The 56761-nt window shown below is 61.1% G+C and carries 56 protein-coding genes and 1 tRNA gene (1 of these 57 cut by a window edge); 32 read left to right on the top strand and 25 right to left on the bottom strand.

Annotation, left to right across the window (positions count from 1 at the left end):
• Positions 1 to 341: 341 nt before the first annotated feature.
• The 3 genes from AC13CE_RS04510 to AC13CE_RS04520 all read left to right on the top strand — a co-directional run bounded on the left by AC13CE_RS04510 (position 342) and on the right by AC13CE_RS04520 (position 2611).
• Positions 342 to 800, top strand: coding sequence for a hypothetical protein (locus tag AC13CE_RS04510; RefSeq protein ID WP_482971640.1), 459 nt, complete (start codon positions 342 to 344; stop codon positions 798 to 800).
• Positions 801 to 905: 105 nt separating this feature from the next.
• Positions 906 to 1358, top strand: coding sequence for a hypothetical protein (locus tag AC13CE_RS04515; protein WP_482971641.1), 453 nt, complete (start codon positions 906 to 908; stop codon positions 1356 to 1358).
• A 32-nt stretch (positions 1359 to 1390) separates the two neighbouring features.
• Complete coding sequence (locus AC13CE_RS04520; RefSeq protein ID WP_482971642.1) at positions 1391 to 2611, top strand: hypothetical protein; 1221 nt, start codon at positions 1391 to 1393, stop codon at positions 2609 to 2611.
• Between the two features lie 435 nt (positions 2612 to 3046).
• On the opposite strand, the gene gyrB is transcribed toward AC13CE_RS04520, so the two are convergent.
• Entirely contained in the window at positions 3047 to 5578 is a 2532-nt protein-coding gene (gyrB, locus tag AC13CE_RS04525) for a DNA topoisomerase (ATP-hydrolyzing) subunit B (protein ID WP_482971740.1), read from the bottom strand.
• Positions 5579 to 5706: 128 nt separating this feature from the next.
• On the opposite strand from gyrB, the gene AC13CE_RS04530 reads away from it, so the two are divergent.
• From AC13CE_RS04530 to AC13CE_RS04550, 5 genes are all read left to right on the top strand, one after another.
• Positions 5707 to 7092, top strand: coding sequence for an L-serine ammonia-lyase (locus AC13CE_RS04530; protein ID WP_482971643.1), 1386 nt, complete (start codon positions 5707 to 5709; stop codon positions 7090 to 7092).
• A 43-nt stretch (positions 7093 to 7135) separates the two neighbouring features.
• Positions 7136 to 8692 (top strand): class I adenylate-forming enzyme family protein, encoded by a 1557-nt coding sequence (locus tag AC13CE_RS04535; RefSeq protein ID WP_482971644.1) that lies wholly within the window; start codon positions 7136 to 7138, stop codon positions 8690 to 8692.
• Between the two features lie 386 nt (positions 8693 to 9078).
• A complete protein-coding gene (gene guaA / locus AC13CE_RS04540; protein WP_482971645.1) occupies positions 9079 to 10653 on the top strand; it encodes a glutamine-hydrolyzing GMP synthase in 1575 nt (524 codons plus the stop codon).
• Between the two features lie 49 nt (positions 10654 to 10702).
• Positions 10703 to 11368, top strand: a complete 666-nt coding sequence (locus AC13CE_RS04545; RefSeq protein WP_482971646.1) for an endonuclease III domain-containing protein — start codon at positions 10703 to 10705, stop codon at positions 11366 to 11368.
• A 61-nt stretch (positions 11369 to 11429) separates the two neighbouring features.
• A complete protein-coding gene (locus AC13CE_RS04550; RefSeq protein ID WP_482971647.1) occupies positions 11430 to 12215 on the top strand; it encodes a hypothetical protein in 786 nt (261 codons plus the stop codon).
• 23 nt (positions 12216 to 12238) lie between these two features.
• Here the strand turns inward: AC13CE_RS04550 and AC13CE_RS04555 are convergent, their stop codons facing one another.
• The 3 genes from AC13CE_RS04555 to AC13CE_RS04565 form a co-directional block, all read right to left on the bottom strand.
• A complete protein-coding gene (locus tag AC13CE_RS04555) occupies positions 12239 to 12649 on the bottom strand; it encodes a hypothetical protein (protein ID WP_482971648.1) in 411 nt (136 codons plus the stop codon).
• A gap of 72 nt (positions 12650 to 12721) precedes the next feature.
• Positions 12722 to 14149, bottom strand: a complete 1428-nt coding sequence (tldD, locus tag AC13CE_RS04560) for a metalloprotease TldD (RefSeq protein ID WP_482971649.1) — start codon at positions 14147 to 14149, stop codon at positions 12722 to 12724.
• 39 nt (positions 14150 to 14188) lie between these two features.
• A complete protein-coding gene (locus AC13CE_RS04565) occupies positions 14189 to 14449 on the bottom strand; it encodes a zinc-finger domain-containing protein (protein WP_473822762.1) in 261 nt (86 codons plus the stop codon).
• Positions 14450 to 14502: 53 nt separating this feature from the next.
• Here AC13CE_RS04565 and AC13CE_RS04570 point away from each other — a divergent pair, with 53 nt between their 5' ends.
• Positions 14503 to 15441: an ABC transporter ATP-binding protein gene (locus AC13CE_RS04570; RefSeq protein WP_482971650.1), complete on the top strand. Its 939-nt coding sequence runs from the start codon at positions 14503 to 14505 to the stop codon at positions 15439 to 15441.
• 18 nt (positions 15442 to 15459) lie between these two features.
• On the opposite strand, the gene AC13CE_RS04575 is transcribed toward AC13CE_RS04570, so the two are convergent.
• Positions 15460 to 15648: a hypothetical protein gene (locus tag AC13CE_RS04575; protein WP_160728558.1), complete on the bottom strand. Its 189-nt coding sequence runs from the start codon at positions 15646 to 15648 to the stop codon at positions 15460 to 15462.
• Between the two features lie 139 nt (positions 15649 to 15787).
• On the opposite strand from AC13CE_RS04575, the gene nadB reads away from it, so the two are divergent.
• Positions 15788 to 17371, top strand: a complete 1584-nt coding sequence (gene nadB, locus AC13CE_RS04580; RefSeq protein WP_482971651.1) for an L-aspartate oxidase — start codon at positions 15788 to 15790, stop codon at positions 17369 to 17371.
• Positions 17372 to 17399: 28 nt separating this feature from the next.
• On the opposite strand, the gene AC13CE_RS04585 is transcribed toward nadB, so the two are convergent.
• Positions 17400 to 17774, bottom strand: a complete 375-nt coding sequence (locus AC13CE_RS04585) for a PilZ domain-containing protein (protein ID WP_482971652.1) — start codon at positions 17772 to 17774, stop codon at positions 17400 to 17402.
• A gap of 241 nt (positions 17775 to 18015) precedes the next feature.
• Between AC13CE_RS04585 and AC13CE_RS04590 the strand changes: the two genes are divergently transcribed.
• The 5 genes from AC13CE_RS04590 (at position 18016) to AC13CE_RS04610 (ending at position 24208) form a co-directional block, all read left to right on the top strand.
• On the top strand, positions 18016 to 18906 hold the full coding sequence (locus AC13CE_RS04590) for an alpha/beta fold hydrolase (protein ID WP_482971653.1): 891 nt from the start codon (positions 18016 to 18018) through the stop codon (positions 18904 to 18906).
• Between the two features lie 375 nt (positions 18907 to 19281).
• Positions 19282 to 19788, top strand: a complete 507-nt coding sequence (locus tag AC13CE_RS04595) for a TonB family protein (protein WP_482971654.1) — start codon at positions 19282 to 19284, stop codon at positions 19786 to 19788.
• 586 nt (positions 19789 to 20374) lie between these two features.
• Positions 20375 to 22414 (top strand): ribonucleoside-diphosphate reductase subunit alpha, encoded by a 2040-nt coding sequence (locus AC13CE_RS04600; protein WP_482971655.1) that lies wholly within the window; start codon positions 20375 to 20377, stop codon positions 22412 to 22414.
• Positions 22415 to 22489: 75 nt separating this feature from the next.
• Positions 22490 to 23548, top strand: a complete 1059-nt coding sequence (locus AC13CE_RS04605; RefSeq protein WP_482971656.1) for a ribonucleotide-diphosphate reductase subunit beta — start codon at positions 22490 to 22492, stop codon at positions 23546 to 23548.
• 36 nt (positions 23549 to 23584) lie between these two features.
• Entirely contained in the window at positions 23585 to 24208 is a 624-nt protein-coding gene (locus AC13CE_RS04610) for a DUF4145 domain-containing protein (RefSeq protein ID WP_482971657.1), read from the top strand.
• Positions 24209 to 24238: 30 nt separating this feature from the next.
• On the opposite strand, the gene AC13CE_RS04615 is transcribed toward AC13CE_RS04610, so the two are convergent.
• The 3 genes from AC13CE_RS04615 to AC13CE_RS04625 form a co-directional block, all read right to left on the bottom strand.
• Positions 24239 to 24805 carry a hypothetical protein gene (locus tag AC13CE_RS04615; protein ID WP_482971658.1) on the bottom strand — a complete coding sequence of 189 codons (567 nt, stop codon included), beginning with the start codon at positions 24803 to 24805 and terminating at the stop codon, positions 24239 to 24241.
• A 3-nt stretch (positions 24806 to 24808) separates the two neighbouring features.
• Positions 24809 to 25012, bottom strand: coding sequence for a hypothetical protein (locus AC13CE_RS04620; RefSeq protein ID WP_482971659.1), 204 nt, complete (start codon positions 25010 to 25012; stop codon positions 24809 to 24811).
• Between the two features lie 311 nt (positions 25013 to 25323).
• Positions 25324 to 25821, bottom strand: a complete 498-nt coding sequence (locus AC13CE_RS04625) for a thermonuclease family protein (protein WP_482971660.1) — start codon at positions 25819 to 25821, stop codon at positions 25324 to 25326.
• Positions 25822 to 25982: 161 nt separating this feature from the next.
• On the opposite strand from AC13CE_RS04625, the gene AC13CE_RS04630 reads away from it, so the two are divergent.
• Together AC13CE_RS04630 and AC13CE_RS04635 are read left to right on the top strand one after the other, a co-directional pair.
• Entirely contained in the window at positions 25983 to 26528 is a 546-nt protein-coding gene (locus AC13CE_RS04630) for a nuclear transport factor 2 family protein (protein ID WP_482971661.1), read from the top strand.
• A 155-nt stretch (positions 26529 to 26683) separates the two neighbouring features.
• A complete protein-coding gene (locus AC13CE_RS04635; protein ID WP_482971662.1) occupies positions 26684 to 26833 on the top strand; it encodes a hypothetical protein in 150 nt (49 codons plus the stop codon).
• A gap of 449 nt (positions 26834 to 27282) precedes the next feature.
• On the opposite strand, the gene AC13CE_RS04640 is transcribed toward AC13CE_RS04635, so the two are convergent.
• Positions 27283 to 27906, bottom strand: a complete 624-nt coding sequence (locus AC13CE_RS04640; protein WP_482971663.1) for a hypothetical protein — start codon at positions 27904 to 27906, stop codon at positions 27283 to 27285.
• A 104-nt stretch (positions 27907 to 28010) separates the two neighbouring features.
• Here AC13CE_RS04640 and AC13CE_RS04645 point away from each other — a divergent pair, with 104 nt between their 5' ends.
• From AC13CE_RS04645 to AC13CE_RS04670, 6 genes are all read left to right on the top strand, one after another.
• The gene (locus AC13CE_RS04645; protein ID WP_482971664.1) at positions 28011 to 28313 is read left to right on the top strand and encodes a hypothetical protein; all 303 of its coding nucleotides are present in this window, start codon (positions 28011 to 28013) and stop codon (positions 28311 to 28313) included.
• An 81-nt stretch (positions 28314 to 28394) separates the two neighbouring features.
• Positions 28395 to 29303, top strand: a complete 909-nt coding sequence (gene argB, locus AC13CE_RS04650; RefSeq protein ID WP_221540603.1) for an acetylglutamate kinase — start codon at positions 28395 to 28397, stop codon at positions 29301 to 29303.
• Between the two features lie 79 nt (positions 29304 to 29382).
• Positions 29383 to 29667, top strand: a complete 285-nt coding sequence (locus tag AC13CE_RS04655; protein WP_337191073.1) for a YggT family protein — start codon at positions 29383 to 29385, stop codon at positions 29665 to 29667.
• A complete protein-coding gene (gene folD, locus AC13CE_RS04660; protein WP_482971665.1) occupies positions 29664 to 30557 on the top strand; it encodes a bifunctional methylenetetrahydrofolate dehydrogenase/methenyltetrahydrofolate cyclohydrolase FolD in 894 nt (297 codons plus the stop codon). Before AC13CE_RS04655 ends, folD begins: the two co-directional genes overlap by 4 nt.
• Positions 30558 to 30682: 125 nt before the next feature.
• Positions 30683 to 31282: a hypothetical protein gene (locus AC13CE_RS04665; protein ID WP_482971666.1), complete on the top strand. Its 600-nt coding sequence runs from the start codon at positions 30683 to 30685 to the stop codon at positions 31280 to 31282.
• Positions 31279 to 31902 carry a MarC family protein gene (locus tag AC13CE_RS04670; protein ID WP_221540610.1) on the top strand — a complete coding sequence of 208 codons (624 nt, stop codon included), beginning with the start codon at positions 31279 to 31281 and terminating at the stop codon, positions 31900 to 31902. Before AC13CE_RS04665 ends, AC13CE_RS04670 begins: the two co-directional genes overlap by 4 nt.
• A 3-nt stretch (positions 31903 to 31905) precedes the next feature.
• Here the strand turns inward: AC13CE_RS04670 and AC13CE_RS04675 are convergent, their stop codons facing one another.
• Both AC13CE_RS04675 and AC13CE_RS04680 read right to left on the bottom strand, forming a co-directional pair.
• Positions 31906 to 32517 carry an LON peptidase substrate-binding domain-containing protein gene (locus AC13CE_RS04675; RefSeq protein ID WP_221540613.1) on the bottom strand — a complete coding sequence of 204 codons (612 nt, stop codon included), beginning with the start codon at positions 32515 to 32517 and terminating at the stop codon, positions 31906 to 31908.
• Positions 32518 to 32524: 7 nt separating this feature from the next.
• Entirely contained in the window at positions 32525 to 33448 is a 924-nt protein-coding gene (locus AC13CE_RS04680; protein ID WP_482971667.1) for a tetratricopeptide repeat protein, read from the bottom strand.
• Between the two features lie 195 nt (positions 33449 to 33643).
• Between AC13CE_RS04680 and AC13CE_RS04685 the strand changes: the two genes are divergently transcribed.
• Both AC13CE_RS04685 and AC13CE_RS04690 read left to right on the top strand, forming a co-directional pair.
• A tRNA-Gly gene (locus AC13CE_RS04685) sits at positions 33644 to 33718 on the top strand.
• Positions 33719 to 33822: 104 nt separating this feature from the next.
• Positions 33823 to 36042 (top strand): TonB-dependent receptor, encoded by a 2220-nt coding sequence (locus tag AC13CE_RS04690; protein ID WP_482971668.1) that lies wholly within the window; start codon positions 33823 to 33825, stop codon positions 36040 to 36042.
• Between the two features lie 31 nt (positions 36043 to 36073).
• Here AC13CE_RS04690 and AC13CE_RS04695 read toward each other — a convergent pair whose 3' ends face one another.
• From AC13CE_RS04695 to AC13CE_RS04740, 10 genes are all read right to left on the bottom strand, one after another.
• Positions 36074 to 37267 (bottom strand): saccharopine dehydrogenase family protein, encoded by a 1194-nt coding sequence (locus AC13CE_RS04695; RefSeq protein WP_482971669.1) that lies wholly within the window; start codon positions 37265 to 37267, stop codon positions 36074 to 36076.
• 427 nt (positions 37268 to 37694) lie between these two features.
• A complete protein-coding gene (gene dcd / locus AC13CE_RS04700; RefSeq protein ID WP_160728403.1) occupies positions 37695 to 38249 on the bottom strand; it encodes a dCTP deaminase in 555 nt (184 codons plus the stop codon).
• Positions 38250 to 38309: 60 nt separating this feature from the next.
• Positions 38310 to 38951 carry a hypothetical protein gene (locus AC13CE_RS04705; protein ID WP_482971670.1) on the bottom strand — a complete coding sequence of 214 codons (642 nt, stop codon included), beginning with the start codon at positions 38949 to 38951 and terminating at the stop codon, positions 38310 to 38312.
• Positions 38952 to 39012: 61 nt separating this feature from the next.
• Positions 39013 to 39810 carry a DUF1295 domain-containing protein gene (locus AC13CE_RS04710; protein ID WP_482971671.1) on the bottom strand — a complete coding sequence of 266 codons (798 nt, stop codon included), beginning with the start codon at positions 39808 to 39810 and terminating at the stop codon, positions 39013 to 39015.
• Positions 39807 to 40010 carry a hypothetical protein gene (locus AC13CE_RS04715; protein WP_482971672.1) on the bottom strand — a complete coding sequence of 68 codons (204 nt, stop codon included), beginning with the start codon at positions 40008 to 40010 and terminating at the stop codon, positions 39807 to 39809. The genes AC13CE_RS04710 and AC13CE_RS04715 overlap by 4 nt, the downstream gene beginning before the upstream one ends.
• Positions 40011 to 40034: 24 nt before the next feature.
• Positions 40035 to 40427 carry a 1-acyl-sn-glycerol-3-phosphate acyltransferase gene (locus AC13CE_RS04720; RefSeq protein ID WP_482971673.1) on the bottom strand — a complete coding sequence of 131 codons (393 nt, stop codon included), beginning with the start codon at positions 40425 to 40427 and terminating at the stop codon, positions 40035 to 40037.
• A 58-nt stretch (positions 40428 to 40485) separates the two neighbouring features.
• Positions 40486 to 41118, bottom strand: coding sequence for a hypothetical protein (locus AC13CE_RS04725; RefSeq protein WP_482971674.1), 633 nt, complete (start codon positions 41116 to 41118; stop codon positions 40486 to 40488).
• Positions 41119 to 41205: 87 nt separating this feature from the next.
• Entirely contained in the window at positions 41206 to 42021 is an 816-nt protein-coding gene (locus AC13CE_RS04730; RefSeq protein WP_482971675.1) for a hypothetical protein, read from the bottom strand.
• A 2-nt stretch (positions 42022 to 42023) separates the two neighbouring features.
• Positions 42024 to 43634, bottom strand: coding sequence for a carboxyl transferase domain-containing protein (locus tag AC13CE_RS04735; protein ID WP_482971676.1), 1611 nt, complete (start codon positions 43632 to 43634; stop codon positions 42024 to 42026).
• Positions 43631 to 44800 carry an isovaleryl-CoA dehydrogenase gene (locus AC13CE_RS04740; RefSeq protein ID WP_482971677.1) on the bottom strand — a complete coding sequence of 390 codons (1170 nt, stop codon included), beginning with the start codon at positions 44798 to 44800 and terminating at the stop codon, positions 43631 to 43633. The genes AC13CE_RS04735 and AC13CE_RS04740 overlap by 4 nt, the downstream gene beginning before the upstream one ends.
• 186 nt (positions 44801 to 44986) lie before the next feature.
• On the opposite strand from AC13CE_RS04740, the gene AC13CE_RS04745 reads away from it, so the two are divergent.
• The 4 genes from AC13CE_RS04745 to AC13CE_RS04760 all read left to right on the top strand — a co-directional run bounded on the left by AC13CE_RS04745 (position 44987) and on the right by AC13CE_RS04760 (position 49323).
• Positions 44987 to 46504 carry a sensor histidine kinase gene (locus tag AC13CE_RS04745; protein WP_482971678.1) on the top strand — a complete coding sequence of 506 codons (1518 nt, stop codon included), beginning with the start codon at positions 44987 to 44989 and terminating at the stop codon, positions 46502 to 46504.
• Between the two features lie 91 nt (positions 46505 to 46595).
• On the top strand, positions 46596 to 47024 hold the full coding sequence (locus tag AC13CE_RS04750) for a hypothetical protein (RefSeq protein WP_482971679.1): 429 nt from the start codon (positions 46596 to 46598) through the stop codon (positions 47022 to 47024).
• A complete protein-coding gene (locus AC13CE_RS04755) occupies positions 47021 to 47788 on the top strand; it encodes an ATP-binding cassette domain-containing protein (RefSeq protein ID WP_482971680.1) in 768 nt (255 codons plus the stop codon). The genes AC13CE_RS04750 and AC13CE_RS04755 overlap by 4 nt, the downstream gene beginning before the upstream one ends.
• The gene (locus AC13CE_RS04760; protein ID WP_482971681.1) at positions 47785 to 49323 is read left to right on the top strand and encodes an ABC transporter permease/substrate-binding protein; all 1539 of its coding nucleotides are present in this window, start codon (positions 47785 to 47787) and stop codon (positions 49321 to 49323) included. The genes AC13CE_RS04755 and AC13CE_RS04760 overlap by 4 nt, the downstream gene beginning before the upstream one ends.
• 1 nt (position 49324) lies before the next feature.
• Here the strand turns inward: AC13CE_RS04760 and AC13CE_RS04765 are convergent, their stop codons facing one another.
• Genes AC13CE_RS04765 through lgt form a run of 3 tightly spaced genes read right to left on the bottom strand, consistent with a single transcriptional unit; the run spans position 49325 to position 51716 of the window.
• Positions 49325 to 49735 carry a DUF2147 domain-containing protein gene (locus AC13CE_RS04765; RefSeq protein WP_482971682.1) on the bottom strand — a complete coding sequence of 137 codons (411 nt, stop codon included), beginning with the start codon at positions 49733 to 49735 and terminating at the stop codon, positions 49325 to 49327.
• Between the two features lie 50 nt (positions 49736 to 49785).
• Positions 49786 to 50841, bottom strand: a complete 1056-nt coding sequence (locus AC13CE_RS04770; RefSeq protein ID WP_482971683.1) for a class I SAM-dependent methyltransferase — start codon at positions 50839 to 50841, stop codon at positions 49786 to 49788.
• Entirely contained in the window at positions 50838 to 51716 is an 879-nt protein-coding gene (gene lgt / locus AC13CE_RS04775) for a prolipoprotein diacylglyceryl transferase (RefSeq protein ID WP_221540637.1), read from the bottom strand. The genes AC13CE_RS04770 and lgt overlap by 4 nt, the downstream gene beginning before the upstream one ends.
• A gap of 170 nt (positions 51717 to 51886) precedes the next feature.
• Here lgt and AC13CE_RS04780 point away from each other — a divergent pair, with 170 nt between their 5' ends.
• The 3 genes from AC13CE_RS04780 to AC13CE_RS04790 form a co-directional block, all read left to right on the top strand.
• Positions 51887 to 53581, top strand: coding sequence for a class I adenylate-forming enzyme family protein (locus AC13CE_RS04780; RefSeq protein ID WP_482971684.1), 1695 nt, complete (start codon positions 51887 to 51889; stop codon positions 53579 to 53581).
• Positions 53578 to 56337, top strand: a complete 2760-nt coding sequence (locus tag AC13CE_RS04785; protein WP_221540641.1) for a [protein-PII] uridylyltransferase — start codon at positions 53578 to 53580, stop codon at positions 56335 to 56337. Before AC13CE_RS04780 ends, AC13CE_RS04785 begins: the two co-directional genes overlap by 4 nt.
• An 86-nt stretch (positions 56338 to 56423) precedes the next feature.
• Positions 56424 to 56761, top strand: the 5' end (the start) of a protein-coding gene (locus AC13CE_RS04790) for a TonB-dependent receptor (RefSeq protein WP_482971685.1). Its footprint extends 2395 nt past the window's final position; the window shows 338 of its 2733 coding nt (coding positions 1–338); it begins with the start codon at positions 56424 to 56426; the stop codon falls past the right edge of the window.

Here is a 56761-nt window from a genome sequence, read left to right on the forward strand (position 1 = left end):
GGGATGGATGCTCGCTCTCTTGGTCCAGAACCAGGCGGACTGCCCGCTCGCGAACTTCCGGTGCAAACTTGTTCGTCGTCTTGCTCATCGTAGACCCTTCCTCTCAGGAGTTAGGGCCTCCGACAATCCCGGGGCGGTTCAGCTTTTTCCAAGATGGGTTACAGAGTTGGCTCAAGGTTGAGCCTCACCCGCCTTTTCTCGAGCACCTATCATTCCGCATCGGGAATCAGGTTTTCTTTGTACGCCTCGAGGATGTGGAAGACAGACAAGAGACCCCGGGCAATCGGGAGGGTCTATTAAGAGTGGCCGAGGGATGGAGAGGTTTTCCTTGTCTCATGCCGATGAGAAGGACGCTGACAGGCTGGAAATCGGAATTGGGCGGTTGGGGCTTGATCGACCTCAGAAACGCTCAATTGGTCGATCCATTTTCCCTGGTCTCTGATGAACTCATAGAGGTCACCGATTGGGAACTACTTGATTTTGCAGTCCTAGTCGTCAAGCAGTGGCTCCAAGGGAATGGCTTCGAGATCATGTCCACTCACTCAAATCCCGAGGTCGATCCGAACATCTGGTTTGTCGGAGACAATGGACCCGAGTGGGTCATCGTGCGAGCAGCGAGATTTCCAGAAAAGGTGGCTCGGATCCCGAGCAACGTAGAGGCAATCGCTACGCAATGCGAGGCTCTCAGCACTTTAGGGAATTTCGCGTCGGTCGCATTCGCGTTGGCAGACAACTTGGAAAGTCCCATCTGGCGCGGACATGCTGCTGACGTGCAATTCGATGGCATTGAGCGGGTATGAGCGAGCTAATATTGGTACGCGCAGGCACATGCTACCTTATGGACTGATTTGGCTACTGCGGACGCGAAACACTTCGTATCTAAGACTTTACGAATAATGGTCCCCATGGGGGCGAGAACCTTTGAGGAAATTGCAGTGCCATTCAATTTGCGCGGAGGAAGGCCCAAGAATATGGGTCAAGGGATCTATTGGACTCAGCGGCATTTGGCCGACACGCGTCGACGGTCTTCCAGCCGCAGCCCCGCGGAGCGGTTTAACGAGAGGTTTTTCCGCATAGATCGAGAGTTCCATCGCATTTACGATGTCCTAGCGGACAAAAAGGGGAATGTACCGGTCGTATCTGGTAGTAAGCTTGATATCGCATTAGACGAATACAGTTCTATCTTGTCTTACATTAATTCAGATCCTTACGCTGCTACGCAAGGCGATCTCTCGAAACTTGCCACAAGGGCGAAACGCATTCTGACTGAAATTGCCAAAGAACGCGGCCTTAGGCATGAATGGGATGCAAAAGAGAAGATCCTCACGATTGATACGCGATCAATCGATCTTTCATAATCCTTTGCGTGAAACCAAAAGGTCGCGATCTGATGACGGTTAAGCCAAAATTTTCGCTTTCGATCGAAGACCTCGATAAATTGGACATGTGCGTTCTCTATCAGGATGAGATACGCCCTGTTTTGCTTGAGTTTACCGGGGCGGCTAGCAAAAAGCGGCTTACGATGCGCGATGCCGTGTCCTTGCTCAAAGCCCCGATAAGCGTTCGGCAACTCCTGGTTCCCGTAGCGCGGGTCGCACAGTCCGATGCTGTCGTGAAGGATCGCCTTACGGGCTTCATAAACGATTGCGCCACAAGAGCCCTACTCAGCTTCGAGGAAGACTGCCCATCGGATGACCGTCCGCGAAAGGCGATCATCGCAACCAGGTCTTTTTTATCGGGCGAACTCGACGAGGATCGCTGGAACCAAGCATACAAAGAAGGTCTCGCCGCTTGGGCTGGCTGGTTCGCGCCGAAAGGCTTTTATGCGAGCGCAGAATGGGCCGCGCTTGATTTTTCGAGTTGGCATTATCCGAGAGTACGCGGTTCGGCATGGGCTATATGGGCAGAATGGGCAGCGCTTAACCTGCTCGCTTATCTTGGAATGGATTATCGCAAGCGCGAAAAGCCTGACGAGATCGACGAGGAAAATGCGATCGCACATGAGTGGGCGGTCGAGCGTCTTGCACTTTGGTTGGAAGAGGACGCTCCAGAGCTTTTGCCACTGCCAGATCCTCCACCCATTGTACGAGGGGTTGAACCGCAAGCAATTTGCGAAGCTGAATTCGTTCAGGAATATTACATGCAGTGGCCGACCATCGCTGCCTTTCCAACCGGGCTCAAGGAAATCGGCAGACTTCAGCTGGAACGCAACGCCAGTATCGAGATTCCGGAGGGAGTTACAAAGATCGACGAAATCGCTGTCTCCGATCATCCCGTCGTGAATTTGCCTGGAAGCTTACGAACGGTCGGGACCATAAATGTGTCGTACGACGGATATGTCGAACTCCCGGAAGGGGTCGAAACAGTCGATAGCATAAAGCTCTATCTGGAGTCCGTCGTGCACCTTCCACTTTCGATCCGTAGGGTCGGTAGCATAAACACAGAGGTGGAATCTCATATCGACGATGTAGGAGTAGACGACGAAGATGAGTTTTGGGAATGCGTAGAGCAGCAGGAGACGGAGGGTGTGAAAGATTACCCATTCTACGACTCATTCGTTTCCTACAATGGGCGCTGCTTCATAAAGGCGCGGCAAAATCTGACCTTTTGATTGATCTCACGGAGACGGCTTGGGCTTGGGAAGTATGCCCAAGATCCAATCCTCAACTTCGCCCTCACCAAGCCACGGAATAGCCAACTTTACCGAATTCAGAATTGGCCTTCAGTCATTCAGCGATAGATCGTCGAACGGCCAAGCCCGGCACTAGGCTGCGCAGCCTGCACGCGAACATGGCGGGTTTCTATCGTTCCCGGATCTTGGACGCAGCGCTGAGAATCAATGGGGTCGCAATTTGCGTGTCGTAACCTGCGATGGTCCCTCTCTGGGGGCAGCTAGTCAGAGAATGGGGGCGCGGAACTGGAACAGGCTGAGCGAGCCATGGTGCTGAACTGTGAATAGCGGTTTCCATACGAGACCACATTATGCGTTAATCGACCAAGCAATTGCCTTAAAAATGTAGGTAATTGGTTTAATCCAGAGCGGCGATCAGACGTCGAGATTGGCGACGTTGAGCGCGTTGGCCTGGATGAATTCACGGCGAGGCTCGACGACATCGCCCATGAGCCGGGTGAAAATCTCGTCCGTCACGTCGGCATCTTCGACCTTTACCTGGAGCAGCGCACGATTTTCCGGATCGAGCGTGGTCTCCCACAACTGTTCCGCGTCCATTTCGCCCAGCCCCTTGAAGCGGCTGACCTTGAGGCCCTTTCGGCCCGCGGCCATCACCGCATCCACCAGTTGGGTCGGAAGGATCAACGCATCGTCGCCGACCACCGGAGCAGGTTCTTCGGTATCTTCGACATCTTCGGCGTCGACCTGGTCCTCGAACTCTTCCTCACTCCCACGAATGAGGCGAACCGGAGACGCGTAGATGTCGGCATTTTCCTGCGCGACGCGGTGCAGCTTGCGGGCTTCTGCGCTATCAAGGAATTTGCCCTCGATCTCGTGCACATCGGTCACCCCGCGCCATACGCGGTGAAAACGAACCTGTCCGTCTTGGCCAAGTTCGGCGGACCAACGGGCCTCGGGATCGCCCATTTGCAGATGGGCCGCAGCCTTCGCCAGCGCGGCCTGCCTGTCTATGCTCTCGGGATCGAGCGCACCGGCCAGCGCCATCGCCTCGACGATTGGCGCGTTGTACTTGCGAGGTACGAAGTTCATGTGGTTGCGAAGCCGCAGTGCGTGCTGGACCAGTGCCGCCAGTTCTCCCGATGCGCGCGATCCGCCCGCGGTTTCGAGAATGCGGCCCTGAAGACCGGCCTCGATCAGGTAGCGATCATAGGCGGCCTGATCCTTGAGATAGACTTCGGATTTGCCGCGCACGACCTTGTAGAGTGGCGGCTGCGCGATGAAGAGATGACCGGCCTTGACGATCTCGGGCATCTGGCGGTGAAAGAAAGTCAGCAGCAGGGTGCGGATATGCGCACCGTCCACGTCGGCGTCGGTCATGATGACGATCTTGTGGTAGCGCAGCTTTTCCAGGTCGAATTCGTCGCGCAGTCCCGTGCCCATGGCCTGTATCAGAGTACCGACCTCCTTGGACGAAATGATCCGGTCGAACCGCGCACGCTCTACATTCAGGATCTTGCCCTTCAGTGGCAGGATCGCCTGATACTGGCTGTCACGCCCGTTCTTGGCAGAGCCCCCTGCCGAGTCACCCTCGACCAGGAAAAGTTCGGCCTTGGTCGCATCGCGCTCGCGGCAGTCGGACAGTTTCCCCGGTAGCGACGCAATGCTCATCGCGCCCTTGCGGCTCATTTCGCGCGCGCGGCGCGCCGCTTCGCGCGCGGCAGCGGCGTCGATCACCTTCTGGATGATCTGCTTTGCATCGTTAGGATTTTCCTCGAGCCATTCGCTCATCTTCTCGCCCATGAGCGATTCCAGCGGCTGGCGGACCTCTGAGGAGACCAGCTTGTCCTTGGTCTGCGATCCGAACTTGGGGTCGGGCAGCTTCACCGAGACGATCGCGGTCAGACCTTCGCGCATATCCTCACCCGAAAGGCTAACCTTTTCCTTCTTCATCAGGCCCGACGAGGTCGCGTAATTGTTGAGAGTGCGCGTCAGTGCTGCGCGGAATGCGGCAAGGTGCGTGCCCCCATCCCGCTGGGGAATGTTGTTGGTGAAGCAGAGCACGTTTTCGTAATAGGAATCGTTCCATTCGAGCGCGACGTCGATGCCGATGCCGTCCTTCTCCGCGCTGACCGAAATCGGCTCCGCAACGAGGGCCTGCTTGTTGCGGTCGAGATATTTGACGAAGGCCGCGATGCCGCCTTCGTAGAACAGGTCGTGCTCGAGCGGTTCCTCGTGCCGCTTGTCGCGCAGGAGGATGCGCACGCCCGAGTTGAGGAAGGCCAGTTCGCGATAACGATGTTCGAGCTTCTCGAAATCATATTCGGTAACGTTCTTGAACGTATCGTCCGATGCCTTGAAGGTGACGCGAGTCCCTTTCTTCAGGCCGTCCTCATCGCCATTGGAGGCTACGGGCGGAGCATCGCCCACAACGCGCAGGCTTTCGACCGCATCGCCATGTTCGAAGCGCATCCAGTGCTCCTTGCCGTCGCGCCAGATCACCAGTTCGAGCCATTCCGATAGCGCGTTGACCACGGAAACGCCCACGCCATGGAGGCCGCCCGATACCTTGTAGGCATTATCGTCGCTCGTATTCTCGAATTTGCCGCCCGCATGAAGCTGGGTCATGATGACCTCGGCCGCCGACACGCCTTCGCCCTTGTGCATGTCCACCGGGATACCGCGGCCATTGTCTTCCACGCTTACGGATCCATCGGGATTGAGTTCGATCAGGACAAGGTCGCAATGACCTGCCAACGCCTCGTCGATGGCATTGTCGGACACCTCGAATACCATGTGGTGCAGGCCCGATCCATCGTCGGTATCACCAATATACATGCCGGGCCGCTTCCGGACCGCGTCGAGGCCCTTCAGCACCTTGATCGAATCTGCGCCGTAACCGTTCTTTCTCGGGGCGTTTTCGCCCGCTTCGGGTATGTTCTCGTCCATGCCCATCATATAGGCGTGCAAGGGCGGAAATCCAAAGTTTTCGGCCCCGATTTACCCACAGACAATCGAGAGACAGGTTTCACCTGCAACCGGTTGATTTCGGGACGGGCAAGGCGCATCACGCAGCCATGCTATCAGTGCTCGACATCTTCCGGATCGGGATCGGTCCTTCCTCCTCCCACACCGTGGGTCCGATGCGCATAACGCGCACTTTCATCCGCGCGCTCGACAAGGCTGGCAAGCTGGATCGCACAGCGCGGGTGACGGCCCAATTGCAGGGATCTCTGGCGCTTACAGGGGTCGGTCACGGAACGGTCGATGCCACGATGCTCGGCCTCATGGGATTCGCTCCCGACAAGACCTGCCCGGACGATGCCGCGCAGGCGCTGGCCGATCTGCGCCGAAGCAAACGGATTGCGCTTGGCGGAAAGCGCGAAATCCCGTTCGATCCGGCAGCCGATATCGACCTTGCCGGCCACATATTGCCCGAACTTCACCCCAATGGAATGAAACTGACGGCGTTCGACGGGGAAGGAAAGGTTCTGGCAGAGCGGACCTATTTCTCAACCGGGGGCGGTTTCGTAGCCTCCGAGGCGCAGTTGAAGCGCAAGCCGAAGGACGACCGGATCAACACGGGTACACAGGTGCCGCACGATTTCGGATCGGCGGAGGAATTGCTGGCGGCCTGCAAATCGACCGGTCTTTCGATAGCCGAACTCGTGCTCGCCAATGAAGATGCGTTCCGCTCGCGCGAGAAGACGATGGAGGGTATCGACCGTGTCGCCAGGGCGATGGACCGATGCATCGACCGCGGGCTGACCCAGCGAGGCATTCTTCCGGGCGGGCTCAAGGTCGAAAGGCGCGCGCCCGACCTTTGGGACAAGCTTTCCGCCAATCCGCAATCGAACGAACGTGAGCAGCTGTTCGATTGGCTGAACTGCTACGCAATGGCCGTAAACGAGGAAAATGCAGCGGGCGGGCGCGTGGTGACTGCACCGACGAACGGCGCGGCCGGCATCATTCCCGCGGTCATTCGCTTCTATTGCCAGACCGCCGACGAACAACCTTGCCGGGACAGCCGCCGGACCCTCCTGCTCACCGCAGGCGCAATCGGCCTGCTTTACAAGCAGCGTGCGAGCATTTCGGGGGCCGAAATGGGATGCCAGGGGGAAGTCGGCGTGGCCTGTTCGATGGCGGCAGGTGGTCTGGCGGCCCTATGGGGCGCATCGCCGGTACAAATCGCCTCGGCAGCCGAAATCGGGATGGAGCACAATCTCGGTCTCACCTGCGACCCGGTGGGCGGATTGGTGCAGGTGCCCTGTATCGAGAGGAATGCAATCGGCGCGGTGAAGGCGGTCAACGCGGCTCGGCTGGCGCTGCACCGCACGGGCGCGGAAACGCTGGTCAGCCTCGACCAGGTCATCGAGACCATGCGCCAGACCGGGCTCGATATGAGCAACAAGTACAAGGAAACCAGCCAGGGCGGGCTCGCGGTAAACGTCATCGAATGCTGAGATAGCTACTCGACAGTGTCGCACGGTCCGATAGGGTGACGACATGGGAGATACATTGCATCTCGCCGCATTGGAGCGGTCCTTCGGTTCGTTTTCGGATATCATCAGCGCCAATGGGGCCAGGCTGGGTGAAACGCCCGCTCTGCTCGACGAGAATGGCGAACTAAGCTGGCAGGAGCTCGGCGAACGAGTCGAGCGGATTGCGGCGCGGCTACTGGAAGACGGCCTCCAGCGCGGACAGGCGGTCGCAATCCTTGGCACATCGAGCATTGGCTATGCGCTGGTGTTCCTTGCGGCCATTCGCGCCGGTGGTGTCGCCGCCCCCCTGACGACAAGCGCCAGTGCCGAACAGCTTGCCGGCATGGCCGAGGACTCCGGCGCGCGACATATCTTCATCGATCGCGCAAAATTATCAGAACTGGGAGAAGAATGTTTTTCGGGCCTCAGCCGCGTCATACTCGATGAAGAGCTGGAGAGCTGGATGGCGCCGCCGCATACGCGCGCGCCGGTTGTCGATCACGATCCGGGGGAACCGTTCAATATAATCTATTCCTCGGGCACTACCGGCACGCCCAAAGGCATAGTCCATTCGCACCAGATGCGCTGGCGGCAGTTCGCATCGACTGCGGCCAGTTGGATCGAGAACGGGCTGGAGGTCCGCAGCCTCGCATCCACCCCGCTCTATTCGAACACCACCATGGTCGCTTTCCTGCCTGCACTGCTGGCCGGCGGTACGGTGCGTGTGATGGGCAAGTTCGACCGGCTGCGCTGGCTCGAAAGCGCCCAGAACGATCGCACTACGATCACCATGCTGGTGCCGGTGCAGTATCAGCGCTTGATGGACGAGCCGAAGTTCGACGATTTCGACTTGTCCGCGCTGCAGCTCAAATATTGCACTTCGGCACCCTTCCCTGCGGAGCTGAAACGCAAGGTTCTGCGCCGCATGCCCGGTGCGCTGATCGAAATCTATTCGATGACCGAGGGCGGCGTGGTCTGCCTGCTAGAAGCACACAAGTTTCCCGACAAGCTGCATACGGTGGGCAGACCCGCTCCCGGCAGCGAGTTGAAGGTGCTGGACGACGGTGACCGCGAAGTTCCTGCTGGCACTCCGGGCAATCTCATCGGACGCAGCCAGACCATGATGAGCGGTTACAAGAACCGCCCGGAGCAGACAGAGGAAGGCTATTGGACCGATCCCGAAACGGGCGAGGTCTGGCAACGCATGGGCGATATCGGACGCGTCGATGCGGATGGCTTCGTCGAGCTGGTCGGCCGTGCGAAGGACATGATCATCTCGGGCGGGTTCAATATCTATCCGGTAGATCTGGAAAATGCACTGTTGGAAGAGGACGGCGTAATCGAAGCTGCGGTGATTGGAGTACCCTCACGCAAATGGGGCGAGACGCCGGTGGGCTTCGTGCGCCTTTCCGAAGATGCGCGTGATCCGCAGGACATTCGCGATTCGGTCAATGCGCGACTCGGAAAAACCCAAAGGCTCGCACAGTTGCATGTAATCGAAGAGATGCCGCGTAGTCACATCGGCAAGCTGCTAAAGACCGGCCTGCGCGAAGAAGCCGAGCGTCGGGGATTGCCGGAATAGGTGCGATTCGAGACGCGGCGCCGACACTGGGGGGAGGGGGAGAGGAGATGTGTGGGCGGCCGCGTCTCTACTCGCTGCCATATCGCCTCTCGGACAAGCGGCGCTCGCGCTAGGAGCCACGAGTGGACCAATGTGGGCCGGCTCGCTCGCCGAGAGGAAGGCGACGACAGCAACTCTTGGGAAGGGACTGCCGCCATCTCGTTCCCGGGCAAAGATCTGAGTTGGGAGGGACATCTCCGCGCCGGGTGTGGGTTGCGAAATAATGTTACAGGCCTGTGAACTAAAGTGAGAAAACATCAGGAAGTGTTGCGTTTTGCGCAACTGAACCGGCGTGCGCTTTTTCTCCCTCTCTGGACAGCATCAAGCCCGCGTCCTAACCGCCGCGCATGGACCCTTCCCACCTCCCCGATTCCATCCTCATCGTCGATTTCGGCAGCCAGGTCACCCAGCTCATCGCGCGCCGCGTGCGCGAGGCCGGGGTCTATTCGGAAATCGCCCCCTTCACCCAGGCCGAAGAGGCGTTCCATCGCCTGAAGCCGAAGGGTGTCATTCTATCGGGCAGCCCTGCCAGCGTGCCTGATCGCGACAGCCCGCGCGCTCCTGATGTGATCTTTGAAAGCAAGGTCCCCATCCTCGGCATCTGCTATGGCCAGCAGGTCATGACCCAGCAGCTCGGCGGCGAGGTCCGTCCGGGCCACGAGACCGGCGAAGGCGGCGAGTTCGGGCGTGCTTTCTGCGAAGTGACCGAAGAATGCGTGCTCTTCGACGGTTTGTGGAAGCCCGGCGAAACGCATCAGGTCTGGATGAGCCATGGCGACAAGGTCACCCGCATCGCCGACGGTTTCCGTATCGTCGCCACGAGCCCCGGTGCGCCCTTCGCGCTGATTGCAGACGACGAGCGCCGTTATTACGGCACCCAGTTCCATCCTGAAGTGGTCCATACCCCCGACGGCGGCAAACTGCTCGCCAATTTCGTGCGCCATGTCTGCGGGCTCGCAGGCGACTGGACCATGGCCGAATTCCGCAAGACCAAGATCGAGGAAATCCGCGCTCAAGTGGGCGACGGGAAGGTCATCTGCGGTCTTTCCGGCGGCGTCGACAGCGCGGTGGCAGCCGTACTTATTCACGAGGCGATAGGCGAGCAACTGACCTGCGTCTTCGTCGACCACGGCCTCATGCGAATGAACGAGGCCGAACAGGTCGTCACCCTGTTCCGCGACCACTACAACATTCCGCTGGTTCACGTGAACGCCGAAGAGATGTTTCTCGGTGGACTCGAGGGCCAGACCGACCCTGAAAAGAAACGCAAGTTCATCGGCGGCGCTTTCATCGACCTGTTCGAAGCAGAAGCGAAGAAAATCGGCGGTGCGGATTTCCTGGCACAGGGTACGCTCTATCCCGATGTCATCGAAAGCGTCAGCTTTACCGGCGGCCCGTCGGTGACGATCAAGAGCCACCACAATGTCGGCGGCCTGCCCGAACGCATGAACATGGAACTGGTCGAACCGCTACGCGAACTGTTCAAGGACGAAGTGCGCGACCTGGGGCGCGAACTCGGCCTTCCCGAAGTCTTCGTCGGCCGCCACCCCTTCCCCGGTCCGGGCCTCGCCATCCGCATCCCGGGCGAAGTGACCAAGGAGCGCTGCGATATCTTGCGCAAGGCCGATGCGATCTACCTCGAGGAAATCCGCAACGCCGGTCTCTATGATGCGATCTGGCAGGCATTTGCCGTCCTGCTTCCGGTCAAGACAGTCGGCGTGATGGGCGATGGGCGAACCTATGACAGCGTCTGCGGCCTGCGTGCAGTTACCAGCACCGACGGCATGACCGCCGACATCTATCCATTCGATGCCGGTTTCCTCAGCCGCGTTGCGACGCGGATCATCAACGAGGTCAAGGGCATCAACCGCGTCGTCTACGACTACACTTCGAAGCCACCCGGCACGATCGAGTGGGAGTGATTTGCGACTAGCACTGGGACCCGATCCGCGCTCCGAGACTTTACGGCGCTTGCAAGCGTTGCTTGTCCAGCGCTTCGGACGGATCGAGCGTGCGGCGGTGGAATGGCGACGACCGGAATGGGTGCTGGTACAGGGAGTCATCGGCGCACGGACGAAGTCGGAAATCTCCAACGCGGCGACCGACCAATTGCTCAAACGCTATGGCTCGTGGGAGGCGGTGGCGGATGCTCCGCTGGAGGAACTGCAGAACGAACTTTCCACCCAGACTTACCCCAATATCGCCGCAGAACGTCTCAAGGACAGTCTGGCCCGGCTCATCGAACTTCGTGGAGCGGTCGACCTTTCGCATCTTACGAAGATGGAAACGCTGGAGGCGATGCGCTGGCTCGAGCGTCTTCCCGGCGTCGGACGCAAGATTGCAGCCGGGGTGATGAATGCCTCGACCCTGGACCGCCGTGCAATCGTGCTGGACGGACACCACAGGCGCATTCTGCAACGCATGGGTCTCGTTCCGCCAAAGGCCAGCACCGATCGTGCATTCGAGGCGATCATGCCTGCCATGCCGGATGAATGGGACGGCGGAGATTTCGACGAGCATCACCTGCTTATGAAAAAGCTCGGGCAGACATTTTGCCGCCCCGCCGCGCCAAATTGTTCGAACTGTCTCGCACTGTCACTGTGCAGCACAGGCCTCGGGCATGTCGGTGAGAGATAGAGGGGCGCATCCAGGCGCGCGCAGCATTGCGGAATCAATTAGACACAGGCAAGGGAAAGCAATGAGTTGGGATGACTATTTCGCCGCCGACGCTGGCAGTGCAGAAGCAGAGCGCCGCGGCAAGAAACGCACTGTCACCGTTGGCTGGACAGTACGGTTCGCGAAAAGTGATGCGATCTGGAGCCCGCCGACGACCTTCGCCCGCTCTGAACCGAAGTCAAAAAGCGGCAAGTCGATTCAGGTTTGTCCCGCCGCTATAGATTTCGACCGGCGACACTTCGTCATTCCCTGTCCGGTGGACCTCACCTTAGCCTTCGTCCGCGATGCACAGGGCCGACTCCAGTTGACGGATGCCGATGGTGACCAGTCCGGTATGAGACCGCAGGGTCGGGCCAATTTGTTGCAGTTGCAACCGCAAGCCGAATGGCGGGATCCCGAACGGCCGATTCTGCAATTCACGGCTCCCTATGTGTTCGTCGCGGACGAACCGTGCTGGGTAGTGCAGACCGAACCTTATCTCCACTGGTTCTCTGAAAGGCGGCCCGGCGTGGCAATGGGCGGCAGGTATCCGATCCATATCTGGCCCCGACCTCTGGCCTGGGCCTTCGAGTGGTACGACCTTTCGAAGCCACTGGTGCTCAAACGGGGCGATCCGTGGTTCTACGTCCATTTCGAGACGGAAAATCCCGGCGCTCATGTCCGGCTGGTCGAACAGGAAATGACCGACGAACTCGAGACCTATCTCGACTCGATCATCGATGTGTCGAATTACGTCAACAAGACCTACGGCTTGTTCGGTGAGGCCCAGCGTATCCGACCCGAAAAGCTACTCAAGCCAAAGGGTTGATAACTGGCTGCCCGCTCTATCGTTCAGCCCTCTTCGACAATCCGATAGGGAACGAAGTCGTCGAGCATGATCACACCGGAAAAGAAATCCCCGGCACGGTCGTAGGTCTGTATCTGATCGGTACGACACAGCGATGTGGCACTGAACTTCTTGATGACGAGATAGTCGCCATCATCGATGGCATCCGGGGTGCGGGTGTAGTTGACCCATACGGTCCTGCCATCCCGGTAGACCAGAGCCGTATCATCGATGCTGGTCAGCGACCTCGATCCGATGGTGCGAATGCAGTTCTGCGGCTCACCGGCCACTCGACCTTCGAGCATCTTGGCCAGCTTCTCTTCGCCGCGAGTCATCCCGGCGGTTTCGTCTGCCTGGACTGCGGGAGCGGCCAGCATTCCGAGAGCGGCGGTGGCGAGTGCGAGGCGTTTGAACATGACGAGTCTCCTAACTTGGCGGAACATATATCAAACATGCGCTGAACGCACGCTGACTCGCGTTAATGGCGGCTAGCCCGTGCCGCCTACTGTAATTCCATCGATCAGCAGCGTGGGCTGGCCGACGCCTGCAGGCACGCTTTGCCCGCCCTTGCCGCAGATCCCGATCCCTTCGTCCAGTGTCATGTCGTTGCCGATGCCCGTGACGCGGGTGAGCACGCTGGGGCCGTCCCCGATCAGCGTGGCGCCCTTGATCGGCGCGACGACTTGGCCCTTTTCCACCTTGTAAGCCTCGGTGCAGGCGAAGACGAACTTGCCGCTGGTAATATCCACCTGCCCGCCGCCGAAACTGGTGGCGTAGATGCCGTCCTCGACTCGGCTGAGCAGTTCGGCGGGGTCATCGCCGCCGCTCTGCATGAAGGTATTGGTCATGCGCGGCATGGGCGCGTGCTGGTAGTTTTCACGGCGTCCGTTTCCGGTCGCCTCGACACCCATCAGCCGCGCATTGAGGCGGTCCTGCATATAGCCCTTGAGAATGCCGTCCTCGATCAGCACCGTTTCACGCGTCGGCGTGCCTTCATCGTCGATGGACAGCGAACCGCGCCTCTCCGCCATGCTGCCATCGTCGATCACGGTCACGCCGGGCGCCGCCACACGTTCGCCGAGGCGGCCCGAAAAGGCGCTGGTACCCTTGCGGTTGAAATCCCCTTCGAGCCCGTGCCCCACCGCTTCGTGAAGCAGGACGCCGGGCCAGCCGGGGCCGAGCAGAACGGTCTTCTCGCCTGCAGGCGCGGCCACGCTTTCGAGATTGACCAAGGCCTGCCTGACCGCTTCGTCGATCGCGCGCATCCACGCGCCCTCGTCGAACAGCCGGTCATAGAGATAGCGTCCGCCCAGACCGAAGAAGCCGGTTTCGCGGCGACCGTTCTGTTCCGCGACGACCTGGATGTTGAGGCGGACCAGCGGCCGGATGTCGCGCGCGATATGCCCGTCGGGCCGGACGATCTCGACGACGCTCCAGTTCGCCAGCAGACTGGCGGAAACCTGCGCAACGCGGGGATCCTTGGCGCGGGCAACGGCATCGATCTTTTCCAGCAATGCGACCTTCTCCTCGAACGGGACGAGGTCGAGCGGGCAAAGGTCGGTATAGAGATGGCGGTTAGTCCGCTCGGGCGGCGCGGCGAGCGGGCTGGTGGTCGCATCGAGCAATTGCAGTGTTTCGCCCGCGCGGCGGATGGCGGCCGCGCTGATCTCGTTTGCGTGAGCAAAGCCGGTGGTCTCACCCGATACCCCGCGCAGGCCGAAGCCCGAATCGCGGGAATAATCTGCAGTTTTCAGCCTGCCGTCGTCGAAACCGAAGGCTTCGGATGCGATGAACTGCATGTAGAGCTCGCCATCATCGCAGGACGACAGAAGCTGCTGCGTCAGCGACTGCGCCTCTTCGGGCGAGAGCTTGTTTCCGTATACGAGTGAGAGAGGGTCGGTCAGCGGTTCTGTCATGCTTCCCATGTAGGGAGGCCCGCACCGATTGGCGAGGGGCTAGGGGTGGCCCGGATCGCCGCCTTCGGAAATGTCCATTAGCTGCGACTGGTCGACCCCGTCCGCAGGCCCCCCTTCGAGCACGAAGCGGCGATCGCAATAACCGCAATCGACATAGCCATGCTCGTCGATCTGGAGATAGACCTTGGGGTGGCCCAGCGCAGCAGGCTTGTAGTTCCTGCCGCTGCGGATGTCGGTCGCGCCATCGCACCATACGCGCCGCGTGGTGACCTTGGACACTTCGGGAGGAGGCAAACTCATGAAAGGGCCGATAATGGGTTTTTCTGTGCGCCTCAAGCGCCTAGGGCACAGTGATGACCACACCGTCTGCAATTTCCATCGACAATCTCGTCAAACGCTATGCCCCCAGCGGGCCGGGGGACGAAGGCAAGCTGGCGCTCAAGGGTGTCAGTTTCGACGTGCCGCAGGGCGGCGTGTTCGGATTGCTCGGACCCAACGGTGCCGGCAAATCGACAATCATCAACATATTGGCCGGTCTGGTGCGCAAGACCAGTGGTAGTGCGGAAATCTGGGGTTTCGACATCGACGCCAATCCCCGCAACGCCAAGCGTGCTATCGGGATCGTTCCGCAGGAAATCGTCTTCGACCCCTTCTTCACTCCGTTCGAAGTGCTGGAGAACCAGGGCGGCTTTTACGGCATTTCGAAGAAGGACCGGCGCAGCGAGGACCTGCTTGCCGCCGTCCACCTATCGGACAAGCGCGATGCCTATGCGCGCACCCTGTCGGGCGGGATGAAGCGCCGCCTGCTGATTGCCAAGGCGATGGTGCATTCGCCGCCAATTCTCGTGCTCGACGAACCGACTGCAGGGGTGGATGTGGAATTGCGCCGCCAGCTGTGGGAATTGGTGCAGGAACTGAATGCCGAGGGAGTGACCGTGGTGCTGACCACCCATTACCTCGAAGAAGCGGAGCAACTATGCGACCGCATTGCCATCATCAACCACGGCGAACTGATCGCCAACAAGCCGACCCGCGAACTGGTGGGTATGGCACGCGAGAAGATCGTTTCGGTCAGCGTCGACAAGGATCTGGGCGGTCCGATCATGGAAGAAGCCTTCCTCAAGGCCGAAGTCGTCGATCCGCGCCGGCTCGACATCACCTATGATCGCGACAAGGCCAGCGCAGGACAGGTCCTCGCGCTGGTCCAGAGCCATGGTTACGGGATTGAAGACGTCACCACCCGCGAGGCCGACCTCGAGGATGTGTTCGTGCAACTCACCGGCGCGGGCTGAACCGCGCCGGGAAACTGATCAGCCGAAGCTGCGCGGCCCGAGGCCGGCATCCTTTACGCGGAGCACGTCCCAGACGTGCGGCTCGATTTCCTCCATCGGAGTCCTGCAGCACCGGCATTTGCCGACATGCATGCCGCCAGCCTTGCGCATGTTGGCATGATCGACCGAGTGGCGCCCGAAAGCGCAGGCGAGTAGACCCATTTTCATTATTTGCGACCCTCCAAGTCCCGAAATTCAAAGCCCCTGTCGAGTCGTTCCATAGCCAGCTTGTGGTCGCCGTTAACCTCGTTTTCGGCGAATCGTTCTCTACTTGCCGCGTGGTGATTGCATGGGCATGAGACAGCCTATGACAGAAGTTCATGACGTCCTTGTTATCGGATCCGGCGCCGCTGGCCTTACCGCCGCGTTGGCGCTGGCCGAAACGCGAAAAGTACTCGTATTGGCGAAGGGCCAGCTCACGAGCGGATCGACCGCCTGGGCACAGGGCGGAATCGCCGCAGTTCTCGATACGGGCGATACTTTCGAGAACCATATCCGCGACACGATGGTGGCGGGCGCGGGGCTCAACGATCTCGAGACGGTGGAATTCGTCATCGAACGCGCGCCCGCCGCGATCGACCGGCTGTGCGAACTCGGCGTCCCGTTCAACCGCGAGGAAAATGCCCTGCATCTCACGCGCGAAGGGGGGCATTCGCACAGGCGGATCGTCCATGTGAACGATGCGACCGGCTGGGCGGTGCAGGCAGCACTGCTCAAGGCGGCGGAGGAAAATCCGAACATCACCCTCCTTCCGAACCAGAGCTGCATCGATCTCATCACCGGGCGCAACCAGGAGGAATATTCGGGCTCGGGGCGAGTTTGGGGCGCCTATGCGCTGGATGCGGAAAGCGGCAAGGTCGTCACCCATGTCGCGCGGGCCACTATCCTGGCCGCGGGGGGCGCAGGCCGCGTCTATCTCTTCTCCACTGCACCACGCGGAGCGACGGGGGATGGGATCGCCATGGCCTGGCGCGCGGGCGCGCGCGTGTCGAACATGGAAATGATGCAGTTCCACCCGACCTGCCTCTACAACCTCGAGGTCAAGAATTTCCTCATCACCGAGGCGGTCCGGGGCGAAGGCGGGCGGCTGTACAATCCCGCCACCGGCGAGCGCTACATGGCGGGCTATGACGCGGAGCGGATGGAACTCGCCCCGCGCGACATTGTGGCACGCGCGAATGACGACCAGATCAAGCGCCACGGCCTCGATTACGTTCATCTCGACATCAGCCACCAGCCCCCCGAATTCGTCCGGCAGCATTTTCCCACCATTCACGAAAAACTGCTTGGACTCGGTATCGATATGACCAGGGAGCCGATCCCGGTCGTTCCTGCGCAGCATTATACCTGCGGCGGGATCAAGATCGGGCTCGACGCGAAGACCGATCTTCCTGGGCTCTGGGCGGCGGGCGAGTGCACGGAGAGCGGCCTTCATGGCGCCAACCGTCTCGCTTCCAACTCTCTGCTCGAATGCTTCGTGTTCGGCGAAGCGGCGGCGAAGGATATTCTGGAATGCTGGGACCAGCTCGACGATCCGCCCGAAATCCGGCCATGGGACGAAAGTCGCGTGACCGATTCAGACGAGGAAGTGGTCATCAAGCAGAACTGGACCGAAATCCGCCGCTTCATGTGGAACTATGTTGGCATCGTGCGCACGACCAAGCGGCTGGAGCGCGCGGCGCACCGGATCCGCCTGCTGCGCGAGGAGGTCGAGGATTACTACGGGCACTTCCGCGTGACGACCGACCTTATCGAACTGCGCAACCTGCTCGAATGCGCCGGTCTGATCGTCAACAGCGCTCTCAAGCGCCGCGAAAGCCGGGGGCTGCACTATATAATGGACTACCCGGAAACCGACCCCATTGCGCACGACACTGTGCTCATCCCGTAAGGGACCGAACTGCTCGCTTGTAACAAACTCAGCGGTTCGCAGGTTCGGGAAGATTCGAGGCTTTCAACGGGGGGAGCCTGCGCCCGAACGTATCGAGCGTGACGAACTCGTCCTCCGCTCCGGGGTCGTCGAAAGTGAAATACTTCACGGCCGCATCGGAAAGCTGTTCGCTGAATTCCATCCCGAGATCGCCGCCTTTCGCCCAGCGAACGGTCCCCGAGATGTCGAGGCCGGAAATCAGCGTGAGCTGCAATTCGCTACCGATCGGTATCTGTTGTTCGATGCCGCTCAACCGGCAACCAGCGGGCGAAAGGTCGCGGAGCGTGACTCGCGACGTTTCGTGCCCCGCGCGGCTAAGCACGTCGGCGTTCACGTCAAATCTTTTGGACAGGCGCTTGTCCATGTTTAGTTCGGTCTCCAATCCAGAACTGACGGTGGCAGAGCGGCTCCGAGAGATATTGTAGAATCCCGCCAAGGGTTAACCGGGCGCAAGAATTGCACGGGGCTGGACCGGTCCTCGTCGATGCAACGATCGCGACTTTCGATTTGCCAAGGCGCCACGCTGCGGATGCCCTTGCAGCTCCCGCTGGACAGGGGCTGGTCTTTACGGTCAATTGCGATCCTTGCACGACAGGAGGGGAACAATGCCGAAGGTAGTCGCGAACGGGATCGAGATTCATTACGAAGAACACGGGGATTCCGGCGATCCAGCGATGCTGCTTATCATGGGTTTCGGGGCGCAGTTGACGCTCTGGCCAGACGAGTTGGTAGAGGCGCTCGTCTCGCGCGGCTTTCGCGTCATTCGCTACGACAACCGCGATATCGGCCTCAGTCACAAATTCGATGGAGTGAGGGCGCCCGGCATCGTCAGGATGACCCTCATGTCCAAACTCGGCCTCACTCCGCGCGTGCCCTACACCCTGCGGGACATGGCTGCCGATGCCATCGGCCTGCTTGATGCGCTGGATATCGACCGCGCGCACATCGTCGGTGCGAGCATGGGCGGAATGATCGCGCAGCACGTGGCGGCCAACTATGCCGAACGCTGCCTCAGTTTCACCCAGATTTTCTCGACCACCGGCAATCCCAGGCTGCCGCAGGCCCGCAAGGAAGCCCTTGAAGCTCTCGTGACGCGTCCGAAGAGCGATGCCGAAGAGGTACTTGTCGAGCACGGCATCATGCTGGCGCGCACGATCGGCTCGCCGGGCTATCCTTCCCCGGAAGAGCGTCTGCGCGAACGCACGCTGTCAAATCTGCGTCGCAGCTTCTATCCCGAAGGTCCCACGCGCCACCTATCCGCAATCGTAGCCGATGGTGATCGCAGTGCGATGCTACGGAAAATCACCGTTCCCACACTTGTGCTTCATGGTGAAGACGACCCTCTCGTGCCTTGCGAGGGCGGCCGCGACACCGCTGCCTGTATCCCGGGTGCGAAACTCAAAACGATTCCGGGCTGGGGTCACGATTTGCCGCTGGAACTGGTGGAGATTCTGTCCGGCGAAATCACCTCTCACGCCCGGAATGCGACGAACTGACGAAGGCGTTCGACGAAGGACAATCGCGATCGACGAACAGGACGAATGTCGGGTGCCATTTAAGTGCGAGTCTGTTGCGCGATCGTGGCTTTCCCGAAGCGCGCGCAGGAATAATCGCACCTTCCCGATCGAAAGGAATTACTCGAAAAAGACGTAATATTCCCAATTTGTAGCCTTACGACGCATATTTCTGCGTAGTTTGACAACGCCGTTTCACGGGCGCATCACTTCTTGCAACAGCTCCGATCCCGCAGTCGGCGTTGTTTGATCGACCACTGACCGTCTTCGCTTAGATCATAAATGGGCTGTCGCGATCACTGCGTAACTCTCTGCGGCCGATCATTCGCTTTTCGTTTCGAAAAAAGGATGATCACAATGTACAAAATCCTCGCACTTGCACTCGCCACTGCGGTTTCGGCAGCCCTGCTCGCTGAGCCGGTTCTTTCCCAGAACATCGTCGTCACGCCCGATACCCAGCACCGGGAATTCGTCGAGACGGTCTCGCGCGATCTGGACCGGCAACTTTCGGTGGCTGCGCGGCTGGGCGATGCGCCGAATGGCGAAGGTATCTCTATCGTCCGGTTCACCCGCGATAACGATGGCGATGCTGCCAATGTGAAGCTCTATCGGGCTTCCGGCAAACGCGGTTTCGACCGGATCGCCATGAAGGCCGTTAGCCGTCTGCGCTCGCTGGATAGCGCTCCGCCGAGCGTGGACCGGGACCAGATGTACCAGGCGAATATCATCTTCGCCGAAAACAGATGGAGTGCCGACAGGCTGAGACAACAGCTGGCAGCCGAGGAGGCGGCCAGAATGGCTTTCGGACCATCCGAACGAATGGTTCTCGCCTTCGGTAGCGCCGGAACCCGTCCCACTTCCTGACCGGTGCTCCCCTTCCCGGCCAGTAGTCCCGACCGGGAACGCCCTGGCGTCGCACCCCGTTCTGCGGGAAGGGTGCGCCGCCGGGGTTCGTCGAGTCGAGACCGGGCTGCACTGCGAAAGGTCGGGAAAGGAAAGAAAATTTCCCACCGCTTTTCGAATGAATCGCAAGCCGGTCACACAATCTTTGCCCGCAAAATTTTTTCACCCGATGCGATTTTGGTCTTGCGATTTCGCAAAGCCAGCTTGGTCCACGCGTCGCTGCATTGCATCATCGGCACGGACCCGAACCAGCCCCCTTCCGGCGCGTTAAATTTTCATTGACCCTCTTGCGCCGGAGTCCGCTCTGATTCAGTATCTAGTGGTCGGTCGCCTGGGGGTACCTACAAGACCTAGCGATAACGCTTCCGCTCCCCATATAGGAGAAGACGCGAATTCGCCCCGGTCTGTGGAGAAACAGGGGAGAAGTTTTCACCCCGCCCCACGGCTTTCGGTGCTAGGCGGGAAGGGCTCTCGCCGACTCGAACACATAGCGAACGGACGGCAGCACGATCCTGCCGCAGTCGCACAGGCAAACGGTGGGGACACGATGGATTTCAAAGGCGGAGACGAAACGGCGATGGGACTGGACATGGATACTCAGGACACTGTCGAAGATGCCGCTCCCACCGAGACGAAGAAGCCGGAAAAGGCAGTCAGCATGAAAAGCCAGGACAAGGGCAGCGAGCAGCTCGTCGCCGAAAAGGCGGGTGAAGCGATGGCCGGTGCCATGGCCGAAGTCGCCAAGGCGTCCGTCAAGGAAGACAGCAAGAAAGTCCTCGATCGCCGTTTCGACGTGCAGATCGACACCAGCCGGGATGATCTGCTGACCGCCTTCGGCAAGGAAACGCTGGAAGACCGTTACCTGCTGCCCGGAGAAAGCTATCAGGACCTATTCGCCCGCGTCGCCGATGCTTTCGCCGACGATGCCGAGCATGCGCAGCGTCTGTACGATTACATTTCCAAACTGTGGTTCATGCCCGCCACGCCCGTGCTTTCCAACGGCGGCACCCAGCGCGGCCTGCCGATCTCCTGCTATCTCAACAGCGTGGAAGACAGCCTCGACGGGATCGTCAACACCTGGAACGAAAACGTCTGGCTTGCGTCCAAGGGTGGCGGCATCGGCACCTATTGGGGCAATGTGCGCGGCATCGGCGAACCGGTCGGCCTCAACGGCAAGACCAGCGGCATCATTCCCTTCGTGCGCGTGATGGACAGCCTGACGCTGGCGATCTCCCAGGGTTCGCTGCGGCGCGGCTCGGCCGCCTGCTACATCGATGTCTCGCACCCCGAGATCGAGGAATTCCTCGAGATCCGCAAACCTTCGGGCGATTTCAACCGCAAGGCGCTGAACCTGCATCACGGCGTGCTGGTGACCGACGCTTTCATGGAAGCGGTGCGCGCGGGCGAGGAATTCGACCTCGTCTCTCCGCGTGACGGCAGCGTTCGCAAGACGGTGGATGCGCGCAGCCTGTTCCAGAAGCTGGTCGAGACCCGCCTTGCCACGGGCGAGCCCTATATCGTCTTCTCCGACACGGTGAACCGGATGATGCCCAAGCATCACCGCGATCTGGGCCTCAAGGTCTCGACCTCGAACCTGTGCGCCGAGATCACCCTGCCGACGGGCATCGACCACCTCGGCAACGATCGCACGGCGGTCTGCTGCCTGTCCTCGCTCAACATCGAGAAGTGGGACGAGTGGAACGAGGACAAGCAGTTCATCGAGGACGTCATGCGCTTCCTCGACAACGTGCTGCAGAACTATATCGACCGCGCGCCCGACGAGATGGCCCGCGCGAAATATTCCGCCACGCGCGAACGCAGCGTCGGGCTGGGTGTGATGGGCTTCCACTCCTTCCTCCAGCAGAAGGGCATCGGCTTCGAAAGCCCGATGGCCAAGGTTTGGAACCTGAAGATGTTCAAGCACATCCAGGGCAAGGCGTCCGAAGCATCGATGATGCTCGCCAAAGAGCGTGGACCGTGCCCGGATGCCGCCGAAATGGGCGCGATGGAGCGGTTCAGCTGCAAGATGGCGATCGCGCCGACCGCGTCGATCAGCATCATCTGCGGCGGCACCAGCGCCTGCATCGAGCCGATCCCGGCCAATATCTACACCCACAAGACGCTTTCGGGCAGCTTCGTGGTGAAGAACCCCTATCTGGAAAAGATCCTCGACAAGAAGAGCAAGAATTCGACCGCGGTCTGGAACTCGATCCTGGAAAAGGGCGGCAGCGTCCAGCACCTCGATTTCCTGACGCCGGAAGAGAAGGCGACCTTCAAAACCAGCTTCGAGATCGACCAGCGCTGGCTGCTCGAATTCGCGGCCGACCGCGCGCCCTATATCGACCAGGCGCAGTCGCTGAACCTGTTCATCCCGGCCGATGTCGACAAGTGGGACCTGATGATGCTGCACTTCCAGGCGTGGGAGAAGGGCATCAAGTCGCTCTATTACCTCCGCTCCAAGAGCGTGCAGCGCGCCGGTTTCGCCGGCGGGGTGGAAGCGGACAACACCGCCGACGCCGCCAAGTACGAACTGGCCGCAGGTGCTGGAGAACAGACCGATTACGAAGAATGCCTCGCCTGCCAGTAATGGCCGGTGCCGCTCGCCTTGCATATAACGGGCCGGGGCAACCCCGCCTGACTGGAATTTCCGGAGACTGATACGATGTCGTTGCTCGAAGCCCGCAAGACCTACAAGCCATTCGAATACCCCTGGGCATACGACTTCTGGAAGCGCCAGCAGCAGATCCATTGGATGCCGGAAGAAGTGCCGCTGGGCGAGGATTGCCGCGACTGGGCGCAGAAGCTGACCGAGCACGAGCGCAACCTGCTCACGCAGATCTTCCGCTTCTTCACCCAGGCCGATGTCGAGGTGCAGGATTGCTATCACGACAAATACGGCCGCGTGTTCAAGCCGACCGAGATCAAGATGATGCTCACCGCCTTTTCCAACATGGAAACGGTGCACATCGCGGCCTACAGCCACCTGCTCGACACGATCGGCATGCCCGAAAGCGAATACAGTGCCTTCCTCGAATATGAGGAAATGAACGACAAGCACAATTACATGCAGCAGTTCGGCGTCGACAACGATGAAGACATCGCGCGCACGCTGGCCATGTTCGGCGCCTTCACCGAAGGCATGCAGCTGTTCGCCAGCTTCGCCATGCTGATGAACTTCCCGCGCTTCAACAAGATGAAGGGCATGGGCCAGATCGTCAGCTGGTCGGTGCGCGATGAAAGCCTGCACTGCGAGGGCATCATCCGCATGTTCCACGAATTCGTGCGCGAGCGGGATTGCCTGACCAAGGCGGTCAAGGAAGACATCATCGACATCTGCCAGAAGACGGTGCGGCTGGAGGACAACTTCATCGACCTCGCCTTCGAAATGGGCCCGGTGTCCGGCATGACGCCCAAGGATATCAAGAAGTATATCCGCTATATCGCCGACTGGCGGCTGGGCCAGCTCAACCTCGATCCGATCTACATGGTCGACGATCACCCGCTGCCCTGGCTCGCCCCGCTGCTGAACGGGGTGGAGCACGCCAACTTCTTCGAACAGCGCGCCACCGAATATTCCAAGGGCGCGACCAAGGGCGAATGGAACGACGTGTGGTCGAGCTTCGACAAGCGCCGCACCGCCAAGGCCGCGAACGAGGAAGAGGCTGCGGACGACGGCCCGGGCCTGTTCGGCGAGAGTGAAGGGGCCGTGGCGGCGGAGTAGATGCCAACCCTATTCCGTAAAGACTGCCCGCATTGCTTGTCGAAGGCTGCAAGCTTCACATTTGTCCATCAGTGGTACGACAGAAGTGGCCAGCATGTCGCATACGGAACTGCTGTGTGTGGGGTCTGCAACAATGGGATAATTGTAAAAATCAGAAGGAAAGCCAATCAGGTTATTCCGAACCTTCCGGGCTCAAATCTAAATTTTCCTACCGACGATTTGCAGTTGGTTGAGACTTGGCCCTCCAGTGACATAGAAAAGCCGTCGGACGTTCCGCCAAATATTGATCACTACTATTCTCAAGGCATTATCAATTTGAAAGGCCGCCAGTGGGATGCGGCCGGCGCGATGTTCCGAAAATCCTTGGATGTTTCGACCAAATTTCTCGATCCTCAATCAAAAAATCTTACGCTTTTCCAAAGGATTGAAAAATTGGTGTCGAATGGTCTCTTGACGTCCGCAATAGGGGACTGGTCCCATGAAATTCGTATTGACGGTAACGGTTCAGTCCATGACGAGGAACCAGAAACGGAAGAAGACGCTCAAGCGATTCAGAAATTCACGGAGGCTTTCCTAAGATACGCGTTTACCTTGCCGAGTATGGTGGCGCAGAACCGTCAGAAAAGAACACCTGCAGTCGAACCTGACGCTCCCAAATGATATTTTCGCACGCTCACGTTCGGGGTACGGCTATCTCCACCGCCCCTTCGGCACAGCATAGCTATCTACCCGCCGCTCCGGCTTTTCGTGCCATTGCACATTGACCGCCCATAGGGTTGGAAAGAAATATAACGAGCCGTATTCGAGGTTCTCGTCGATCCATTGAGCGAGGATTTGCCAGTCGCCTTCCTTCTGCTGGGCATCCCAGAAATCGGGAATCACGATGCAGGCGGTCGCCCCCTTGTAGCCATCGGCATCGAGCATATCCCAGATATGCGCGGCTGCATTCGCTTCGTTCGATGCGCAATTATAGCCCGCCTTGCCTTCTGCCTGCAGCCGATTACCGAGCGCGTTCACTTCGGGTGAGCGATAGGCGCTACGGATGGTAATCCTGCCCCAGCGTTCCTGTATCGGTTCGAGCAATTCCTCGCAGAGCCGCGTGCCAACCTCGATGGCAAGGTCGGGATCGTTGGGCACGTTCAATAGCCCGTGGAATTGCGCGATCTCCGAATGCAGCATGTCACGCATGAAGAAATGCTTCGACAGCCGGACACGACCCAGCTTGTCGAGCGTCGAAACACTGGTTGGCTTGCGCATTGCTCAGCCGACCAACCGATAAGCGCCCCGGTCATCGACAAATTCCAGCACGCCCCGGTCGCGTAGTTGCTGGAGTTCGCGGCTCAGCGTCTGCGCAGGCGTCGCGCCTTGCGATCCGGTATCGGCAATGATCTGTTCGAGTTCTGCATCGACCAGCTCTTGCCTCGTAAACTCGCTCGTGCAGGTTTTCGCGCAATGCCGCCGCACAGCTTCTTCGACCGTTTCGGATCAATCCTTACCTGCCAAGACTTTACTCCCACCAAAATTGATCGGACTGTCGTGCGATGAAACCGCACCGCGCACAAGAGGCTGCCGTTGCGCAAGTTTGCGAATGGTGTGGTTCCGATCATGTTATCCAAGAGGCCGCACTTCGTTGGAATGTGTCGGATCAGAAGTGGACCATTGAAGTTTTACTGGATGCCTTTTGCGACAAGTGCGACACTAAAACGGAAGTCGAACCGATACCCTTGTAGCGACTGGATACTCCCATCTCGTAGTGGCTCTCCGGTTTTTACGCCCTAACACCAATCCCGCTTCTCGCCCCATCCGCCCCCTTCGGCCAGCCCGGCGTCGATCATGTGGTCCGCCAGCAAGTCATCCCCTCGCCGCGCTTCGCGTAGTTCGCGGCCATACTGGTCGCGGGGCGGCTCCGCGCCGCCGGTCCAGATGAAGCGGCCCTGCGCCAGCCAGCCGGACAGCGCATCGCGCGCCTCTATCGCCTTTGCGCGCTCAGCCTCGCAGGCGCCCTCAAGCTCGGGCGCGTCATAACCGGTCAGCCGCACGCGGCGCTGGCCGATCGCCAGCGTGTCGCCGTCGATCACGCAAGCCGCGCTTGCGCCTTCCCCGCAAATCCCGAAGCGCATATCCACCGCGCTTACCGGCGGCGGGGGTTGCAGCACGTCGCGCAGCAACAGCCACGCGCCCGCGACCAGCAACAGCACCACTATCCACCTCGCCCCGCCACGCCTCTTGCGCGGGCGAAATCCGGCTGGTTTGAAGCGTCCGCGTCTGCCCATCCCGCACGAAATGACGCGCCCGTCGCACGGGCGCAAGCGAAAGCCGGTCCCTGCACCCATGCTGCGGGCGGGCCGCAGGGCCAGACCGCGCAGCGTCTTCCATTGACCTCGATGTCGCTACCTGTATTAGTCTTGCAATACACATCGAGAGGATCGACCCAATGTTCAGTTTTCTTCTTCCCCTGCTTGCGCAGGCTGCCGCCCTCGAACCGGCTCCGGCGCCGATCCCCGATCTTGAAGAGCTTCGCGCAGAAATCGTCGCCAGGGATTCCGCCCTGTTCTGGGCTGCATTCGAAGATTGCGACCCGACCGCGCTGGAAGACCTGCTGACCGAAGATTTCCGGATGCTCCACGATCTGGCGGGGCTGGCGGTGACCGACCGCGCCAGCTTTATCGCCAGCCTCGAGGAGCAATGCACCGCTCGCGGTCCGGGGGGAGAGAACGAAGGCTATAGCAACCGCCGCCTGTCCGTCCCGGGCTCGCGGATCGTCCGCCCGCTCGGCGATTGGGGCGCGCTTGAGGAAGGTGCGCATATCTTCTTCGAATGGGGCGGTGCGGATCGCGGATGGGTGATGACCGGCGGCGCACGCTATATGCATGTATGGCGCTGGATGCCCCAGGAGGGGCGGTTACGTTTGACCGAAAGCCTGAGCTACGATCACGGTGCCGCCCCCGAATATCCACCCGCAGGCGCGCAGGTGCCCTGAAGCGGGCGGCGCGGCCGCCTCTTTCGCGCCTTTCCCGTCACTTGCCTCATTCCCCGCCCGTACTGGCGCAAGGCAGGAAACCGTAACGTCCTCCGTGGCTTGATCCGGTGTGGTCGGCATTTTTCCCGCACCACATTCCTTCAAAGGAGGAACCCATGGACCAGAAGAACCAGAAGCCCGGCCAGCCCCAGCAGGGCGACAAGAACCAGACCGACCGCGACCAGCAGCAGCGCCAGCAGAACGAAGGCGGCAAGCAGCAGCAGGGTGGCGGCCAGTCCGACCGCGAGCCGAACCAGAACAGGTAGGCTCATACCATAGCGCCACGCTAGTCGGCGCAATTCGGCGGCCGCTCCATATCGGGGCGGCCGCTGTCGTTCGTGGAGCGGATTTCCTACATCGACAAAATCTGCTCCATCCTTGCCGATGAAGCATTATTCGCCTCGCCAGCCGCGCTCCGGTCCCGTAACCAGCGGCGTGGGATATGGTGCCGGGAAAGCCGCATCGGCCCGCGGACGTGCCTTCCGCGAAAGTCACAGATATCGATGCCGGAAGGCGCCAGCGCCCGGTCCGGTTGCAGGCGGCACTATACCGCGGCCGCTTCACCGCAACATGGCGGAAATCCGGCGATTCTGCGCTGTTCGCCTATCTCGTCGCGCTTCGCCGCGGCTATCAGGCAACGGGCGGCGAATGGGGAAAGTCACGGGTTCGAAAACCCGATTATGCGTTCCACAACGGCGCGGCGGAACAGGCGGGTTTACCAGCCCCAGGCGGGTGGGGGCGCTTCCACCGGATCGCCCGCATCGAATTCCACGCGGAACAGGCGGGTGGGATCGTTGCGGCGGGTCAGCTGGTAGACATAGCGCGCATTGGCGGTACCCGCCGGATCGACCTCGACGCGCCAGACATTGGTGACCGACACGTCCAGCCCCTCGCGCTCGAACATGGCGATGGAATAGGCGTCGACGGGGAAATCCTGTACCCGCGCGGTGCCGGCGGACAGCGTATCGCCGCCATATTGGGTGACCGCGTCTTCGGTGCCGTCCTCGTGCCGGTGATCGTGCTTGAGGCGGAGGCCGTCGGCGGTGCGGGTGACCAACCAGGTGCGGCTCCGGTCCCAGCCGGAACCGTCGGCCGCTGCGACATGGAAGGCGATTGCCGTGCGCGTCTCGCTGCATTCCGCCCAATGCGCGATCATGCCGCGCCCGCGGAAATCGGCGTCGCGGCTGTCGCTACTGGCCAGTTCGCCGCGATAGGCATTGCCGCAATGGCTCTGCAACGCGGACCAGAACGACTCCTGCGAAGCGGGCAGCGCCGGTGCGTCGGGGGCGGAGGCGCAGCCGGTCAGGGCAAGCGCGGCGAGCAGGGGAAGGGTTCTCATATGCGCCACCCTAGCGCCTTTACCTCGTGGCGGAAGGGCCAAAGAACGGAACGGGCGCCATGGCGACTCATTGGTTGGGTAGGACACGAAGGAGAAACATCGCCATGACCGATCCCGTCCCCGACACCAAGGCTCCCAAGACCCGCTGGATGTGGGTGGGGGTCATCGCCCTGCTCGCCATCGCTTTCATCGGCTTCATGCTGTTCGGATCGCAGCAGGGCGACATCGAGAACATCCCCGATTATGCGACGACGACGCAGGAAGAGCGGCTGAACCAGGACTTGCCTCTGGCACCCAGTGATGACCTGCCCCCGGTTCGCGGCGCAGAAGGTGATAACACCGTCACAGCCGAAGGCGGCGAAGTCGAAGTGGTGGACTCGCCCGAAGCGAACGAAACGCCCGATTGACGCCAAAGGGCTTTCGCCGGTGAAAAGGTCGGGCTAACGCCTGCGCTCTCCACCATGGAATAGCGCAGGCATTTGCATTTGATGACCCAGACCGAAGCCACCGACCGGCGCGATGCCAGCGCCAAGGCGCAGACGCTGATCGAGGCGCTGCCCTATTTCCAGCGCTATGCAGGGCGCAGCTTCGTGGTGAAATACGGCGGCAACGCCATGGGCGACGATGATGCCGCGCGCGAATTCGCCGAGGATGTCGTGCTGCTGAAGGCGGTCGGCATCAACCCGGTGGTGGTCCACGGCGGCGGCCCGCAGATCGGCGCGATGCTGGAGAAGCTGGGCGTGGAGACCCGCTTCGTCGACGGCCTGCGCGTAACCGACAAGGCGACCGCCGAAGTTGCGGAAATGGTCCTCTCGGGCGCGATCAACAAGGCGATCGTCGGATCCATCGCCCGCGCAGGCGGCAAGGCCGTCGGGCTTTCGGGCAAGGACGGCAACCTTGTCACCGCCCGCAAGGTGGAGCGCACCACGAAGGACCCGGAAAGCAATATCGAGAAAGTGCTCGACCTCGGCTTCGTGGGCGAACCGAGCGCGATCGACACCACGATCATCGAAACCGCCACGGCGGCGGGGATGATCCCGGTCATCGCCCCGATCGGCAGCGGCGAGGACGGGCATACCTACAACATCAACGCCGATACCATGGCTGGCGCGCTCGCCGCGGCACTGGGGGCGGCGCGCCTGCTCCTGCTCACCGATGTCGACGGGGTGCTGGACAAGGAGGGCAAGCTTCTTACCGACCTCACCCCGGTAGACATCGCGAAGCTGCGCGAAGATGGCACGATCAGCGGCGGGATGATTCCCAAGCTGGAAACCTGTGTCAGCGCCGTTGAAGCGGGCTGCGAGGCTGCAGTCGTGCTCGACGGCAGGGTCCCCCACGCCATGCTGCTCGAATTCTTCACCGCACGCGGCGCGGGAACGCTGATAAGCGCGCCTTAGGGGTGGCGAGGTGTCATCCGCTCTTGTAGAGGCATGACCATCGGGACTGCATTTTTCTAGAAAACGGGGTTCGACCTAAGTGCTGATTACCCTCTACCAGATCATCGAAATGATCACGTCCATCTTCGTGATGCTGATCATCATCCAGTTCATCATCGGCCTGCTGTTCGCCTTCAACGTGGTGGGCCGCAACGAATTCCTGATGGGGTTCTACGACGCGATCAATCGCCTGCTCGAGCCGGTATTACGGCCGATCCGCAACCTGATGCCCAACACCGGCGCGATAGACTTTTCGCCGCTGGTAGTGATCATCCTCCTGCAGATCATCCTGATCGTCCTCCGCAATATCATCATGTCCGTATGACGGCAGAGCGGATCGACGGGAAAGCCTTCGCGGCCAGCCTGCGCGAACGCGTCGGCGAACACGCCGCCCAGTTCGAGGCATCGGCGGGGCGAAAGGCCGGGCTCGCCGTGGTGCTGGTGGGCGAGGACCCGGCCAGCCAGGTCTATGTGCGCAGCAAGCACAAGGCGACCGTGGCCGCGGGCATGGAGAGCTTCGAGCATCGGCTGCCCGCTGACACGAGCGAGGAGGACCTGCTTGCGCTGGTCAATCGGCTCAATGCCGATGAAGCGGTCGACGGCATCCTCGTGCAGCTTCCCTTGCCCGACCATCTCGACGAGCAGGCGGTGATCGCCAGCATCAGCCCCGACAAGGATGTCGACGGCTTTCATGTCACGAACGCGGGACGTCTCGCGGTCGGGCAAAGCGGTTTCGTGCCCTGCACTCCGCTGGGCTGCATGATGTTGCTGACGGAACGTCTTGGCGATCTGTCGGGCCTCGAGGCAGTCGTCATCGGCCGATCGAATATCGTCGGCAAGCCGATGGCGCAGCTTCTGCTCGACGCCAATGCTACCGTAACGATTGCGCATAGCCGGACGAAGGATCTGCCCAGCGTGGTGAAACGCGCGGACATCGTCGTCGCCGCCGTGGGCCGCGCGGAGATGGTCAAGGCCGATTGGCTGAAGGATGGCGCCACGGTGATAGATGTCGGCATCAATCGCCTCCCCCCCACCGACGGCGAGGAGAAAGGGCGTCTGGTCGGCGACGTGGACTATGCCGGAGCAGAGAGTGTGGCGGGCGCGATTACGCCAGTGCCCGGCGGTGTCGGGCCGATGACCATAGCGGTTCTGCTGCGCAACACTCTGGTTGCTGCCTATCGCAACGCCGATCTCCAGGTTCCGGACGGGCTGTGATCGGCCGCGCTTTCCTGGTGGCTGCATGCGCAAGCCTGGTGGCTGGCTGCGCGGCTGGGGCACCTCGAGGACAATTTTCCCGGGTGCTCGCGAATGCTCCGGGTGCTGCCCAACCAAGCGAGGTAGTGGCACGCGAGATTGCGATGCTCCAGCGAGCCAAGGAAATCGGACAGGTCGAGGCCATGGCCGAATTTGCAGCGGATGGCGCCATGGTTCTCGCGGAGACAGGCGAGATCCCGGTATCGGACTTGCGTACGCTGCGCGATGATGGCCGTGTTGCCGCGTGGACTCCCAAGACTGTCTGGGTGAGCTGCGATGCCCGCTTCGCCGTTTCCGACGGGCGGTTCACTGCGGCGGACGGCAAGGTGGGCGACTATGTAACCACTTGGCGCGAAGACTCTTCAGGCGACTATGTCTGGGTTCATAATGCGAAAGCCCTCGATGATCCGCAGCCGGAGAATACCCCGCTTGAAGCCCCGAGAGACGACGAAATCGTGGTCGAAGCCCTGATTTCGGTGAAGGGTCATGTGACCGATTGCGATCGACCTGCCGGTTCGCCTCCACCACACGCAGCGTCGATGCACGAAATGCTTTCGCCCGATGGCCGACTGTCCTGGCGTTGGAATATGTCCGGACCTCAGCGCATCTTCCGCCTTTACGCCTGGACGGAAGGTGCCTGGAAACTTGTTCTGGACAGGCAATGGCCGATGGAGGGTAGTAAGTGACCCAGCTTTTCCTGTCGGCGTTCATCACCCTGTTCGTGGTGATCGACCCTCCCGGATGTGCCCCGATCTATGCCGGACTGACCAAAGGTGCCACCTCTGCCCAGCGGCGTATCATGGCGATCCGCGCGGCGGTGATTGCAGGTGTGATCCTGCTGATCTTCGCACTGTTCGGGGAACAGTTGCTGGCGGCGCTGCACATCGAACTCGACAGCTTTCGCATCGCGGGCGGTTTGATGCTGTTCTGGATCGCCTTCGAGATGGTATTCGAGAAACGCACCCAGCGGCGCGAAGAGCGAGCCGAGAAAGTGGCCGCCACACCCGAAGTCGAGGATGTTTCCATTTTCCCGATGGCCATACCGATGCTGGCAGGACCCGGCGCCATCGCCGCCATCATGCTGCTGATGAACGAGGCCGAAGATGTGACGGGGACATTCACCGTGCTCGGAGCGCTCGCTTCGGTGCTGATAATCACCATGCTCGCATTGATGGCGGCAGGTCCGATCATGCGATTGTTCGGGGACAAGGTGGAAGCGGCAATCACCCGCGTGCTCGGCGTACTGCTCGCAGCCCTTGCCGCTCAATATGTGATCGACGGCCTGCGCGGCAGCTTCGGGGTTTGAACCCTACTGCAGGGTAACGATCTCGTCACCATCGTCTCGCAGGGCGAAGAACTGCATCAACTGGATCATCAGTTCGCAGCGCTCCGACAGCGTTTTCGCTTCGATCAGCGCCTGCTTGGCGGCAGAATCGAACGGGGCGATTTGCGCGACGCCGTTGATCAGCGTCTCGTCATCGAGGCGCTCGACCGAATCCCAGTCGACCGAATACCCCTGCATGGCGGCAAACCGCTTGGCCTCGAATTCGAACCCGGCCCGTTCTACGCTGGCGAGCACTTCGTCCTTCGGGTCTTCGATCAGTTCAGCCTCGATCTGCCGGAACGCGGTGGTGACATCGAGTTCGCGCACCATTTTGAAACGCGATACCCCTTCGAGAACAATGTTGTAGCGTCCGTCTTCGAGCGCTTCGACATCGCCGATGCGACCGACGCAGCCGATTTCGTAAAGGGGCGAGCCCTCCGAATTTCGCTGGGGCTGGATCATCCCGATCAGCCGGTCCTTGGCAAGTGCGCTGCCGACCAGTTCGCGGTAGCGCGGCTCGAAGATATGCAGCGGCAATTGCAACGCCGGGAACAGTATCGCCCCGGGCAGGGGAAAGATGGACAGGCGGACGCTCAAACCGGCCTCATCCGAACAGCAGCTTGGACAGCCGCCGCCGGGTTGCCACGACCCATGGATCTTCGAGACCTACGGCGTTGAAAATGTCGATCAGCTTTGTCCGTGCCGCGCCTTCGTTCCACTCGCGGTCGGTTTCGATCATCGCGAGCAATTCGTCGGCGGCGGCATCGCGCTCGCCTGCGGCGAAAGCAGCCTCGGCATAGGCCAGGCGCGCATCCATATCGGAAGGGTCGGATTGCGCTTTCTCGCGCAGGGCAGCGAGTTCGTCGTCATCGACCTTGTTGCCCGCAAGTTCCAGTGCCGCCTTGGCGTTCTCGACCCGCGGATCTTTCGCCAATGCAGGGTTAGCCTCGGCAGTGGCGAGCGCCGCCTTCGCTTCCTCGACCCGATCGGCCAGCGCGAGTGCGCGGATGAGGCCCGCATGCGCGGCGGCATTGTCGGGCGCCATTTCGGCAACCTGCGCAAAGATGCCCGCGGCGCGCGCGGCATCGCCTTCGGACAGTACCTGCTCGCCCATCGCGACGAACTGGTCTACTTGCTGCGCGGCCTGTGCCTGCTGACTGTCTGCGTCGCCCCCATCGATCGGGAGCTGCGACAGGATCTGGTCGAGCGTCTGCTTCAGCTGCGATTCGCTGCGGGCATTCGTGAGGTCAGCAACCGGCTGCCCCTGGAACATGGCATACACTGTCGGGATCGACTGGACCTGAAACTGTGCTGCGATGAACTGTTCCTTGTCGACATCGACCTTCACCAGCACAACGCCCTTGTCGGCATATTCGCCCGCGACCTTTTCCAGCATCGGGGCAAGCGCCTTGCACGGGCCGCACCACTCCGCATAAAAATCGAGGATGACGAGCTTTGTCATCGATGGTTCGACAACATCCTGCTTGAACTTCTCGACAGCCTTCTGCTCGTCGATGCTCAATCCCATGCTCGCCACGTAAACCGCCTTTCTGCGCGTTGAAATCCAGGCTGCCCATGTGGGCCTTTCTCCGCCAATGTGAAGGGCCGGAGTGTCGCTCGCAACCCTCATGCGAAAACCGCACTTTTTTGCTTGCGGGACTCACAAGCCGTTGCTAGTTGCGCGCCTCCCCACCGGGCCATGCGGTCCGGCGAGCGTCAGTGAGCGGGCGTAGCTCAGGGGTAGAGCACAACCTTGCCAAGGTTGGGGTCGGGCGTTCGAATCGCCTCGCCCGCTCCATTTTCTCCTATCGACAAGAGATGTCCGGCTTACTGTGCGAAGTCGTTCGTCGCGCTAATTTGCATTTTATCGCGGCAATGGTTGCGTTCCGACTTCGCGTCGCTATGAGGCGCGTTATGTTGTATCACACCGTTTCGCTTCGCCGTGGCCTTGCCACTTCCATTTCCCTGATCGCACTGACCCAAGCTGCGCCGACGATTGCACAGGATGCCCCCGCGCAAGACGAGGCCGAGGTCACCAGCGCAGAAGACGATCTGCACAATCGCCGCATTGCTGCCGACGGTACGATCATCGTCAGTGCCGAAGCCTTGCGCGAGTTCGATCTTCTCGCCGGCACCGACGTGATCGAAGGCGAAGAGCTCGATGCCAATATGGACGGCCAGCTGGGCGAAGTCCTGACCAGCATTCCCGGCGTTACGGCAACCGGTTTCGCACCGGGCGCTTCCCGCCCGATCCTGCGCGGCTTCTCGGGCGAACGGGTCAAGGTCCTCGTCGACGGTATCGGCGCGATCGACGTATCGAATACCTCCGCCGACCATGCGGTTTCGATCGACCCGCTAACGGCGGAAAGCATCGAGGTGCTTCGCGGCCCGGCAGTGCTTCTCTATGGCAGCCAGGCCATCGGCGGTGCCGTTAACGTCATCGACAAACGAATCCCGCGCCGGATTCCAGCTGAAGACTTCCACCTCGATGCCCTGGTCCGCGCCGATACGGTGAAGGATTTACGCGAAGGCGGTGCCTCGCTCGATGTCCCGCTAGGTGGCGGCTTCGTGGTTCATGCCGATGGCCTTTATAGGCATACCGATGATCTCGAGGTCCCAGGTTTCGTGCTGTCCGAAGATCTGCGCGCCGACCTGCTCGCCGATGCTGCAGAAGAGGAAGACGAGAGACATCTCGAGGAAGCGGAAGAGCTTCGCGAGGTGGCCAATGCCAGCGATACGCTCTTCAACAGCGGTACGGAAACCTGGTCGGCCAACGGTGGCCTCGCATTCTTCCGGAACGATTCGAGCCTCGGCGTTTCCGTGGGAGTCTATGATACCTTTTACGGTGTACCCATCCTGCCCGGCGCCCACCATCACCACGAGGAAGAGGGCGAAGAAGACCATGAAGACCATGAAGGCGAGGACCACTCCGCAGAGGAGGGAGAAGGTCCCGAAACGGTCAGCATCGGACTGCGCCAGTATCGCGCGGACATGCGCGGCGACATCATGCTGGGCGACGGCTTTTTCGAGCGCCTCAAGATCCGGGCCGGCTATTCCGATTACACGCATACCGAATTCGAGGGCGACGAGGTCGGCACCGTATTCGATGTGCAGGGTATCGAGGCCAGGGCCGAATTGCTCCAGAATCAGGACGGCATTCTGCGCGGGTCGATCGGGACCCAATACTATTTCCGCGATTTCGCCGCCGAAGGTGCGGAAGCCTATGTCGCGCCGAACCGGACCGAACAGATTTCATTCTTCACCCTGCAGGAATACGGCAACGGCCCGCTCCAGCTCGAAGGGGCACTGCGCTACGAGATGACCGACGTGGACTCCGTCCCGCTCGGCATCGAACGCGATTTCGACAGCGTTTCGGGCGCGGTCGGCCTAGCCTATCAGGCAACGCCGAGCTTCCGGACCGGCGTGAACCTGTCGCGGGTGGCTCGCGCTCCAAGTGCGGAAGAACTCTTCTCCGAAGGGCCGCATATCGCGACGCAGCAGTTCGAGATCGGCGATCCCGACCTCGGCATGGAAAAAGCGTGGGGCGTCGAACTGTTCGCACGCGGCAGCCTTGGCCCTGTCGACCTTTCAGTGGCCGCCTACCGGTCATGGTTCGACGATTACATCTACCTCAGCGAAACCGGCCTGGAAGAAGACGGTCTTCCGGTGTTCGAATACCTCCAGCAGGATGCGACCTATACCGGCGTCGAAGGCCAGATTGCCTGGACCTTTATCGACACCCCCGGCTTCGACCTCACCGCCGACTTGCGCGGCGAGTATATCGATGCCGAACTGGATAACGGCTTCAACGTGCCGCGCATTCCGCCGCTAGGCCTGACGGGCGCGCTGGAAGCGGATACCGGAAACCTCACGCTGCGCGGCGAGGTCGAATGGTTCGACGACCAGAACGACGTCGCGCCCTTCGAGACGGCAACCGAAGGCTTCACCTTCGTCAATGCATCGGCCACATGGCGTCCGCTGGAAAGCGACCCCACCCTTGCGGTGATCCTGAAGGCCGAGAACATCTTCGATGAAGAGGGCCGGCGCCATTCCAGCTTCACGAAGGATTTCGTCCCGCTTCCCGGGCGCAACATCAGCGTCGCGGTGCGCATGAGCATGTAACTTCGATAGGGGGGCGTCGACGCCCCCCTTTCTAACCTTCGGCTTCGAAGGTCAGATGCGCGTGTTCGCGCAGCCGTTCGACCAGTTCCTCCGCCAGAAACGATCCCGGTGTTCCCACGCCGCCTTCGGCCTTGCTCTGCAGCAGCGCCATGCCGGTTTCGCCGAGCATTCGGCTGGTCGAACCATATCCCGGATCGAACTTGCCCTTCACCGCATATCTGATCTGCTTTCCGTCTGGCCACTCGCCGATGAACAGCACGTCGTAAAAACCGTTCTCGCGCTCTTCCTTTGTCGGTCCTTCACCCGGCTTCGGCGGCTTGGCGCCGAAGGGGTTCTTCATCAATTCGACCATCGCGTTGGCGGCGGCCTTGCCCGCATCCCCCGGACTGGTCAGCACCATCTCGTCATAACGGAAATCGGTTCCATAGGGGTGGCCGCGGAGGAAGTTGGTGCGGTGGACATTCTTGGTGTTGATCGGCGCCATGACGAAGGGCGCCGCCCATTTGCCGGTGTCTTCCTCGTAATGCGGTACCATGCCCGAAGGTTGCTCCGGCCCTTCGAAGCCGGGCGTGAGCGCAAACGGATCGCGCAGCACGCCAATGACCTTCGCGTCCCTCATCGCGGCCTTCATCGTGGCACCGAGGCTGGCTGCGGTCCCGCCTGAGAAGGTGCCCTTCATTGTGCGGACGCGACCCTTCACGCGGGGCGCCGGAGAACCGTGGCGCGTGACCGCCTCTTTCTGAAGCATCAGCACGCCGAGGTCGAAGGGGATCGAATCGAAACCGGAGGAAAAGCAGATCCTGGCTCCACTGGCCTTGGCGGCTTCGTGATGCTGGGCGATCTTCTCCGCCATCCAGGCCGGTTCGCCGCACAGATCGGCATAGTCGGTTCCGGTCTTCACGCAGGCTTCGACCAGCGCATTGCCGTAAAGCTGGTACGGGCCGACCGTCGTCAGGACCACCCGGGTGCGCCGGCACATGGCTTCGAGGCTGGCCGGATCGTCCGCATCGGCGACGATCATGCGAGTCGTCGAAGGCGCGCCGATTTCTTCGCGTACTGCGGTCAGCTTGTCTTCGCTCCGGCCGGCCATCGCCCATTTCGGACCATGATCGCTATTGCCGTATTCGCGAACGAGATGTTCGGCGACGAGGCGTCCCGTGTAACCGGTCGCGCCATAGACGATGATATCGAATTCGCGGCTGTCTTCATTGTTGGCATCGGTCATGCAATCTCTCCTTCGGGCGAGGTGATGCGCCGTGATGCCGTGGGAGTCAAAGCCGCTTGGTCGTGAGCGCTTGCAAGGCCGGGAGCAGCAGCGAAGGGTTGACGGTGGACGTTCTTTTCAAACCCGTGACCTTCCGCGGATTCTGCGCAGGATCAGGTGTTTGAGTGTAATCTTGGCGCAGCGGGTGTGACTTTTCAGATGGGCGGCTCGGTCATCGACTGGGATGTGCAGCAGAGGAAAGCGAAGCATGGGATTCACCGTCAGTTGGCAAAAGTCCATGCGATAGCGCCTTGGCGACCTGTAGGAAAACGGCCGGTCCATCATCGCAAGCTGGCAGTCACACCCTCTTCGTCGCCCCGGACTTGATCCGGGGCGACGGCAGAAGAAGCTGCGGCGAAAGCTTGCCCGGTCCCGTCGGGACCGGCTCTTACAACCTTGGCAGCGTCACTCCGCGCTGGCCCATATATTTGCCTGCGCGGTCGGCATAGGTCACTTCGGGCCGCTCGTTCCCTTGCAGGAACAGGAACTGGCACGCGCCCTCATTGGCATAGATTTTCGCGGGCAAGGGCGTGGTGTTCGAGAATTCGAGCGTCACATGGCCTTCCCAGCCCGGCTCCAGCGGCGTGACGTTCACGATGATGCCGCAGCGGGCATAAGTGCTCTTGCCAAGGCAGATGACCAGCACATCATCCGGCACGCGAAAATATTCGACTGTCCGGGCGAGCGCGAAACTGTTGGGCGGGATCACGCAGACATCGGTCTGGCGATCGACGAAGCTGGTCGCGGCGAAATCCTTCGGGTCGACCACGGCATTGTCGATATTGGTGAAGATCTTGAACTCGTCCGCCACGCGTGCATCATAGCCATAGGAAGACAGGCCGTAGCTGATGGTCCCGTCACGCCGCTGGCTCTCGACGAAGGGTTCGATCATGTCGCGTGTCGTGGCCGCTTCGCGGATCCATTTGTCGGAGAGAATCGCCATGCCGCTGTGATTCCGGAAAGCAGCGCATGCATCAAGCGGAGGAGGGATTTAATCCCCCTCCTAGGCGGCGTGGAGCTTGCCGGTCCCCCGTGCGCCGCCGTCATTCGCGTCGAGCCCGTCGAAGATCGCATCGACGATATGGGCCAGCTTGTCCTCGGAAAGGCGGTCTCCGATCATCGCGATGAGGTAGGGCTGGATATAGCTGAGCACCATCTGGTTGATGACCGACCGTGCATAGTCGACGTCCATCTCCGCGAGGTGGCCGTCCGCCTGCGCTTCGGCAATCAGTTCGCAAAGATAGTGATCGCCCAGATCGACATAACTCTGGGCATATTCGAAATACCGTTCGCCCATTTCGACATAGAGGCGGAAGGTGGCGGGATCGTCCTGGAAGTTCTTGCGCAGCAGTGCGAAGCGGCGCGCGAAGAATTCGTACATCTTGCGGCGCGGGGGGAGGCCGCTTCCCATTACCTCGTCCATCACCGCGATCTTGGGCGCGAACCATTCGGCGGTGATCGCCTCCAGCAGATCGCCTTCCTCGGGAAAGACAGCCTCCATCCGCGCGCGAGCTATGTTGAGTTCCGCCGCGAGCCGCGCACGCGTAACTTCCTCGCCCGTGCGTTCGAGGAGCTCCATTGCCTCGAGAGCAAAGCGCCTCCGCTGCTGATCGATATCCTTCTCGCCCACCTGTCCCGGCTCCATTGGAAGCTTCCTCGTGCCCACTTAGCGGATCAGGAGCGGGGTTAAACCCCCGCGCCTCGAATCAATCGCTATTCTTTGGGGGCATCGGGACGAAGGCGGAGGTCCGGCGCCTGTATTCACCGTAACCGGGCCGCGAATGCTTCATTCCCTTTTCCAAGAGGGCCGCGCCAGACCATTTGATCAGCGTGAAGGTGAGGAAGATCGGACCCGCCAAGGTCCACAGGGCGACTTCCCAGCTAATGCTGGCGGCGACCAGCCAGATCCCCCACCAGGCGCAGGCATCGCCGAAATAGTTGGGGTGACGGGTGTAACGCCACAGCCCCCGGTCCATCACCATGCCCTTGTTCGCGGGATCGGCCTTGAACCGGGCGAGCTGCCAGTCGCCGACCCTTTCGAAGACAATGCCGACCAGATAGAGCGCCACGCCGATGACGGCCAGAACGGTCAGGCGGCCTTCTCCCCCTGCGGCGAGGATGCCAGCCTGCGCCGACGAGCTTACGAGAAACAGCAGGACGGCCTGCTCCAGCCAGATCTTGGTCAGCGCGGTCGAAGCAAACCGACCCTCTTCGCGCGCTTTCTTGAGCATGCGGGCATACCGCTTGTCTTCGCCTTCCGCGCGCCACCTGCGGAAGAGATAAACGCCGAGCCTGAGTCCCCACGCCGCGGTCATTCCCAGAAGCAGGTGAGCGAGCAGCCCCCGTTGTTCGAGTTGCAGCCAGCTTGTGAGCGCCATCAGCGCCATGCCTGCGCCCCAGTAGGAATCGATGAACGAGACATCGCCGATCTTCACGGAAACGAGCCAAAGCACCAGCGTGGCGCACACCAAAATCGCAGCGTTGATTAGGAGGGCGTCGATCATTGCTTCATCTCTCCCACGGTCTGCGTGGTCTTTTCCAGCGCCACGAAGCGATCGCAATCGGGGCGCTTTTCACGGTAGAAGGCGGCGATCTTCGCCAGGTCGGCGCGGTAATCGCCGGTCGGCATGATCGGCTCACCCATGCCTCCGACCAGCTTCGCATTGTCGACCCATGCGGGCACGATGGGCACACCTGCGGCCATGGCGATATGGTAGAATCCGCTGCGCTAGTCGCCCTTGAAAGTGCGCGAACCTTCGGGGGCGATCACCAATGCGAGGTCATCCGCCGCGGCGAATGCGGCCGCGACCTGTTCGACATAATTCGCCCGCCTGCTGCGATCGACCGGGATGCCCCCCATGTCGAGCATGAAATCGGTCATCGGCCATTTGAACAGGCTGCTCTTGCCCATGAAGCTCGGTCGGATACCGAGTTCGTGCGTGGCGCCGATGAAGAAGATGAAGTCCCAGTTGGAGGTGTGCGGTGCACCGAGGATTATGAATTTGCGCGCCTCGGGCCGCCGCCCGTCGATGCGCCAGCCCTTCCAGCGATACAGCAAGATCAGCACTCGCCGAACGAGACGGCTCAGCAGCGATGGCTTGCGATTCGTGGCGCTCGGCATTCCCTCTCCTCCCGTCCGGTTAGCAGGTCCGGGCGGGAAAGCGAGAGGAACTGCGGCGTCAGACCCGGTCGCGCTCCGCCAATGACGGGTCGATGCTGGGCCTTGTGGGTGCGCCGGTGCCGGATTCCAGCGGGTCATCCACACCGTTCCCGTCGCGGTCGGCCACTTCGCTGGTCAGTTCGCCATAGAGCGCTTCGTAGTGATTGATGGCGCGGCGCAATTCCTCGGTCGTGGCATCGCTCGACCGGTCGGCGATTTCGTGCCCGGCGAGGTAATGCTTGGCCACGTCGCCGTGATCGACGGTGAGATCGGCATGGCGTTTCTCGAAATCGGCCATCGAATATCCGCGGAGGTTCATGATGTCGGTGAGCAGGCGATCCGCCCGGCTGACGGCTTCCATCGGACTGTCGACGAACAGCGCCTTGGTATCCTTCCATTCCCCGGCAAAGCGATCACGCTCTTCCGACGTAAGGGGCCGGATTTCGAGCTTCTTGACCCGTTCCTCGCGCTCGATCAGATCGGATTCGGCCTTGCGCCGACCACCCTTGGCTTCGAGCGTGCGATCATATTCCTCGCCATATCGGTCGCGCAATTCCCTGGTGCGGTTGCGCTGGATGAAAAGCCACGCAAGCAATGCCCCCACCACGAGGACGATGAGCACGATAGCAATGGTGACTTCCTGGCCTTCCATGGGCATTCTCCTGTTCACGGCCCAACCCCCACGGGCATGAAAGAGGAATGTCTGAAAGGGCTGTGAAGTTCCGCTCCGTCAGCTACGTCAAACCCATTCGACGCCGGGAACTGAATCCACACCGTGAAGATAGGCGGAGAATATTATCCTCACTTCGGTGATATCGAAATCATCCTCCGAACCGTCCGACTGACGTCGAGCTACCATCGGTCGTTCATCGCTCTCCCTGCGCTGCTCGATAGTATAGCCGAAGTCTGTCGGTGCACATTGCATGAAAGCGTTGTCATTCCGGCTGAGTATTACGAACTCCTCCGATTCTTCGGCCAAGCCGTCGATTGCTGTGCTGAGAGTTGCGGGAGTGACTTGGCCCGGGATCTGTCTGCCTGAAACTTGCAGGCTCATTGAAATTGGCTCGCTCTCGATCGACACCGGTGCAATTCGTTCAATCTGAGTGGTTTTATCAAATTCTGCCAACAGCAGCCGGACCATAGGATTTCGATATTGATCCCCCTGTTTGAGAAGCCATCCCCCAGCGACAAGGACGGCGATGGATCCTGCCAGAATTGGTATCGCACCCATCGGGTAAAGCGCACCGGTTGCTAACCCGTCGACGGCCCATATCCCTACGAAAGCTGGCAAGCCGAGCAGGCCAATGGCGACGGGTAGAGTGATGGTCGTACCTACGATGCGCGAGGTCCAGCCATCACGCTTCACTAGCGCGACGAGTTCAAGATGGGTTGAAATCCCCGACCAAAGAAACAGCCACGGGCCAATGAAGAACCCTCGTGGGCCGGGCTTGCCGTGAAAGAACGGCTTGAGAAGCGTGCGAATGCGTTGACGCGTTTCCTGGACGGTTCCTGTAGATCGGATGGCAAAGCCGACTGCCGAGCTATTCTTGGCCAAGGTCACATCCTGAACACACCAAATTGCGGGCGTTCCGCGATAGGCGCTTCCAGTGTCGCTGCAAAGGCGAGGCCCAGGACGTCGCGGGTCTGGGCCGGGTCGATCACGCCGTCGTCCCACAGGCGGGCAGTGGCGTAATAGGGATTGCCTTCGTCTTCGTATTTCTGGCGGATCGGGGCCTTGAATTCCTCTGCCTGCTCATCGCTCCAGCTGTCGGCATCGCGGTGGACGGTGGCGAGTACGGAGGCCGCCTGCTCGCCGCCCATCACGCTGATCCGCGCATTGGGCCAGGTGAACAGGAAGCGCGGGGAATAGGCGCGCCCGCACATACCGTAATTGCCCGCACCGAAGCTGCCGCCGATGACGACGGTGACCTTGGGTACGGTCGCGGTGGCGACGGCGGTGACCAGCTTGGCGCCATGTTTGGCGATGCCTTCCGCCTCGTATTTCCCGCCGACCATGAAGCCGGAAATGTTCTGGAGGAACAGCAGCGGGATGCGGCGCTGGCAGGCAAGCTCGATGAAATGCGCGCCCTTTTGCGCGCTTTCGGAAAACAGCACGCCATTGTTGGCGAGGATCGCCACCGGCATGCCCCAGATATGCGCAAAGCCGCAGACGAGCGTGCTGCCATAATGCTGCTTGAACTCGTGGAACTCGCTGCCGTCGACTAGGCGGGCGATCACTTCGTGCACGTCATAGGGCGCGCGGACGTCTTCGGGCACGATGGCGTAGAGGTCTTCCGCGTCGAACTTCGGCGGGCGCGGTTCGCGCAGTGCGATACCTTGGGCCGCGGCGTGGTTTTCGCCCAGATGGCTGACGATATCGCGCACGATGGTGAGCGCGTGCTCGTCGTTCTCGGCGAGGTGATCGACCACGCCCGATTTCTTCGCGTGCAGATCGCCGCCGCCGAGGTCCTCGGCGCTGATTTCCTCGCCCGTCGCGGCCTTCACCAGCGGCGGGCCGGCGAGGAAGATCGTTCCCTGATTGCGGACGATCACCGTCTCGTCGGACATGGCGGGCACATAGGCGCCGCCCGCTGTGCAGCTGCCCATGACGCAGGCGATCTGCGGGATGCCGAGCGCCGACATGTTCGCCTGGTTGAAGAAGATACGCCCGAAATGGTCGCGGTCGGGAAAGACCTCGGCCTGGTGCGGCAGGTTCGCCCCGCCGCTGTCGACGAGGTAGATGCACGGCAGGCGATTTTCCTGCGCGATTTCCTGCGCGCGGAGGTGCTTCTTGACCGTCATCGGGTAATAGGTGCCGCCCTTCACTGTGGCATCGTTGCACACGATCATCACCTGCCGGCCCGACACGCGCCCGATCCCGGCGATCAGTCCCGCTCCGTTGATCTCGTCCTTGCCATACATGCCATTGGCGGCGAGCTGGCCGATCTCGAGGAAAGGACTACCCGGATCGAGCAGGCGCTCCACCCGGTCCCGCGGGAGCAATTTGCCCCGCCCCACATGGCGCTCGCGGCTGCCTTCCGAACCACCCAGCGCGGCGGCGGCAACGGTGGTGCGCAAATCGGCGGCCAGCGACTTGTTATGCTCGAAACGTGCCTTGGCGTCGGGCGCCTCGCGGTCGAGCGTGGATGTGAGAACGGGTGCGGTCATCCGGCCGCCCCGATCAGTTCACGCCCGATCAGCATTCGCCGGATTTCGTTCGTGCCCGCCCCGATATCGAGCAGCTTGGCATCGCGCATGTAGCGTTCGACCGGCCAGTCGAGCGTGTAGCCCGCCCCGCCCAGCGCCTGGACGCTCTCGGCCGCCACGCGGAAGGCGTTCTCGCTCGCCAGCAGGATCGCACCTGCCGCGTCGAAACGCGTGGTTTTCTCAGCGTCGCAGCTCTTGGCGACGGCATAGGTGTAGGCGCGCGCCGATTGCAGGGCGACATACATGTCGGCCACCTTGGCCTGCATCAGCTGGAAAGACCCGATCGGCTTGCCGAACTGCGTGCGCTCGCGAAGGTAGGGGATGACCGTGTCGAGGCAGGCCTGCATCACGCCGAGCTGCAATCCGGCGAGCACCACGCGCTCGTAATCGAGCCCGCTCATCAGCACGCCCACGCCGCCGTTTTCGGGACCCATCACGTTCTCGTCGGGGACGAAGCAATCGTCGAACACCAGCTCTGCCGTGGGCGAGCCGCGCATGCCGACCTTTTCGATCTTCTGGCCGATGGAAAAGCCTTCAAAGCCTTTCTCGATCAGGAAGGTGGTGATGCCGCGGCTGGCCGCCTCGGGCGAGGTCTTGGCATAGACCACCAGCGTATCGGCATAGGGCGCGTTGGTGATCCAGAACTTGGTGCCGTTGAGTACGTAGCCCCCGTCGACCTTGTCGGCCTTCGCCTTCATCGAGACGACGTCCGACCCAGCGCTCGCTTCGCTCATCGCGAGGCTTCCGACATGTTCGCCGCTGATCAGCTTGGGCAGGTATTTCGCCTTCTGTTCGGCATTGCCCCAGCGGGCAATCTGGTTGACGCAGAGGTTGGAATGCGCCCCGTAGCTTAGGCCGACCGAAGCGCTAGCGCGGCTCAATTCCTCGACCGCGATCACATGCTCGAGATAGCCCAGCCCGAGTCCGCCGTCCGCTTCCGGAACGGTGATGCCGTGTAGCCCCAGTTCGCCCATCTGCTGCCACAGTTCGTCACGCGGGAACCAGTCTTCGCGGTCGACCTTCTCGGCCAGAGGGGCGATCTGTTCGTCGGCGAAGCGACCGACACTCTCGCGGATCATCTCGGCGCTTTCGCCGAGCTGGAAATCGAAATCGGGGGTAGCGCGCAAAATCGTCTCTCCTTGGCGGACCGGACAGGTCCTGCATTTTCTACGCCGCCCGATAGCCGAGCGTGATGAAGGGCGCAAATCTCTGAATCGGCGCCCGAAAGAAGGTTGGCCAAGCGCTCCCTCTTCGATAGGTAAAACCGTTGTATCTCTGCTATTTATCGCCTATTGCAGCGTGCGCAGATGGACATGTTCACTTTCGAAGAGACTCTCTGGCCCCAGGGCAACGCGCCTGCTCCGCCATTTTGCGACGAGGGCGAGCGTTTGAACGTGCTTGCAGCCTTTGGCACACAAGGGCTCCTCGGCGATCCCGAACTTAAGCAGCTCGTTACCTTTGCGGCTGCGCTTTGCCAGACTCCGGTCTCCACAGTCACCGTGGTCGAAGAGACGCGGCAGCGCTTTCTCGCCCAGGTCGGTCTCGAAGTCAGTGAAACACCGCGCTCCACGAGCTTTTGCGCCCATGCGATGCTGCAAACGCAGCCGATGATAGTGAGCGATGCCACGCAGGACGAACGCTTTGCGGACAACCCGTTGGTTACCGGTGAACCGAACATCCGGTTCTACGCCGGTTTCCCGCTCGTGTCCGAAGAAGGCGCTCCGCTGGGCGCGCTGTGCGTGATCGATACCGAACCGCGGCCGGAAGGACTTACCGAACTCCAGCATCAGGGAATGACGGTACTGGCGGCCGCCGTAATGCGTCGCTTCGGTCAGCGGCGGGCGAGCGAGGCAGCAAGGAGCGAAATCGCCTTGCGCGAAGCGCGGCTTCGCCGGATGATCGATTCCGTCCCCGGCATCGCCTGGCGCGCCGACGACAAGGGCAATTTCGCCTATATCAATGCGCGCTGGAAGGAACTGACCGGGCTCGAACCGCCGACCACAACCGCCGGGTGGCAGGGAGCGATCCATCCCGATGATTGGGAATCGACGCTGGCCAAGTTTGAAGCCGCGGTCGGGGCGGGCGAACTGTTCGAGGACGAATGGCGCCTCCGCCTGGCGGACGGATCCTATCGCTGGGTCCAGTCCCGTGCTGTACCTGTGGTCGAAGAGGGGCAGGCGATCAGCTGGTTCGGTACCGTCTTCGATATCGACAAGTCCCATCGCATGATGGAATCGCAGGATCTCCTGGCACGCGAGCTCTCGCATCGGATCAAGAATATCTTCGCCGTGGTTTCCGGCCTGATCGCCATTCGTTCGCGAGGGCGTGAAGAGGTGGCGGATTTTGCCGCTGAGCTGACCGATGCCATCCGCGCTCTGGGAACGGCACATGACTATGTCAGGCCGATGAGCGATAGGCGCGGAGAAACGCTCTCGGGGCTATTGACCGACTTGCTCGCTCCCTATGACACCAAGGGCGGCGAGCGTTTCTCGATCAAGGGGCCCGGCGTGAAGATAGGTGCGCGTGCAGCGACACCGCTCGCGCTGATCTTCCACGAACTCGCCACCAATTCGGCCAAGTACGGTGCACTATCCTGTAAGGAAGGTCATGTTGCCGTGACTGTGACCGAAGCAGAGGGCCAGATCCGCGTCGACTGGGAAGAACGGGCTTCGCCCTGCAAAACCGCGCCGAAAAAAGACAGCGAAGGCTTCGGGTCGCGGCTGTTGAGGATGGCGATCGAAGGACAATTGGGCGGGCGGTTCAAGCGCTCTTATTCCGACGACGGGCTCGATGTAGAGATTTCGGTCCCGGTCTCGTCGCTGAGCGACTGACACTCGCCAATCCGCATTCCTTTTCCTATGCTTCGCCCCATTCGACCGGATGGAGGGAAGTTTGCGGGGTTTTTTCAGGATTTCGACTATCATGGCGCTGGGTCTGGGCGCTTGCACGCCGCCTGAGGACGAGCCAGTCTCTCAGGACGATACCGCGCTCGAAATGTCTGGAGAAGAAGCAGACGGCGAAGCTGTTCCGGAGGGCTTCGCCGAGACTGCATGGCGCGTCACTTCCGAAGACGGCGCGCGCTACGCCACCTTTTTCGACGCCGGGGGGCGCTATCGCGACTTGCGTAACGGCGACCCCTGGCAGGAGGGGGAATGGACCTATTCGGACGGCCCCAACGGAAAACAGATATGCCTGAGACCAGATGGCGAGAATAGTGTTGAAACCTGCTGGCAGCCGGGCAGCGTGAATGACGATAGGATGGTTGCCACCGGGCAGGAAGACCGCCGGATCGAACTGACGCGCATAACCTATCGGGCACCGGATCCGAGCGAAGGTGACGAAGAAGAGTGAGGGGCTCGGAAGGCCCCGCGCTCGCATTCGAGAACGTCGCGAAATCCTATGGAGAAACGCATGCCGTCCAGAGTGTTTCTCTGCAAATCGAATCGGGCCAGTTCGTTGCGCTTGTCGGGGCAAGCGGCTCCGGCAAGTCGACGCTGCTCAAGACCGTCAACCGGCTGGTAGAGCCAAGCGCGGGGCGCGTACTGTTCGAGGGCGAGGATGTTGCCGGCTTGCCGCTGGCCGCCCTGCGTCGCCGGATCGGTTATGTCTTCCAGTCGATCGGGCTGTTCCCGCATATGACGGTCGCCGAGAATATCGGTATCGGGCCGAGGCTGGCTGGCCAGAAAATCGACACTTCGCGCGTTGCAGAGCTGCTCGAGCTGGTGGAACTGGAGGCGGAGATGGCCCGGCGAATGCCCGAGGAGCTTTCGGGAGGGCAGCGTCAACGCGTCGGCGTGGCGCGTGCGCTGGCCGGAGATCCTCACCTGCTGCTAATGGACGAACCCTTCGGAGCGCTGGACCCGGTCACGCGCGACGCGCTCGGCGAGCGGGTACGCGGGCTTCACCGGGAATTCGGCCTGACGAGCGTCATGGTCACGCACGACATGGCCGAAGCCTTGCTGCTGGCCGATCGCGTGCTGGTGATGGATGAGGGGCAAATCGTCGCGGACGAGCATCCGCAGGCGCTTGTAGGGGGCGGCGGCGGAGAGATAGCGCAGGCGCTCGTCGCGGTGCCCCGGCACCAGGCCGAGCGGCTGGCGGAGCTGTCGCGATGACCGGCGTGTGGAGCGCATTGATGGGTCTTGGCGACCAGCTGGCCGCCCATGTCTTGCTGTCAGCCGCTGCCATCGCACTGGGGATCGTGGTCGCACTGCCCTTGGCTATCTGGGCGAGCCGGTCGGAGAAAGTGGCCCGCATTTCGCTTGCCTTCGCCAGCCTCGTCCAGACGATCCCGGCCCTGGCCTTGCTTGCGCTGTTTTTCCCGATCCTGCTGTCGCTGCGATCGGTTTTCGGAGAAGGGCTGCCGACGCTGGGTTTCCTGCCAGCTCTGCTCGCCCTTGCGCTCTATGCCCTGCTGCCGATCCTGCGCAATGCCGTGACCGCACAGGCCAATCTCGATCCGGGCGTCATCGAAGCGGCGCATGGGGTCGGAATGGGCTTTCGCCAGCGCCTGTGGCTGGTCGAGGCACCCTTGTCCGCCCCCTATATCATGGCAGGTATTCGTACGGCAGCAGTCTGGACCATCGGGGCTGCAACGCTTGCGACGACTATCGGACAGAAGAGCCTGGGCGATCCGATTTTCGCCGGGCTGCAGACGCAGAACTGGGCGCTGGTCCTTGCCGGCTGCATCGCCAGCGCTGGCCTGGCGCTATTGGCAGACACCATTCTCGGAACGATCGAACGCGGGTTTCGCGATCGGCGGCGAAGCCTCTGGCTCGGAGGGCTCGTGGCTGTGGCACTGGGCATTGGCGCGGCCCTGTTCGCGCAATTCGGCAGCGGCGAGGATGAAGATGCGGTCGTGATCGGGGCCAAGGGTTTCTCCGAGCAGTACATTCTGGCGCGGCTCATAGGGCAGCGGCTGGAGGAGGAAGGGTTTGCCGTCGAATATCGCGATGGGCTCGGCTCGGCGGTGGCGCATAGTGCTGCGGCAAGCGGCGAAGTCGATATCTATGTCGACTATACGGGCACGATCTGGGCCAACCAGATGAAACGCGAGGACAACCTGCCGCGCGAGGAGATGTATGAGCAGATTGCAGAGTGGGAGACAGCAAACACCGGAATGCATGTGCTGGGGCGGCTGGGCTTCGAGAATGCCTATGGCCTCGCCGTGACGTGCGAACGTGCGCGGACCTACGGGTTGGGTTCGATCGAGGATCTGGCGCGGGTCGCGCCGCAGCTTACCGTTGGCGGCGATCCGGAATTCTTCGAGCGGCCCGAATGGATCGCAGTTCGGGAAGCCTATGGTCTGCGCTTCGCCGAACGCCGCAACTTTTCACCCACTTTCATGTATAACGCGCTCCGGTCGGGAGAAGCGGATGTGATCGGGGCCTATACGTCCGACGGGCGGATCGAGGCGGACAAGCTGACCATCCTCGACGATCCGCGCGGTGCATTTCCCAACTATGATGCGGTGCTGCTGCTCAGCCCTTCCGCTGGGAGCAATGAGGGAATCATTGCCGCGCTCGAACCCCTGATCGGTGCCATAGATGTCGGTGCCATGCGCGAGGCCAACTATTCCGTCGACCGCGAGGAAGACAAACTGTCCTTCGAAGAAGCTGCGCGGCAGCTGGCGGAGCGAGCCGGACTGTAGATCAGGGAGCGCGTTTCCAGGTCTGGGTCTGGCAAAAGGGGCCGAGACAGCCTTTCACTTCAAGGGTGGATGCATTCTTCCTGCGAATGATCGAGCGGTAGGTCTTGCCGCTTTTCGGGTCGTAAATTTCGCCCCGCCATTCGTCGCCCTCTTCGGTGAAACCTGTCAGTACAGGCATTCCCATTAACTTGCGGCTGCGCAGCTTGGGATTGCGATTGTTGACGTCGCGCTGGTCCGCGCCTTGCGGCGGTGTGACGAGGAATTTCGTGATCCGCCCGCAAAGACGCTCTCCGCAATCGCCGATAGTGATCACTGCGTCGCCTTCGGCGGTCATCCATTTGCCTTCGACCGGCTGCGCGGCGAGCAAGGGTGAGGCTGTGACCAGGGCGGCAAAGGCAAGGAGGTTCTTCATGGAATTCCTTCGATCTGCTTGTCGCGGAAATGCCAGATAGGGGATGAACGTCAGCCGAAGCCCGCCCCGCGAGGCGCACCGCGCGGCGTAAGCGCCATGACCTTGAACAATTCGCCCATCTGGTCCGGTCCGATCAGCCGGTCGCGCGCGCGGGCAAGCTCCTCGGTGCGATCCGGGGCACGTTGTGTAAGCGCCTGTGCGCGCAGGTCTATTCCCATTGCGCTCAGCCACGCCCCTTGCGTGGCAGTATTGACAGCGAGGCCTGCGCGTCTCGCCATTTCCCCGAGAGTCGCAAAATCGACCAGCGCGGTAAGGTCCATTTCGCCCGGAGCATCGAACACGCCCACTTTCTTATGCGCGCGGACGGCTTGCAACGTCTCGCCGGTCTGCGACGTGAGATAACCGTAATCGATGAACAGTGCAGCGCCGCCCTGAATGTCGATCCGGCGGGCAATCTCTTCGACCGTGGCGGCGGCGGCGGGACAGGTTTCGATCACCGTACCGATAGGATGGCTGCGGTGATGTTCGGGCACGGCATCGTCCATCGGGCTGTGCCCGGCGGCGAAGACAAAACGGTCGTCTTCGAGAGCGACCATCCGTTCGCGCCAGCCCCGCTCCGTCATGACAAGCTGCCGGATCGGCAGCGCGTCAAGAAATTCATTAGCCACGATGTAAAGCGGCCGGTCTTCGGGAAGGGTATCGATACTGTCGTGGAATTGTGCCTGGCTTAGCGTGTCGGCCTGCAGTTTCCGCAGGGACTCAGACCCCTCGACCAGATGGACCGAGGGGGAGATTCCCTGGCTGGCCATCGCCCTCAAGGCGTCGCGTGCCAGCGTCCCGCGTCCGGGCCCCAGCTCGACATAGGTAGCATCGGGCCGGCCCGAGCGGTTCCAGAGATCGGCCAGCCACAATCCCACCATCTCCCCGAACATCTGGCTGATTTCGGGCGCGGTAGTAAAATCGCCTGCGCTGCCAAGAGGATCGCGAGCCGCATAATAGCGCGCATTGTTTTCGCCCATATAACGCGACACGGGCATGGGCCCGTGCCGCTCTATCAACCGGCGAAAAGTAGCGGCGAGGTCGGTTGAGGACCCGGCGCCGCTCATGCCGTCTGGGGCGTGGTCGAGCCTTTTGTCCCGCCGACCGGAGGTTTGACTAAGGCATAGATCATCACCGCCACGCCGACTGCGATCATTGGAAGGCTAAGCCACTGGCCCTGGCTGAGGCCTGTTTCGGCCACCCGGTAGGCAAGATGGGCGTCGGGCTCGCGGAAAAACTCGTTTATGAAACGCCCGGCACCCATTCCGATAGTGAACAGTCCGACCAGCAGGCCCGCACGATAACGTGCCCGTGTCGTCCAGAAGAGCGCGATCAGCAGCACGCCGAGCAGCAATCCTTCCAGCCCCGCCTGATAGAGCTGGCTCGGGTGGCGGGCGATCTCGCCACCACCGGGAAAGACCATCGCCCAAGCGAGATCGCCTTCGACCGGGCGGCCGTAGAGCTCGCCATTGATGAAATTGGCGATCCGGCCAAGCATGTAACCGATCGGAACGTTGACCGCGATGTAATCGCATACGCGCAGCCAGTTCAGCGCGCCGCGCCAGGCAACCCAGGTAATGGCGACGAGCACGCCAATCACCCCGCCGTGGAAGCTCATTCCGCCGTTCCAGAGCTGGAACAGTTCGACTCCGCCGAAAAGGTCGGGCTGGTAGAACGCCGCATAGCCCAGTCGGCCGCCAATGATCACGCCCAGTGTGCAGTAGAAGAACAGATCGTCGGCATGACGCTGCGCCATCGGCGCGCCGGGCGATTTGATCATTTTCGACAAATGCCAATAGGCGAACAGAATCGCCAGCAGATAGGCCAGCGAGTAGTAGCGCAGCTGGAAGCTGCCGATCTCGAACAGATAGGGGCGCAGGCCCAGTTCCGCCCACTGGATCGGTTCGGATGCAGCCGCAGTCGCAGCCAGTAGTGACAGCAAGGTCTTATCCCCTTAGAGAATATCGAAAGCCGCATCGCGCGACCCGTCTCGGGGGCGGCTTTTGGCATAGCAGGCCTTTTGGGGAAAGCCTGTCTCGCACTGTTCCCAGCTTATGGCGGGAACGGGGCGATTTTGCCCGCGCTCGTCAATGGAGAGGACCAGACACGAAAATGCCGACCGATCTCGACAAGGATATCCATCGCTTCACCGCCGCCGTGACTGCACCCGGCCAGATGTTCGAAACCACCCCCATCGAACGCCGCGGCGTGGAGATGCCCGCCTTCAAGAACGCACCGCCCAGCCTGGCGCATTATTTCGCGCATTTCGCCAATGAGAAGAAGGACGACCTTTTCATCGTCGATGGCGAGCTGCGATTGACCTTCGGACAAGTCTATGGCGCCGCGGCATGCGTTGCGCATGGCCTGGTAACGAAGCACGGATTGAAGAAGGGAGATCGCGTCGGCATCGCAGCGCGCAATTCCGTCAACTGGATACTGGCCTATATGGGCACGCTGATGGCGGGCGGCTGCGCCACTTTGCTCAACGGCTGGTGGACCGGCGAGGAAATGGCCTACGGCATCGACCTGTGCGAATGTTCGCTGGTGCTTGCCGATCCGCAGCGCGCCAAACGGATGGAAGGCCAGGACATCAAGTCGAAGATCGTCGTATTCGATCATGGCGTCCCTTCGGATGGGCTGGCCCCGATCTGGGCGGAAGGCGACACCGCAATGCAGATGCTGGGCCAGATCGGGCCTGACGATCTCGCCACCATTCTCTATACTTCCGGATCGACCGGCAATCCCAAGGGTGCCTATTCCGATCATCTCGGCGTCGTGTCCGGTACGATGAACTATGTCGCGCAGACCGCGATGATCCTGCAAATCCTGACCGAACGCGGCGAGGCGCCGACCGTCCAGCCGAGCGCGCTGGTCGCTGTACCATTGTTCCATGTTACCGGCGAAGTGCCGCTTTTCCTCCAGAGCTTTGCGCTCGGGCGCAAGCTGGTGCTCATGCCCAAATGGGATGCGCGCGAGGCGCTCAGACTTCTCGACGAGGAGAAAATTACCTATTTCGTTGGCGTTCCCCTGATGAGCTACGAAATGGCAACGCATCCGGATCGCGACCAGTTCGACCTGTCGCAGTGCAAGAGCTTTGCCGCAGGCGGCGCCCCGCGTCCGCCCGAGCATGTGACCAAGATTAAGGAGGCGTTCCCCAACGGTTTCCCGCTGCTTGGCTATGGCCTTACCGAAACCAACGCGGTCGGCTGCGGCAATCTCAACGAAAATTACATGGCAAAACCCGGTTCGACCGGCATGCCCTCCAAGCCGCTGGTCGACATGGCGATCCTCGATGACGACGGCAACAAGCTCGCAACAGGCGAAGTGGGCGAAGTCTGCATCCGGTCCGTCGCCAATTTCCTCGGATATTGGAAAAACGACAAGGCGACAGAAGCGGCTTACACCAAGGATGCCTATTTTCGCACGGGCGACCTGGGTTATCTCGATGAAGACGAGTATCTCTTCATCGTCGATCGCAAGAAGGACATCATCATCCGCGGCGGCGAGAATATCTCCTGTATCGAGGTGGAAGAAGCGATCTATGCGCATCCGGCAGTTGCGGAATGCAGCGTGTTCGGCGTTCCCGACGAACGGTTCGGTGAAATTCCCGCGGCGGTCTATTTCACCCATGAAGGCAAGGATCTGAGCCCCGAAGAACTGCAGGATTTCCTGCGCGAGCATATTGCGGCCTTCAAGGTTCCCGCCCACGTCTGGCATTCGAGTGACCACCTGCCGCGCCTCGGCACGCAGAAGGTCGACAAGCGCAGCGTGAAATCCACCTACGCCCAGAGTATCACCGCCGCTTGACCGAACCTGTCATCACCGACCAGCGCGCGATCTTCGACCGGCGTGAAATTGCTTCCCGGATCGAAGCGCTGGTCGAGGAGCATGGAAATTCGTCGCGCCAGCCGGTCGTCGAGCTGCTGAAGCAGGCACTCGACCGGGGGCGCGGCGAAATGGAGCGGCGTCTGGAAGAGCATCCGTCGGCGGGCCATGCCGTGGCCGGCGGCTATTCCTTTCTCGTCGACCAGCTCGTTCGCGTAATCCACGAATACGTCACCCAGCACACCTATCCCAACCCCAATCGCAGTGCAGGTGAACGGCTCGCGGTCATGGCCGTCGGCGGATATGGGCGCAGCGAAATGGCGCCATATTCGGATGTCGACATCGCCTTCCTCGTGGGGGAACGGCGGAACGCCTGGTGCGAGCAGGTGGTCGAGGCCATGCTCTATCTGATGTGGGACCTTGGCCTCAAGATCGGCCATTCCACCCGTACTCTCGACGAGGCGATCCGGCTGGCGAAGGACGACCTTACCATCCGTACGGCATTGCTCGAGGGGCGCTATGTCTGGGGCGATCGTTCGCTCTACGATGAAGGAGAGCAGCGCTATACGCGCGAGGTCGTCAGAGGCAGCGAGCAGGCGTTCCTGACGCAGAAGCTGGAAGAGCGAAACGCGCGCCACAAGCGCATGGGCGACAGCCGCTATGTCGTCGAACCCAATGTAAAGGACGGCAAGGGCGGCTTGCGCGATTTGCAGACACTCTACTGGATCGGGAAGTTCATCCACCGCGTCTCCAGCGCCTCCGAACTCGTCGATGCCGGTCTGATGACGGATGCGGAATACCGCAGCTTCCGCCGGGCGGAGCGTTTCCTGCTCGCCGTGCGGTGCCACATGCATATCCTAACCGGGCGCACTGAGGACCGGTTGACCTTCGATCTCCAGCGGCAAGTGGCCGAGCGCATGAATTACGCCGACCGCCCCGGCAAGAGCGCGGTCGAACGGTTCATGCAGTTCTATTTCATGCAGGCGAAGCGCGTGGGCAGCCTGACGGGCGTGTTTCTCGCCCATATCGAGGATGACCTTGCCCAGCGATCGGCGCGGAAAGGGTTTTTCGCCGGGTTCAAGCCCAAGCCGCGCATGGTGAAGGGATACCGGGTCTTCGGAGGGCGTATCGCCGCGCCTTCGGACGACTGGTTTGCCAGGGATCCCGTGCGGCTGATCGAGATATTCCAGATTGCGGAAGCCGAAGGTCTCGAAATTCACCCCGAGACCATGCGGCAGGCCAACAGGGATGCCAAATTGATCGATCAGGCGGTGCGCGAAGACCCGCGTGCCAACGCCATATTCCTCGACCTGCTGTGCGGGCGGAACGATCCCGAGCTGGTGCTGCGCTGGATGAACGAGGCGGGCGTTTTCGGCCGGTTCGTGCCGGATTTCGGCAGGGTCAACGCGCAGATGCAGTTCGATATGTATCACCACTATACGGTGGATGAACACACCATCCGGGCGATCGGCCTGCTCAACAAGATCGAGAAGGGCGAGCTCAAGCACGATCATCCGCGTGCTTCGCGGCTGATCCACAAGGTAGGCTCGCGCCGGGTCGCCTATGTTGCGGTCCTGCTGCACGATATCGCCAAGGGGCGCGGCGGCGATCATTCGGTACTGGGTGCGGATGTGGCGCAGGAATTGTGCCCTCGGTTCGGCTTGTCGGAGAGCGAAACGGAACTCGTCGCCTGGCTGGTACTGAACCACTTGCTGATGAGCCATACCGCACAGAAGCGCGACCTCACCGATCCCAAGACGATCGAGGACTATGTGGCGCAGGTGCAGAGCATCGAGCGTCTGCGCCACCTCGCCATTCTCACGGCGGTCGATATCCGGGCAGTCGGGCCGGGCACGTGGAACAGCTGGAAGGGCCAACTGCTGGGCGAACTCTACGATGCGTCTTCGGAAAGGCTCCGGCTCGGCCACATGAGGCAAGGGCGCGCAGAGAAGGTAGCCGCGAAGAAGGCGCAGGTCGCCGACCTCCTGGAAGAAAAAGCAGCCCTAGTGGAGGAGTTCGGCATAGCGCTCGACGATGCCTACTGGATCGCGGAACCGGTCGATATCATCGCACTCAATCTCGTGCATTATGCTGCGGCGCGCGAGCAGGAACACCAACTATCGGTGCACTGCGAATTCTACGAAGCGCGCGGCGCGACCTTGGTAACCGTGATTGCTGCGGACCATCCCGGTCTTTTCTACCGTATTGCGGGCGGTATCCACCTCGCCGGGGGCAACATCATCGATGCGCGCATTCACACCACGCGATCCGGCTGGGCGCTCGACAACTTCCTCGTGCAGGACCCGCATGGTGCACCATTCCGCGAAGAACAGCAGCTCGACCGGCTGAAGAAAAGCATTGCCGATGCGCTTGCCAACCGGATCGACCTGACACCCAGGCTGGCTCAGAGGCCATTGCCGCACAGCAGGTCCAAGGCCTTCGATGTGAGCCCCCGTGTATTGTTCGACAACAAGGCTTCAAACCGGTTTACGGTGATCGAGGTCAATGCCCGCGACCGACCGGCGCTGCTCAATCGCCTTGCCCGCGTGTTGTTCGAGCACCGGCTGGTGGTCCATTCGGCCCATATCACCAATTACGGCGAACGTGCGGTCGATACATTCTACGTAACGGACCTGACGGGCGATAAACTGGCCGAGGGCGAACGCCAGAACCGGCTCGAAGCGAGGCTTGCAGAGGCGGCAGGTGATGCAATGCAGGCACGGTTGGAAGACGCTTAGCATACGTTTGCAGGAACATTGTTGCACTTGGGTTGCGAATCAGCCACTGATTATTACGAGAGATAAACAGAGGAGAGGGTTTCCCGATGAGGAAGACTAAGCATTCGTTGCGCACACTCGCCATTCTGGGCGCTGGCTTCACCTTGCTGCCCCAGGTGGCGATGGCACAGGAAGTCGCCGAAGAAGGCGACATGGTCGACAATGCGGACGTAGATGACGGGGCGCCCGTGATCGTCGTGACCGCACAGGGGCGCGAACAGGTTCTGGCCGATGTTCCGGTCGCGATTTCCGCCGTATCTTCCGAGACATTGGAAAATTCCGGCACCAGCGACATTCGTGAACTCAACCAGGTTGCACCGTCGCTGCTCGTTTCTTCGACCGGCAACGAGGCCAATGGCTCCGCCCGTATCCGCGGCATCGGCAC

The organism is Qipengyuania sp. B-5 (assembly GCF_056857815.1).

Coding starts and splice junctions, on each gene's coding strand:
- AC13CE_RS04615 (WP_482971658.1), bottom strand. CDS start 24,805: ATGCGCAAGCCAACCAGTGTTTCGACGCTCGACAAGCTGGGTCGTGTC.
- AC13CE_RS04565 (WP_473822762.1), bottom strand. CDS start 14,449: ATGAGTTTGCCTCCTCCCGAAGTGTCCAAGGTCACCACGCGGCGCGTA.
- AC13CE_RS04585 (WP_482971652.1), bottom strand. CDS start 17,774: ATGGACAAGCGCCTGTCCAAAAGATTTGACGTGAACGCCGACGTGCTT.
- AC13CE_RS04550 (WP_482971647.1), top strand. CDS start 11,430: ATGAGTTGGGATGACTATTTCGCCGCCGACGCTGGCAGTGCAGAAGCA.
- AC13CE_RS04635 (WP_482971662.1), top strand. CDS start 26,684: ATGGACCAGAAGAACCAGAAGCCCGGCCAGCCCCAGCAGGGCGACAAG.
- AC13CE_RS04680 (WP_482971667.1), bottom strand. CDS start 33,448: ATGGGATTGAGCATCGACGAGCAGAAGGCTGTCGAGAAGTTCAAGCAG.
- AC13CE_RS04625 (WP_482971660.1), bottom strand. CDS start 25,821: ATGGGCAGACGCGGACGCTTCAAACCAGCCGGATTTCGCCCGCGCAAG.
- AC13CE_RS04530 (WP_482971643.1), top strand. CDS start 5,707: ATGCTATCAGTGCTCGACATCTTCCGGATCGGGATCGGTCCTTCCTCC.
- AC13CE_RS04720 (WP_482971673.1), bottom strand. CDS start 40,427: ATGCCGAGCGCCACGAATCGCAAGCCATCGCTGCTGAGCCGTCTCGTT.
- AC13CE_RS04760 (WP_482971681.1), top strand. CDS start 47,785: ATGACCGGCGTGTGGAGCGCATTGATGGGTCTTGGCGACCAGCTGGCC.
- AC13CE_RS04590 (WP_482971653.1), top strand. CDS start 18,016: ATGCCGAAGGTAGTCGCGAACGGGATCGAGATTCATTACGAAGAACAC.
- guaA (WP_482971645.1), top strand. CDS start 9,079: ATGGACCCTTCCCACCTCCCCGATTCCATCCTCATCGTCGATTTCGGC.
- AC13CE_RS04690 (WP_482971668.1), top strand. CDS start 33,823: ATGAGGCGCGTTATGTTGTATCACACCGTTTCGCTTCGCCGTGGCCTT.
- AC13CE_RS04715 (WP_482971672.1), bottom strand. CDS start 40,010: ATGGCCGCAGGTGTGCCCATCGTGCCCGCATGGGTCGACAATGCGAAG.
- argB (WP_221540603.1), top strand. CDS start 28,395: ATGACCCAGACCGAAGCCACCGACCGGCGCGATGCCAGCGCCAAGGCG.
- AC13CE_RS04510 (WP_482971640.1), top strand. CDS start 342: ATGAGAAGGACGCTGACAGGCTGGAAATCGGAATTGGGCGGTTGGGGC.
- AC13CE_RS04515 (WP_482971641.1), top strand. CDS start 906: ATGGGGGCGAGAACCTTTGAGGAAATTGCAGTGCCATTCAATTTGCGC.
- AC13CE_RS04695 (WP_482971669.1), bottom strand. CDS start 37,267: ATGACCGATGCCAACAATGAAGACAGCCGCGAATTCGATATCATCGTC.
- AC13CE_RS04745 (WP_482971678.1), top strand. CDS start 44,987: ATGTTCACTTTCGAAGAGACTCTCTGGCCCCAGGGCAACGCGCCTGCT.
- AC13CE_RS04595 (WP_482971654.1), top strand. CDS start 19,282: ATGTACAAAATCCTCGCACTTGCACTCGCCACTGCGGTTTCGGCAGCC.
- AC13CE_RS04630 (WP_482971661.1), top strand. CDS start 25,983: ATGTTCAGTTTTCTTCTTCCCCTGCTTGCGCAGGCTGCCGCCCTCGAA.
- AC13CE_RS04705 (WP_482971670.1), bottom strand. CDS start 38,951: ATGGAGCCGGGACAGGTGGGCGAGAAGGATATCGATCAGCAGCGGAGG.
- AC13CE_RS04645 (WP_482971664.1), top strand. CDS start 28,011: ATGACCGATCCCGTCCCCGACACCAAGGCTCCCAAGACCCGCTGGATG.
- AC13CE_RS04535 (WP_482971644.1), top strand. CDS start 7,136: ATGGGAGATACATTGCATCTCGCCGCATTGGAGCGGTCCTTCGGTTCG.
- AC13CE_RS04770 (WP_482971683.1), bottom strand. CDS start 50,841: ATGAGCGGCGCCGGGTCCTCAACCGACCTCGCCGCTACTTTTCGCCGG.
- AC13CE_RS04765 (WP_482971682.1), bottom strand. CDS start 49,735: ATGAAGAACCTCCTTGCCTTTGCCGCCCTGGTCACAGCCTCACCCTTG.
- AC13CE_RS04520 (WP_482971642.1), top strand. CDS start 1,391: ATGACGGTTAAGCCAAAATTTTCGCTTTCGATCGAAGACCTCGATAAA.
- AC13CE_RS04710 (WP_482971671.1), bottom strand. CDS start 39,810: ATGATCGACGCCCTCCTAATCAACGCTGCGATTTTGGTGTGCGCCACG.
- AC13CE_RS04575 (WP_160728558.1), bottom strand. CDS start 15,648: ATGAAAATGGGTCTACTCGCCTGCGCTTTCGGGCGCCACTCGGTCGAT.
- AC13CE_RS04780 (WP_482971684.1), top strand. CDS start 51,887: ATGCCGACCGATCTCGACAAGGATATCCATCGCTTCACCGCCGCCGTG.
- gyrB (WP_482971740.1), bottom strand. CDS start 5,578: ATGGACGAGAACATACCCGAAGCGGGCGAAAACGCCCCGAGAAAGAAC.
- AC13CE_RS04600 (WP_482971655.1), top strand. CDS start 20,375: ATGGATTTCAAAGGCGGAGACGAAACGGCGATGGGACTGGACATGGAT.
- AC13CE_RS04555 (WP_482971648.1), bottom strand. CDS start 12,649: ATGTTCAAACGCCTCGCACTCGCCACCGCCGCTCTCGGAATGCTGGCC.
- AC13CE_RS04605 (WP_482971656.1), top strand. CDS start 22,490: ATGTCGTTGCTCGAAGCCCGCAAGACCTACAAGCCATTCGAATACCCC.
- AC13CE_RS04570 (WP_482971650.1), top strand. CDS start 14,503: ATGACCACACCGTCTGCAATTTCCATCGACAATCTCGTCAAACGCTAT.
- folD (WP_482971665.1), top strand. CDS start 29,664: ATGACGGCAGAGCGGATCGACGGGAAAGCCTTCGCGGCCAGCCTGCGC.
- dcd (WP_160728403.1), bottom strand. CDS start 38,249: ATGGCGATTCTCTCCGACAAATGGATCCGCGAAGCGGCCACGACACGC.
- AC13CE_RS04725 (WP_482971674.1), bottom strand. CDS start 41,118: ATGGAAGGCCAGGAAGTCACCATTGCTATCGTGCTCATCGTCCTCGTG.
- AC13CE_RS04640 (WP_482971663.1), bottom strand. CDS start 27,906: ATGAGAACCCTTCCCCTGCTCGCCGCGCTTGCCCTGACCGGCTGCGCC.
- tldD (WP_482971649.1), bottom strand. CDS start 14,149: ATGACAGAACCGCTGACCGACCCTCTCTCACTCGTATACGGAAACAAG.
- AC13CE_RS04750 (WP_482971679.1), top strand. CDS start 46,596: ATGGCGCTGGGTCTGGGCGCTTGCACGCCGCCTGAGGACGAGCCAGTC.
- AC13CE_RS04735 (WP_482971676.1), bottom strand. CDS start 43,634: ATGACCGCACCCGTTCTCACATCCACGCTCGACCGCGAGGCGCCCGAC.
- nadB (WP_482971651.1), top strand. CDS start 15,788: ATGACAGAAGTTCATGACGTCCTTGTTATCGGATCCGGCGCCGCTGGC.